Origin of the sequence: Actinoplanes sp. NPDC051851 (assembly GCF_040681165.1) — a bacterium.
Lineage (GTDB): Bacteria > Actinomycetota > Actinomycetes > Mycobacteriales > Micromonosporaceae > Actinoplanes.
Genome location: NZ_JBFAYF010000034.1, coordinates 57,672 through 110,594, shown reverse-complemented (window position 1 = coordinate 110,594; position 52,923 = coordinate 57,672). Strand labels below are relative to the sequence as shown.

General features: G+C 71.9%; 43 protein-coding genes and 1 pseudogene (1 of these 44 cut by a window edge). 21 read left to right on the top strand and 23 right to left on the bottom strand.

Features of this window, described 5'->3' with window-relative positions; all coding sequences use genetic code 11:
• Positions 1–476: 476 nt before the first annotated feature.
• Positions 477–1,163, bottom strand: coding sequence for a nitroreductase family protein (locus tag AB0M08_RS28855; RefSeq protein WP_364499684.1), 687 nt, complete (start codon positions 1,161–1,163; stop codon positions 477–479).
• Positions 1,164–1,172: 9 nt separating this feature from the next.
• The gene (locus AB0M08_RS28850) at positions 1,173–2,360 is read right to left on the bottom strand and encodes a citrate synthase (RefSeq protein ID WP_364499681.1); all 1,188 of its coding nucleotides are present in this window, start codon (positions 2,358–2,360) and stop codon (positions 1,173–1,175) included.
• 68 nt (positions 2,361–2,428) lie between these two features.
• Here AB0M08_RS28850 and AB0M08_RS28845 point away from each other — a divergent pair, with 68 nt between their 5' ends.
• Positions 2,429–3,523: a citrate synthase 2 gene (locus AB0M08_RS28845; protein WP_364499678.1), complete on the top strand. Its 1,095-nt coding sequence runs from the start codon at positions 2,429–2,431 to the stop codon at positions 3,521–3,523.
• 85 nt (positions 3,524–3,608) lie between these two features.
• Here AB0M08_RS28845 and AB0M08_RS28840 read toward each other — a convergent pair whose 3' ends face one another.
• Entirely contained in the window at positions 3,609–5,363 is a 1,755-nt protein-coding gene (locus tag AB0M08_RS28840; protein ID WP_364499675.1) for an ABC transporter ATP-binding protein, read from the bottom strand.
• 196 nt (positions 5,364–5,559) lie between these two features.
• Here AB0M08_RS28840 and AB0M08_RS28835 point away from each other — a divergent pair, with 196 nt between their 5' ends.
• Complete coding sequence (locus AB0M08_RS28835; protein WP_364499701.1) at positions 5,560–5,973, top strand: MarR family transcriptional regulator; 414 nt, start codon at positions 5,560–5,562, stop codon at positions 5,971–5,973.
• A gap of 270 nt (positions 5,974–6,243) precedes the next feature.
• Here AB0M08_RS28835 and AB0M08_RS28830 read toward each other — a convergent pair whose 3' ends face one another.
• Complete coding sequence (locus AB0M08_RS28830; RefSeq protein WP_364499672.1) at positions 6,244–7,092, bottom strand: tetratricopeptide repeat protein; 849 nt, start codon at positions 7,090–7,092, stop codon at positions 6,244–6,246.
• Between the two features lie 89 nt (positions 7,093–7,181).
• Complete coding sequence (locus AB0M08_RS28825) at positions 7,182–7,667, bottom strand: MarR family transcriptional regulator (protein WP_364499670.1); 486 nt, start codon at positions 7,665–7,667, stop codon at positions 7,182–7,184.
• A gap of 75 nt (positions 7,668–7,742) precedes the next feature.
• Here AB0M08_RS28825 and AB0M08_RS28820 point away from each other — a divergent pair, with 75 nt between their 5' ends.
• From AB0M08_RS28820 to AB0M08_RS28805, 4 genes are all read left to right on the top strand, one after another.
• Positions 7,743–9,782: an MMPL family transporter gene (locus tag AB0M08_RS28820; protein ID WP_364499667.1), complete on the top strand. Its 2,040-nt coding sequence runs from the start codon at positions 7,743–7,745 to the stop codon at positions 9,780–9,782.
• A gap of 161 nt (positions 9,783–9,943) precedes the next feature.
• Entirely contained in the window at positions 9,944–10,255 is a 312-nt protein-coding gene (locus AB0M08_RS28815) for a hypothetical protein (RefSeq protein WP_364499665.1), read from the top strand.
• A complete protein-coding gene (locus AB0M08_RS28810) occupies positions 10,252–11,397 on the top strand; it encodes a caspase family protein (RefSeq protein ID WP_364499662.1) in 1,146 nt (381 codons plus the stop codon). The genes AB0M08_RS28815 and AB0M08_RS28810 overlap by 4 nt, the downstream gene beginning before the upstream one ends.
• A 53-nt stretch (positions 11,398–11,450) precedes the next feature.
• On the top strand, positions 11,451–12,671 hold the full coding sequence (locus AB0M08_RS28805) for a sulfite oxidase (protein ID WP_364499659.1): 1,221 nt from the start codon (positions 11,451–11,453) through the stop codon (positions 12,669–12,671).
• A 103-nt stretch (positions 12,672–12,774) separates the two neighbouring features.
• On the opposite strand, the gene AB0M08_RS28800 is transcribed toward AB0M08_RS28805, so the two are convergent.
• Positions 12,775–12,948, bottom strand: a complete 174-nt coding sequence (locus AB0M08_RS28800; protein WP_364499656.1) for a CsbD family protein — start codon at positions 12,946–12,948, stop codon at positions 12,775–12,777.
• 376 nt (positions 12,949–13,324) lie between these two features.
• Between AB0M08_RS28800 and AB0M08_RS28795 the strand changes: the two genes are divergently transcribed.
• The 3 genes from AB0M08_RS28795 (at position 13,325) to AB0M08_RS28785 (ending at position 18,666) form a co-directional block, all read left to right on the top strand.
• Positions 13,325–14,434, top strand: coding sequence for a LacI family DNA-binding transcriptional regulator (locus AB0M08_RS28795; protein ID WP_364499698.1), 1,110 nt, complete (start codon positions 13,325–13,327; stop codon positions 14,432–14,434).
• Between the two features lie 238 nt (positions 14,435–14,672).
• Positions 14,673–16,346 carry a glycoside hydrolase family 13 protein gene (locus AB0M08_RS28790; RefSeq protein ID WP_364499653.1) on the top strand — a complete coding sequence of 558 codons (1,674 nt, stop codon included), beginning with the start codon at positions 14,673–14,675 and terminating at the stop codon, positions 16,344–16,346.
• 88 nt (positions 16,347–16,434) lie between these two features.
• Complete coding sequence (locus AB0M08_RS28785) at positions 16,435–18,666, top strand: EAL domain-containing protein (protein WP_364499650.1); 2,232 nt, start codon at positions 16,435–16,437, stop codon at positions 18,664–18,666.
• Here the strand turns inward: AB0M08_RS28785 and AB0M08_RS28780 are convergent.
• The 5 genes and pseudogenes from AB0M08_RS28780 to AB0M08_RS28760 form a co-directional block, all read right to left on the bottom strand.
• Positions 18,641–19,771, bottom strand: a pseudogene (locus tag AB0M08_RS28780) (M14 family metallopeptidase); the annotation flags it as partial. The gene AB0M08_RS28785 and the pseudogene AB0M08_RS28780 sit on opposite strands and share 26 nt — an antisense overlap.
• 222 nt (positions 19,772–19,993) lie before the next feature.
• The gene (locus AB0M08_RS28775; RefSeq protein WP_364499647.1) at positions 19,994–22,627 is read right to left on the bottom strand and encodes an IPT/TIG domain-containing protein; all 2,634 of its coding nucleotides are present in this window, start codon (positions 22,625–22,627) and stop codon (positions 19,994–19,996) included.
• Between the two features lie 84 nt (positions 22,628–22,711).
• Positions 22,712–23,512: an ABC transporter ATP-binding protein gene (locus tag AB0M08_RS28770; RefSeq protein ID WP_364499645.1), complete on the bottom strand. Its 801-nt coding sequence runs from the start codon at positions 23,510–23,512 to the stop codon at positions 22,712–22,714.
• Complete coding sequence (locus AB0M08_RS28765) at positions 23,499–24,530, bottom strand: ABC transporter substrate-binding protein (RefSeq protein ID WP_364499642.1); 1,032 nt, start codon at positions 24,528–24,530, stop codon at positions 23,499–23,501. The genes AB0M08_RS28770 and AB0M08_RS28765 overlap by 14 nt, the downstream gene beginning before the upstream one ends.
• A 14-nt stretch (positions 24,531–24,544) precedes the next feature.
• Positions 24,545–25,399: an ABC transporter permease gene (locus AB0M08_RS28760; RefSeq protein ID WP_364499640.1), complete on the bottom strand. Its 855-nt coding sequence runs from the start codon at positions 25,397–25,399 to the stop codon at positions 24,545–24,547.
• A gap of 151 nt (positions 25,400–25,550) precedes the next feature.
• Between AB0M08_RS28760 and AB0M08_RS28755 the strand changes: the two genes are divergently transcribed.
• The 4 genes from AB0M08_RS28755 to AB0M08_RS28740 are packed head-to-tail and all read left to right on the top strand — an operon-like array spanning position 25,551 to position 28,904.
• Positions 25,551–26,465: an amino acid ABC transporter permease gene (locus AB0M08_RS28755; protein WP_364499637.1), complete on the top strand. Its 915-nt coding sequence runs from the start codon at positions 25,551–25,553 to the stop codon at positions 26,463–26,465.
• Positions 26,462–27,235 carry an amino acid ABC transporter ATP-binding protein gene (locus AB0M08_RS28750; RefSeq protein ID WP_364499635.1) on the top strand — a complete coding sequence of 258 codons (774 nt, stop codon included), beginning with the start codon at positions 26,462–26,464 and terminating at the stop codon, positions 27,233–27,235. Before AB0M08_RS28755 ends, AB0M08_RS28750 begins: the two co-directional genes overlap by 4 nt.
• 17 nt (positions 27,236–27,252) lie before the next feature.
• Positions 27,253–28,236 (top strand): ABC transporter substrate-binding protein, encoded by a 984-nt coding sequence (locus AB0M08_RS28745; RefSeq protein WP_364499632.1) that lies wholly within the window; start codon positions 27,253–27,255, stop codon positions 28,234–28,236.
• The gene (locus tag AB0M08_RS28740; protein ID WP_364499629.1) at positions 28,233–28,904 is read left to right on the top strand and encodes a GNAT family N-acetyltransferase; all 672 of its coding nucleotides are present in this window, start codon (positions 28,233–28,235) and stop codon (positions 28,902–28,904) included. The genes AB0M08_RS28745 and AB0M08_RS28740 overlap by 4 nt, the downstream gene beginning before the upstream one ends.
• On the opposite strand, the gene AB0M08_RS28735 is transcribed toward AB0M08_RS28740, so the two are convergent.
• The gene (locus tag AB0M08_RS28735; protein ID WP_364499628.1) at positions 28,882–29,808 is read right to left on the bottom strand and encodes a LysR family transcriptional regulator; all 927 of its coding nucleotides are present in this window, start codon (positions 29,806–29,808) and stop codon (positions 28,882–28,884) included. The genes AB0M08_RS28740 and AB0M08_RS28735 overlap by 23 nt on opposite strands.
• A gap of 48 nt (positions 29,809–29,856) precedes the next feature.
• Between AB0M08_RS28735 and AB0M08_RS28730 the strand changes: the two genes are divergently transcribed.
• The 3 genes from AB0M08_RS28730 to AB0M08_RS28720 all read left to right on the top strand — a co-directional run bounded on the left by AB0M08_RS28730 (position 29,857) and on the right by AB0M08_RS28720 (position 32,876).
• Positions 29,857–31,317, top strand: a complete 1,461-nt coding sequence (locus AB0M08_RS28730) for a family 43 glycosylhydrolase (protein WP_364499626.1) — start codon at positions 29,857–29,859, stop codon at positions 31,315–31,317.
• Positions 31,318–31,903: 586 nt separating this feature from the next.
• Positions 31,904–32,227 (top strand): alpha/beta fold hydrolase, encoded by a 324-nt coding sequence (locus tag AB0M08_RS28725; protein WP_364499695.1) that lies wholly within the window; start codon positions 31,904–31,906, stop codon positions 32,225–32,227.
• A gap of 49 nt (positions 32,228–32,276) precedes the next feature.
• Positions 32,277–32,876: a hypothetical protein gene (locus AB0M08_RS28720; RefSeq protein WP_364499624.1), complete on the top strand. Its 600-nt coding sequence runs from the start codon at positions 32,277–32,279 to the stop codon at positions 32,874–32,876.
• 40 nt (positions 32,877–32,916) lie between these two features.
• On the opposite strand, the gene AB0M08_RS28715 is transcribed toward AB0M08_RS28720, so the two are convergent.
• From AB0M08_RS28715 to AB0M08_RS28675, 9 genes are all read right to left on the bottom strand, one after another.
• On the bottom strand, positions 32,917–34,035 hold the full coding sequence (locus AB0M08_RS28715) for an LLM class flavin-dependent oxidoreductase (RefSeq protein WP_364499621.1): 1,119 nt from the start codon (positions 34,033–34,035) through the stop codon (positions 32,917–32,919).
• A gap of 4 nt (positions 34,036–34,039) precedes the next feature.
• The gene (locus tag AB0M08_RS28710) at positions 34,040–35,050 is read right to left on the bottom strand and encodes an LLM class flavin-dependent oxidoreductase (protein ID WP_364499618.1); all 1,011 of its coding nucleotides are present in this window, start codon (positions 35,048–35,050) and stop codon (positions 34,040–34,042) included.
• Positions 35,047–36,330: an LLM class flavin-dependent oxidoreductase gene (locus AB0M08_RS28705; RefSeq protein ID WP_364499616.1), complete on the bottom strand. Its 1,284-nt coding sequence runs from the start codon at positions 36,328–36,330 to the stop codon at positions 35,047–35,049. The genes AB0M08_RS28710 and AB0M08_RS28705 overlap by 4 nt, the downstream gene beginning before the upstream one ends.
• A complete protein-coding gene (locus AB0M08_RS28700) occupies positions 36,323–37,285 on the bottom strand; it encodes an LLM class flavin-dependent oxidoreductase (protein WP_364499613.1) in 963 nt (320 codons plus the stop codon). Before AB0M08_RS28700 ends, AB0M08_RS28705 begins: the two co-directional genes overlap by 8 nt.
• Positions 37,282–38,907, bottom strand: a complete 1,626-nt coding sequence (locus AB0M08_RS28695; protein ID WP_364499611.1) for an ABC transporter ATP-binding protein — start codon at positions 38,905–38,907, stop codon at positions 37,282–37,284. The genes AB0M08_RS28700 and AB0M08_RS28695 overlap by 4 nt, the downstream gene beginning before the upstream one ends.
• Positions 38,904–39,746 carry an ABC transporter permease gene (locus AB0M08_RS28690; protein WP_364499692.1) on the bottom strand — a complete coding sequence of 281 codons (843 nt, stop codon included), beginning with the start codon at positions 39,744–39,746 and terminating at the stop codon, positions 38,904–38,906. Before AB0M08_RS28690 ends, AB0M08_RS28695 begins: the two co-directional genes overlap by 4 nt.
• Positions 39,747–39,758: 12 nt before the next feature.
• The gene (locus tag AB0M08_RS28685) at positions 39,759–40,673 is read right to left on the bottom strand and encodes an ABC transporter permease (RefSeq protein ID WP_364499609.1); all 915 of its coding nucleotides are present in this window, start codon (positions 40,671–40,673) and stop codon (positions 39,759–39,761) included.
• A complete protein-coding gene (locus AB0M08_RS28680) occupies positions 40,670–42,307 on the bottom strand; it encodes an ABC transporter substrate-binding protein (RefSeq protein ID WP_364499607.1) in 1,638 nt (545 codons plus the stop codon). Before AB0M08_RS28680 ends, AB0M08_RS28685 begins: the two co-directional genes overlap by 4 nt.
• A gap of 94 nt (positions 42,308–42,401) precedes the next feature.
• Complete coding sequence (locus AB0M08_RS28675) at positions 42,402–43,118, bottom strand: hypothetical protein (RefSeq protein WP_364499604.1); 717 nt, start codon at positions 43,116–43,118, stop codon at positions 42,402–42,404.
• A 121-nt stretch (positions 43,119–43,239) separates the two neighbouring features.
• Between AB0M08_RS28675 and AB0M08_RS28670 the strand changes: the two genes are divergently transcribed.
• Entirely contained in the window at positions 43,240–45,240 is a 2,001-nt protein-coding gene (locus tag AB0M08_RS28670; RefSeq protein WP_364499601.1) for a sulfatase-like hydrolase/transferase, read from the top strand.
• A 6-nt stretch (positions 45,241–45,246) separates the two neighbouring features.
• Here the strand turns inward: AB0M08_RS28670 and AB0M08_RS28665 are convergent, their stop codons facing one another.
• Positions 45,247–45,867, bottom strand: a complete 621-nt coding sequence (locus tag AB0M08_RS28665; RefSeq protein ID WP_364499598.1) for a TetR/AcrR family transcriptional regulator — start codon at positions 45,865–45,867, stop codon at positions 45,247–45,249.
• 140 nt (positions 45,868–46,007) lie between these two features.
• Here AB0M08_RS28665 and AB0M08_RS28660 point away from each other — a divergent pair, with 140 nt between their 5' ends.
• The 4 genes from AB0M08_RS28660 to AB0M08_RS28645 are packed head-to-tail and all read left to right on the top strand — an operon-like array spanning position 46,008 to position 51,508.
• Positions 46,008–47,186, top strand: coding sequence for an acyl-CoA dehydrogenase family protein (locus tag AB0M08_RS28660; RefSeq protein WP_364499595.1), 1,179 nt, complete (start codon positions 46,008–46,010; stop codon positions 47,184–47,186).
• Positions 47,176–48,402 (top strand): acetyl-CoA C-acetyltransferase, encoded by a 1,227-nt coding sequence (locus AB0M08_RS28655; protein ID WP_364499592.1) that lies wholly within the window; start codon positions 47,176–47,178, stop codon positions 48,400–48,402. The genes AB0M08_RS28660 and AB0M08_RS28655 overlap by 11 nt, the downstream gene beginning before the upstream one ends.
• Positions 48,399–50,429: a 3-hydroxyacyl-CoA dehydrogenase NAD-binding domain-containing protein gene (locus AB0M08_RS28650; protein WP_364499590.1), complete on the top strand. Its 2,031-nt coding sequence runs from the start codon at positions 48,399–48,401 to the stop codon at positions 50,427–50,429. The genes AB0M08_RS28655 and AB0M08_RS28650 overlap by 4 nt, the downstream gene beginning before the upstream one ends.
• Positions 50,426–51,508, top strand: coding sequence for a CaiB/BaiF CoA-transferase family protein (locus AB0M08_RS28645; protein ID WP_364499587.1), 1,083 nt, complete (start codon positions 50,426–50,428; stop codon positions 51,506–51,508). The genes AB0M08_RS28650 and AB0M08_RS28645 overlap by 4 nt, the downstream gene beginning before the upstream one ends.
• A gap of 347 nt (positions 51,509–51,855) precedes the next feature.
• Here AB0M08_RS28645 and AB0M08_RS28640 read toward each other — a convergent pair whose 3' ends face one another.
• Positions 51,856–52,923, bottom strand: the 3' portion of a protein-coding gene (locus tag AB0M08_RS28640) for a methyl-accepting chemotaxis protein (protein ID WP_364499585.1). 492 nt of this gene lie beyond the right edge of the window; the window shows 1,068 of its 1,560 coding nt (coding positions 493–1,560); its start codon lies beyond the right edge, outside the window; it ends in the stop codon at positions 51,856–51,858.

The following is a 52,923-nucleotide window of genomic DNA, read 5'->3' as shown; positions in this document are numbered from 1 at the left end:
GCACACGATCCATGATCGTGTGCACCCGCAGCCGCCCGAGGGGCGCCGCAAGGACACAGGCGGCCACCGTGGATCCCCGCCACGCACGGCAGAGCATGATCGTGAACCCGGACCGCCCCCGACCCGCACGCACGTCACATCGTCGGCTCCGCCGTCCGGAGTTCGATCATGGACCGGCCGGGCGGTACCCCGTGGGTGGCGGACTGGCGCTCCGGGGTGTCTCGGGCCGGTTGGCTGGCGCTCCGGGGTGTCTCGGGCGCGCCGAGAGACCCGTGAACGCCAGCCGCACCGGGAAAGCTGGCGCTCACGGGTCACTCCAGCCCGCCGAGACACCCCCGACTGCCAGCCGCGAAGATCAAGTCCGGGTTGATCATGAAATGTCGATCAAGCCCGGCCAGCCAGGGCCCACCCCGCATCCCCGCCGGCGACGATCCCGGCGGAATCGACCAGCGGGATCACCCCTGAACACCAGCCGGTCAGGACGTGTAGCGGTCCCAGAAGACGACCTCGTCGAGCGGGCGGCGCTTGGGCTGGGACCAGCGGCCCTGGCTCGGGTAGCCGATCGGGATGATCGCCATGGTCAGCGCGTCGCCGGGGAGACCCAGTGCCTCCCGGACGTCCGCCTCGTGGCCGATGTGCAGGGTGGTCAGCGTGGAGCCGAGGCCGTATGCGCGAGCCGCCAGCATCAACTGCTGCACCGCGCCGTAGACGGAGGAGCCCAGGCGCGGGTTGGCGGACTTCGCGGCGCCGAGCAGGACCGGGACGATCCAGACCGGGGCCTCCTCGATGTGCGCGGCCAGGTGGTCGGCGGCGAGGAAGCTGCGCTTGCTCATCGGCACCTGATCGGGAACGGACTCGGCGGCCTGGAGGATCTCCTCGCGGCGGGAGCCGTAGTGGCGGTTCCAGCCCTCGCGGTACCAGTCGGCGATCCGCTTCTTCGTCTCCGGGTCGCGGACCACGATCCAGGCCCAGGACTGGGCGTTGCCACCGGACGGCCCGCGGATCGCGGCGTCCAGGATGGCCCGGACGATCTCGTCGGGCACCGGCTCGGTGGAGAGGTAGCGCCGCGCGGGCGTGGAGTGCAACGCCTCCAGCAGGGACAGATCTTCAGGAGCGGGCGAGGGGGCGGGCGACGGGGCGGGCGACGGGGCGGGAGAGGTCATTAACGGAGCCTAAGGCTGGCGGCCCGCATAGTGACCCGTGGGGCGGAAACGGCTCGGCCGGTCGGTGTACTCCTCCAGCGCGTGCGCCAGCCAGCCGACGGTACGGGCCACCGCGAAGATCGCCTCCCCCGCACCGGCGGGCATGCCGTACCGCAGGGCCAGCGCGGCCAGAGCCAGGTCGATGGTGGGCAGCGCCCCCGACCGGGAGGCGACCGCGGCGGCGAGCGCGGACGCCGCGTCCACCGCGGGGCCGTCCAGGAGAGCCAGCAGGGCCGTCCCCCGTGGATCGCCGTCGGGGTAGAGGTCGTGACCGAAACCGGGCACCGGGAATCCCGGCGTCACCGTCCCGGCGCGCAGCCGCTCCGAGATCACCACGAGCGGGTCCGCCCCGGACATCACCTCGGCGAGCAGCGGGTACGCCTGCTCGCTCGCCGCCCCGTGCAGCGGGCCGTCCAGCGCCGCCAGTCCGGCGCTGACCACGGCGTAGGGGTGTGCCCGGGTCGACGCCGCCACCCGGGCCGCCAGCGTCGACGCCGCGAGGTCGTGGTCCGCGAGCAGGATCAGCGCGGCCTCCAGCGCCCGCACCCCCGCCGCACCGCCCGGTTCCGGCGCCAGCGCCGGCCAGAGCGACCGGGCCACCGAGACGCCCGGCCCGGCACCGGCACCGGCACCGGAACCGGAACCGGAACCGGAACCGGCCATGATGGCGATCAGGGTGCGGCCGGTGGCCTGCACCGCCGCCGGGGACGTGTCGAAGCGCAGCGGATCGGCCGCCGCCACCGCCGCGACGACGACCCTGAGCCGGTCGACCAGCCGGGTGCCCGGTGGCAGCACCGCGACCACCCGGTCGGCCGTCGCCCGCAGCACCGGGTTCGTCTCGAACGGCTGATGCCGCAGCTCACCGGTCCAGAGCAGGGTCGCGACCGCCTCGAACGTGGCGGTGGCGGCCAGCCCCGACACGTCGTGACCGCGGTAGAAGAGCGCGCCGTCCCGGATCAGCGTGAGCCCGGTACGGATCGCCGGTGTGGTCCGCTTCCGGCTCGCGATCAGTTCGTCGACGTCCTGTTTCGCGAAGAGGCTGCCCTTCCCGTCGGCGTTGCGGCGGCTGGCCAGCAGGCCCCGGCTCACGTAGGCGTACACGGTCGCGGGCTTCACCCCGAGCCGTGCGGCGACCTCGGCGGTGGTCAGGAGCGTCATGTGCGGATGCTCTCATATTGATCCGGTCAATGTTGACGGTACGACCGTCGAGTCCACATCGTGAAGGCATGGTGAACGTCAACCCAGGTCTTGCCGGTGTCGTCGCGTTCGACACCGAGATCGCCGAACCCGACCGCGACGGCGGCGCGCTCCGCTACCGCGGTGTCGACATCCGCTCGCTCGCCGGGCGGGTCTCCTTCTCCGACGTCTGGGCGCTGCTCGTCGACGGCGACCTGCGCCGCCCGCTGCCGGCCGCCGAACCGTCCGTGCTCCCGGTCCGCGGCGGGGACGCCCGGATCGACGTCCAGGCCGCCCTGGCACTGCTCGGCGGGTCGGCCGGCCAGCTGATCGACATCCCCGACGACCGGGCCCGCGAGGACCTGGCCCGGGCGTCGGCGCTGGCCCTGTCGTACGCCGCCCAGTCCGCCCGCGGCGACCGGACCCCGGTGCCCCGCGCCCGGATCGACGAGGGGCGCACCGCCACCGAACGGTTCATGATCGAGTGGCAGGGCGACCCGGACCCGCGCCACGTCTCCGCGATCGACCGGTACTGGATCTGCGCCGCCGAGCACGGCATGAACGCCTCCACGTTCACCGCCCGGGTGGTCGCCAGCACCGGGGCGGACGCGCCGGCCTGTCTCTCCGCGGCGCTCGGCGCGCTCTCCGGCCCGCTGCACGGCGGCGCGCCGGCCCGGGTGCTCGGGATGATCACGGCGGTGGAGAAGCACGGCGACGCCCGGGCGTACGTCAGGGAGCTCCTGGACAGCGGGCGGCGGCTGATGGGTTTCGGTCACGCGGTCTACCGGGCCGAGGACCCGCGCGCCCGGATCCTGCGCGACGCGGCCCGCGAGCTGGACGCGCCGCGGTTCGCGGTGGCGCTCGCCCTGGAGGACGCGGCCCTGGCCGAGCTGCGCGAACGCAAGCCGGACCGGGTACTGGAGACGAACGTCGAGTTCTGGGCGGCGGTCGTGCTGGACTTCGCGGGCGTGCCGGCCGAGCTGTTCACCGCGTTCTTCGGGTGTGCGCGGACGGCCGGCTGGAGCGCGCACATCCTGGAGCAGAAGCGCCTCGGGAAGATCATCCGCCCGTCCGCGGACTACGTCGGCCCGCCCTCCCGCGACCCGGCCGGCCTCCCCGGCTGGGAGAGGACGGCCCGCGGCTGAGCGACGCGGCGGCGGGCCCGGGGAACAGGACGAGCAGGACGAGCAGGACGAGCAGGACGAGCGGGACGGGCAGGACGGGCGGGGGTCACGCGACGAGGGCGGAGAGGGTCGCGTACCGGCCGCCCTCGTCGAGCAGCGATTCGTGCGTGCCCGACTCCAGGATCCGGCCGTGGTCGATCACCACGATCTGGTCGGCGTCGCGCACGGTGGAGAGCCGGTGCGCGATGGTCACCGTGGTACGCCCCTGCGACAGCTCCTCGAACGCCCGCTGCACCGCCCGCTCGGTCTCGTTGTCGAGCGCGCTGGTCGCCTCGTCGAGCACCAGGATCCGCGGGTCGCGCAGTAGCGTCCGGGCGATCGCGATCCGCTGCTTCTCGCCGCCGGAGAACCGGTGCCCGCGCGAGCCGACCATGGTGTCGTAGCCGTCCGGCAGGCTCTCGATCAGCGGGTGGATCCTGGCCGCCCGGGCGGCGGCGACGATCTCCTCGTCGGTGGCGTCCGGCTTGGCGTACCGCAGGTTCTCCCGCACGGTCGTGTGCAGCAGGTACGTCTCCTGGCTGACCACGCCGACGATCTCCGCCAGATCCGCCAGCGCCAGCGAGCGCACGTCCACCCCGTCGATCGTCACGCGGCCCGAGGTCGGGTCGTAGAGGCGCGCGATCAGGGCCGCGATCGTGCTCTTGCCCGACCCCGTCTCCCCCACCAGGGCCAGCGAGCTTCCGGCAGGCACGTCGATGTCCACCTCTTTCAATGCCGGGCTGCCGTCACGGTCGTACGTGAAGGAGACCGACTCGAAGCGCAGGTGGCCGCGGGGAGAGGGCAGGCGCACGGGCGTCGCCGGCTCCTGGATCTCGACCGGAAGGTCGAGGTATTCGAAGATGCGCGCGAAGAGGGCGAGGGACGCGGTGAGGGTGACGCTCACGTCGAGCAGGCTCATCAGCGGCCGGAAGAGGTTGCCCTGCAGCGCGGTGAACGCGACCAGCGTGCCGATGCTCATCCCCGCCGCGGCGAAGGGCAGGCCCGCCGCCAGGTAGATGGTGGCCGGGATGATCGCGAAGATGATGCTCATGGCGGCCATCCGCCAGCGCCCGGCCAGCTCCGACCGCAGCTCCAGGTCGATCAGCCGGCGGGACGAGTCGGTGAAGCGGGTGACCTGCGCGGCGCCGGCACCCATCGTCTTGCTCAGCTGGATGCCGCTGATCGACAGCCCCTCCTCGATGATCACGTTCAGCTCGGCGAGCTCGCGCTGCCGCTGCGTGGTGATCGCGCGCCGCATCCGGGCGACGCGCCGGGTCAGGTAGATCGCCGGCGGCAGCACCGCGAACGAGATCAGCGTGAGCTGCCAGGAGAGCGCGGTCATCGCGACGGTGGTGGCGACGACGGTGGTCAGGTTCGACGCGATGCTGGTGGCGGTGGAGGTGACCACGCTCTCCATGCCGCCGATGTCGTTGGTGATCCGGGACTGCACCTCGCCGGTCCGGGTCCGGGTGAAGAACCCGACCGACTGTTTCTGCAGATGCGTGAAGACGTCGGTGCGGAGCCGGTGCATCACCCGCTGCCCCACCCCGGTCGAGATCCACGTCTGCACCACGCCGAGCGCCGCCGTGATCGCCGCGACCACGACCATGCCCCCGACCAGCCAGATCAGCAGCCGGAGATCACCCTGCGGCAGCGCGACGTCGATCACCTCCCGCAGGAGGAACGGCGACGCCATACCGGTCACCGACGCCACCACGATGATCGCCACCACGAGCGCGAGCCGCCCGCGATGACCGATGAAGAGCGCACCTATCCGGCGCAGCGAGACGGATCGGGCCTGCGCCTTCTCCGCGGGGGTCACGGTCCGTGCCGGACCCCTCCCTGGGCGTTCCGCCAAGAGCAAGACCTTCCTCACGTACGGGTCCTCGCGCACCGCCTCGCTCAAAAGGCGACCGGCACGGAGGCTGCGATTAACGCTGAGGGTACCTCAACATGAGGGTGCAACGGTAATCGCTGTTAGGTTGTTCCCGTCGCCGGATCCTTGTCTGCCGAAGGGGCTGATCGTGACGGAGGAGTCACTGCACGAGGCGTTCTGGGCGGTCACCCGCCGCCTGCGCGAGCAGACCAAGCGCGCCCTGGAACCCTGGGGCGTCTCCCCGTCCCAGTTCCGCGCCCTGAACGTCCTGCTGACCCACGGCGAGGCCCGCCTGAGCACGATCGCCGCACACCTGCGAATCGCCCCGCGCTCCGCCACCGAGGTCATCGACGGCCTCCAGGACCGCGGCCTGGTCGCCCGCCACCCCGACCCGGCCGACCGCCGCGCGACCCTGGTGACACTGACGGACGAGGGCCGCACCACCAGCGAGGCCATCCACGCCGCCCGCGCCACCGAGGGCGAACGCCTCTTCTCGGTCCTGAACCCCACCGACCGCGCCGACCTGACCCGCATCCTCAACCGGCTCCGCGCCTGACCGCCCGCGACGCCCGATGCCTCATCTGAACTCGCCCGACGTCACTGCGTGCGCACACTCTCCACTCGCGCCCGGAACGGTGTACGCCATGCCGTCAGAGGCGTTGCACCGCGTCGAGGCATCGCCGGGCCTCACGGCCACGGTCTTTCCGGAGACCGGCATCGACCGAGAACACTCCGCGGTGTACCTGGACGGCGGGCAGTCTCCGGAGACGTACCACGTGGACCAGGGAACGCCTCACCCGGCTTCGTGACCACCTGTGACCGACGGCTACGTCAGCGGGGCCGGGCGGGTCAGCGCCGCACCACACCCCGCGGCCGCGCCGGCACAGATCAGGGCCAGGTAGAGGCCGACCGGGACGGCGACGATGCCGAGGGCGCTGATCACGCCCAGCGCGCAGAGGGCGATCATGCACCACGCCAGCGTCACCCGGGCCGCGTGGCCGAGGGCGTCGCGGCTCACCTCGTCGGGCTGCCGGACGCGGCCGCCCGGGCGGATCCGCAGGGATTCGGCGAACGTGTCGGAGGCGCGGGCCAGCGACGGTGCGTCGATCACGGGGCGCATGGCCAGCTCGAAGCGGGCCATCGTGTGGCGGGCGCCCTGGTGGGCCGGGTCGATGGTGAGCGCCCGGAGCAGGATCTCGCGGGCGCTCAGCGGGCGGCCGGCGGCGAAGAGCGCGACGCCGTACGCCACCCACAGGTCGGCGTCGTAGCCGGCCAGCTCGACCGCGATCCGCAGGCCGTCCTCCGCCTCGGCGACCAGGCCCGCGGCGAGCTGGGCCTCGGCGAGGCGCAGGTGCAGCCGGGGGTTGCCCGGGTCCTGGCGGCACGCGTTCGCGGCGGCGTCGATCGCCTCGGGGTGCCGGGCCAGTTCGGTGCAGGCCCGGCTGACCCAGTAGAGCGACTCCGCACCGTACGGGTCGAGCTGCCACGCGGCGCGGGCGGCCCGCAGGCCGGCCTCCGCGTCGCCGAGCTCCAGGTGGGCGCGGGCCATCCGGTGCCACGCCTCGGTGTTCTCCGGCTGGCGCCCGACGACCGGCGCGAGCAGGTGTGCCGCGTTGCGGGCACGGCCCCGCGCGAGCATGTCGTCGGCCTGGACGAGGGTGTCAGTCGTGTTCACGCCGTCAGAATCGGCCGCGACCCCGGTGGTTCAGGAAGCAGCCGCGGTGCCCCTGGGTTGCATCAGCGACCGCGGCCGCCCGAAGACCGTCACTTGGCCCGGAGCTCGTCCCGGTAGCCGATCAGCGACGCCACCATCCCGGCGAGGAAGCGCTCCACCACCTGGAGCTCGGCCACGCCGAAGTCCTCCATCACCGCGTCGGTCCGCGGCGCCAGCGGGGTGAAGAACGCCTGGGCCAGCGCCATCCCGGCCTCGCCGTACCGCAGGTGCACCACCCGGCGGTCCGCGCTCTCCCGGGTACGCCGCAGGTGCCCGCCCTTCTCCAGCCGGTCGATCAGCGCCGTGGTCGCGCCGGACGACAGACCGATCGCCTCACCCAGCCGGCCCGGTGTCAGCGGGGCGCCCTGCCGCTCCGCGTGCATGATCGCGAGCAGCGCGTGCATGTCGGTGGCGTGCAGATGGTGACGCCCGGCGAACGCGTGCCCGATGTGCTGCGCCTCGCTACTGTACGTGTTCAAAAGATCTACCAGCCGCGACCGCAGGCGCTGCCGTTCGAGGGCATCCGGTTCCTCCACGGGGGTAAGTGTTGCAGACGCGTACCCATCTGTGGAGAATCTCGATTGTCGAGATTCTTTATCTTGGAGGCTTTCATGAGACGGGCATGGGCAACACTGCTCCTCGCCCTCGTGCTCGGCGGTCTGGTGATCGGCCTCTCCGGGGCGACGAGCACCACGAACGACCCGAACGCGTCCCTGCCGTCGTCCGCCGAGTCCACCCGGGTGGCCCAGCTGCAGAAGCAGCTGCCCTCCGGCCGGACCAGCGCCGCCCTGGTGGTCCTCGCCAAGGGCGGCGACGCACTGACCGACGCCGACCTCGCCACCGTGCGTGATCTGGGCACCCCGATCCTCAGCGAGGACCGGAGAGCCGCGATCATCTCGGTGGCCATGCCGGCCGGAGCGCCTTCCGACGAGATCATCAAGGCCGTCTCCGACCTGCGTACGCAGGTGCGGAGCGGTCTCCCGGCCGGCGTGACCGCGCAGGTGACCGGAGGGGCCGGGTTCACCGCCGACCTCGCCGACAGCTTCACCGGCGCGAACACCCGGCTGCTGCTGGTCACCGTGGTCGTGGTGGCGGTGCTGCTGCTGATCACCTACCGGAGCCCGATGCTCTGGCTGGTACCGCTCACCGTGGTGGGCCTCGCCGACCGGGTCACCACCGGCATCGTGGCGATCATCTCGCGCCACACCGACCTGCCGGTCTCCGGTTCGACCACCGGCATCGTGACGGTGCTGGTCTTCGGCGCGGGCACCGACTACGCGCTGCTGCTCATCTCCCGATACCGGGAGGAACTGCACCACCACGAGGATCGCTTCACCGCGATGCGGGTCGCGCTGCGCGGGGCCGGACCGGCGATCGCGGCCAGCGCCGGTACGGTCATCCTCAGCCTGCTCACCCTGCTGCTGGCGAGCCTTTCGAGCAACGTGTCGCTGGGCGTCACGGCCGCCGCGGGCATCGCCGTCGCCGCGGTCTTCGCCCTGGTGGTGCTCCCCGCCGCGCTGGTGGTCTGCGGTCGCGGGCTGTTCTGGCCGTTCGTGCCGAAGACGGGCCGGGCCGGGCTGGAGGACGCGACGGGCGTGTGGGCGCGGGTCGGCCGGTTCGTGGCACGCAAGCCGGTCGCCGTCACCGTCGTCTCGGTGATCGTGCTGGGCGTGCTCTCCGCGGGCGGCCTCGGCACCCGGCTCGGCCTGTCGCAGACCGAGCAGTTCCGGGTCGAGTCCGAGTCGGTCGCCGGCCTGGAGACGCTCTCGAAGTACTTCCCAGCCGGTACGGCCAGCCCGACGACGGTGCTGACCACGCCCGCCGAGGCGCAGTCCGTGCTGGCCGCAGTGACCGCGACGCCCGGCGTGGCCCAGGCCCGGATCGCCGAGCAGACCACCACGCTCGCCTCGATCACCGTGGTGCTGAACGCGGCGCCGGACACGAGCGAGTCGTACGACGTGATCCGCGCGCTCCGCGACCGCCTCGACGGCGGCACCCTCGTCGGCGGCAGCGTGGCCACCGCGCTGGACACCCGGGACGCCACCCGGCACGACCTCGTGGTGATCGTCCCGGTGATCCTGCTGGTGGTGCTGCTGGTGCTGATCGTGCTGCTCCGCGCCCTGGTCGCGCCGCTGCTGCTGATCGTCACGGTGATCGCCAGCTTCGGCGCGGCGCTCGGGGCCGGCTCGTGGCTCTTCGACCACGCGCTGGACAACCAGGTCCCGCTCTTCTCCTTCCTGTTCCTGGTCGCGCTCGGGGTGGACTACAACATCTTCCTGGTCACCCGGGCCCGCGAGGAGGCCGGGAAGCGGGGTACGCGGGACGGCATGGTGCACGCCCTCGCCGTCACCGGCGCCGTGATCACCAGCGCGGGCATCCTGCTGGCGGCGGTCTTCGCGGTGCTCGGCGTGCTGCCGATCATCACGCTCACCCAGATCGGCGTGATCGTCGGCATCGGCGTGCTGCTGGACACCCTTCTGGTCCGTACCGTCCTGGTCCCGGCCCTGGCGACACTGACCGGCGACCGCTTCTGGTGGCCCGGCCGGCTCCCGGCCACCGCGGCCGTCTCCGGGGACGCCGCGGTGCAGCGCAGAGAGGACTGGGACGAGGTGGACCGCACCAGGACGACCACACCGACCGGCTCCTCCTGACCGCGTTCTCCGAGAGGGGTGCCGTCGAGCGCCCCTCTCGGAGAACGCGAGACCCGCACAGGTGATGCCGGATACCGATCTTGCGGGAGCCGCTGTTAGCGTCGCTCAGCGCCTTCTCCCCGCACAACGGCAGGGCAATCACCGTGCAGACTCGTGTCTCCTTGCACCGTTCCGACGTCGACGAATGGCATTCCCTGTGGAGATGGCTCGGTGACGAGCCGCCGGTCCGCCGCTTCGGGGATCCCCGGTGGTGTGTCTCCCCGGACGCCCGCGAGATGGGCGGCACCATCGAGGCGATCTCGCTGACGGTCGGGGCGGGGCTCTCGGTGGCCCAGCTGGTCGTCGCACTGCTGGCCTGGCGCGACTCCCGGCAGCCGCGGCAGGTCACCGTCGTCATCACCCACGGCGACGCCCGAGCCGTCCTCGGAGCGTCCGACCCGGACCGCACGGTCGAGATCCTGACGCAGCGATGACCGCGACGCCGCCCGCCGCGCGGTCGCGGGCCGTCCTCGTCGGCTGCGGCACCTACCGTCACCTGACCGACCTGCCCGGTGTGGCGAACAACCTGACCGACCTGGCCGCGGCGCTCACCGACCCCGGTCTGTGGGGTCTGCCGCCGGGCAACTGCGCGGTGGTCACCGGCGACACCTCCGTCGGCGGTGTGATCGGCGCGGTCCGTACCGCGGCCCGGGACGTGGGCCCGGACGGTCTCCTGCTGATCTACTACGCCGGGCACGGGCTCGTCGACAGCACCGACGGGCGGCTGCACCTCGCGGTCACCGAGAGCGAGCTCGGCGAGGAGGACGCCACCGCCGTCGCGTACGAGTCGATCCGCCGCCGGGTCTGGCAGAGCAGGGCGGCCCACAAACTGGTGATCCTCGACTGCTGCTACGCCGCACGCGCCCTGGTCGGCGAGATGTCCGCCGCCGACCTCGCCGAGGACGTCGAGATCGACCAGTCGGTCATCATCGCGGCCACCAGCCGCAACCTGGTCGCGCTGGCACCACCGGGTGAGCGGAACACCGCCTTCAGCGGCGCTCTGCTCACCGTGCTCCGGGACGGCGTCGCCGGCGGGGCACCGGTCCTGGACGCGCGCACGATCTACCGCGAGATCCTCCGGAACCAGGCGGCGAAGGGCCTCCCGCGCCCCGAGTTCCGCTCCCGCAACGCGGCCGAGGACCTCCCGCTGGTCCGCAACGCCTGGCAGCCCCCGCCCGCGCCGCCGACGCGGCGCACACCGCCCGCACCTCCCACCCCGCCCGTGCGGTCCACACCGCCCGCGCCGCCGCCGGGTGGCCGGCGGGTCTCGCGGCTCCGGCTCGTCCTGGCGGCGCTCTGCGTCACCCTGCTGATGGCCGGCGCCGGAACCGCCGGTGCCGTCTTCGCCGCCGACGCGTGGGACCGGCGGGCGCCGAGCACCCCCACGGAGACCAGCCCGGCGCCCGCGCCCACCACGACCAGCCCCTCGCCGTCGCCCTCGCCGCCGCCCTCGGTGACGCCCTCGGTGACGACCACCTCGCCGCGGGTCATGTACCGGAACTGCCTGGGCGGGGTGATGGTGCAGGCCCTGGCCGGACTCTGCATCGTCAATGACCCGTGCTGCCCACCGGACTGAGCCGAGCGACGGAAGCTACCCACAAATCCTATCGTCTAGATAGGATGATACGCATGAATGCCGAGAGCGCCTACGACGAGCGCCGGCTCCAGGATTGGATCGCCGGGCGCGCACGCGGCTTCTCCCGCCGCGACCTGCTCAAACTCTCCGCGCTCGCCAGCGTCGGCACCCTGCTCGAGGCGAGCCCCGCGAGCGCGGCGCCCACCATCGTCAAACCCCTCCCCGACGACCTCTTCACCATCCTCGGCACCAACGCCGAGACGAAGTGGGCGGCGCTCCGGGGCCAGGGCTACCACGTCCCCATCGACCGGTTCTTCGTCCGCAACCACACCAGCACGCCGATCATCGACGCGGACTCCTGGTCCCTGGAGATCTCCGGCGACGGCCTGTGCGGCGATCCGGCCCACTTCACCCTCGCCGACCTGCGCAGGCTCCCCGCCGAGACCCACACGGTCACCGTCGAGTGCGCCGGTAACGGTCGCAGCTACTTCGGCTCCCAGCAGGGCCAGAGCGTTTCGGGTACGGCATGGGGCCTGGGCGCCGTCGGCGTCGCTCGCTGGCGCGGGGTCCGGCTCTCCACCGTCCTGCGCAGGGCCGGGCTCCGCCGTGACGCGGTGGACGTCCAGCCCAGCGGTCTCGACCCGAACTACGTGACCGGGGGCGTCGACCTCGGCCCGGTCCGGCGCCCGCTCCCGGTCGGCAAGGCCCTCGACGACGTGCTGCTGGCGTACGAGATGAACGGCGAGCCCCTCCCCGCCGACCACGGCCACCCGGTCCGGGTGATCGTCCCGCACTGGATCGGCATCGCCTCGATCAAGTGGGTGGGCGGCATCGAGGTCTCCACCGAGCCGCTCTTCTCCCCGTGGAACACGACCTTCTACCGCCTGTTCGGCCCGGACTTCCCCACCGAGGGCCGGCCCTTCGACGAACAGATGATCAAGAGCGCCTTCGAGCTCGCTCCCGGTACGGTCTTCGCGGCCGGCGCGCCCACCCGCCTGACCGGCCGCTCCTGGTCCGCGAACGGCCCCATCCAGCACGTCGACGTCAGCACCGACGGCGGGACGACGTGGCGCCGCGCGCGCAGGTCCGCCCCGTCCCCCGAGGCGGCGTGGCAGCAGTGGGAGCTCGACTGGGAGCCCGCCTCCGGTGCGCACGAACTACTGGCCCGCGCCACCGACGTACACGGCAACACCCAGCCCGACGTCGCGCGGTACAACACCTTGGGCTATCTCTTCGACGCGGTGGTCCGGGTGCCGGTGACCGCCGCTCCCTGAACCCCGGACACGAAGGACCCCGGCACGAAGAACCCGGACACGAAGAACCCGGACAAGAACCGGGCCGGGGCTCGCGCCCCGGCCCGGTTCACCCACACCCCGATCAGGAACGGAAGACGTCCTTGATCTTCTCGCCGGCCTGCTTGAGGTTGGCGCTGGTCTGGTCCGCCTTCCCCTCGGCCTCCAGGCGCTCGTCATCGGTGGCGCGGCCCACGCCCTCCTTGACCTTGCCGCCCACTTCCTCGGCCTTGTTGTCGACCTTGTCGTCGAACGACATCACACACCTCCGGGGAGATCTCAGGTCCGTCTGACCATGGAGATACCCGGCCGTGAGCGCTTCATGCACCACTGCGGGCGCAGAGCTCACCGGAGCCTCAACCGTCCTCACGCTTGCGCGGCGGCGGGCGCGGAGTGGGCTAGGGTGAGCCCGACCCGAGGGAGCGTGGATGCCACCGAGGAAGGCCGGGAACGCGCCGGAAACCGGGCCGCGCACCGAGAACGCACCGACAGCCGGGCCACGGGCCGGGAACGCGCCGGAGGACGGGTCACGGGCCGGCAACGCGCCGGAGGACGGGTCACGGGCCGGCAACGGGTCGAGAGCGGGGAGGAAGAGCGCGGCGGGCCGGGGCGGGGCGCGGGCCACCTCGCACGATGTGGCGGCCGCGGCGGGGGTCTCGCGGTCGGCGGTGTCGTTTGCTTTCAATAATCCGCAAAGAATTTCAGCGAAGACCCGGCAACGGATCCTCGCCGTTGCGGAGGAAATCGGATATACGCCGCATACCATCGGGCGGATGCTGCAGGCCGGGACCACGAACTCGATCGGGGTGCTGCTGCCGCAGCGGCTGGCGCGGATCCTCGACAATCCGTACTACGCGCGGTTCCTGATGGGGGCGGGGCAGGTCTGCGACCGGGAGGGGTACACGCTCCTGCTGACGCCGCCGCTGCAGGACTCGGTGCGCAAGGCGATCCCGTACGCGGCGGTGGACGGGTTCATCGTCTGCGGGCTGGAGGTGGACCGCGGCGAGGTGGCCGAATTGGATCGGCGCGGGATCCCGTTCGTGCTGATCGACTCGGACCGGCACGAAGGGGCGCCGAGCGTCGAGGTGGACGACCGGGGCGGGGCGCGGGAGGTGGCCCGGTACCTGCTGGAGCTGGGGCACCGGGAGTTGGCCGTGCTCTCCATGGATCCGGGCGACCGGGTCGCCGAGCGCGGCTACCGAGGGCCGCTGGCCCGGCGACTCGCCGGGATCGCGGACGCGCTCAAGGACGCCGGGCTGGGCCTGGACGACGTACGGCTGGCCGAGGTCCCGGTGACTCGCCTAGATGGATATAACGCCATGAAATCCATCATGACGGAAAAAATAGAAGAAACGGAAATACCGGGAACGGGAAAGGGAGAGGGCGAAGGGAAGGGCGAAGGAGAGGGCGAAGGGAAGAGCGAGGGGAAGGGGACGAGGAGAGGGCGGCCGACTGCCGTGCTCGCGCTCTCGGACGTCCTGGCCCACGGCGCGGTGGACGCCCTTCAGGAGCTCGGCCTCGACGTCCCCGGCGATGTGTCCGTGACCGGTTTTGATGACCTGCCGGAGTCCGCCTGGTTCCGGCCTCGGCTGACCACCGTGCACCAGCCGATCGTCGACAAGGGACGGATGGCCGCCGACTTCCTGATCTCCGCGATCCGCGGCGAGGACCGGCACCCGCACCAGACCCTCGGCACCTCCCTGATCGTCCGCGAGTCCGCCGCGAAGGCCCCGGCCGGCAGCTGACGCGGGCGCACCGGCACGGCGGGCAGGCGCCAGGCGGGCAGGCGCCAGGCGGGCAGGCGCCAGGCGGGGCGCGGGCAGGCGGGCAGGCGGGCAGGCGGGCAGGCGGGCAGGCGGGCAGGCGGGCAGGCGTCAATAAACACGACGAAACGCGCATAACGGCGCACTGAAAGAACTTGCTGAAAGAAAGCAACCGTCGGGGGATGTAACACGTGTTAGTTCGCTGCTACCGTCGCTGCTCATGACTGATCAACTGGTCGCACCGCCCACCATCGAGGCGTCACCGGCCTCCTGGTGGCGCAACGCGGTCATCTACCAGATCTACCCGCGCAGCTTCGCCGACGCGAACGGTGACGGCATCGGCGACCTGCCGGGCATCAGCAACCGTCTGCCGTACCTGCGGGACCTGGGTGTCGACGCGGTCTGGCTCTCCCCGTTCTACGCCTCCCCGCAGGCCGACGCGGGGTACGACGTCGCCGACTACCGCACCGTCGACCCGATCTTCGGCACCGTGGCGGACGCCTCCGCGATGATCACCGGAGCGCACGCGCTGGGGCTGCGCGTGATCGTCGACCTGGTGCCTAACCACTCTTCCGACCAGCATGAATGGTTCGTCAAGGCGCTCGCCGAGGGGCCCGGCTCGACGTTCCGCGAGCGGTACCACTTCCGGCCCGGCAAGGGCGAGAACGGCGAGCTGCCCCCGAACGACTGGCCGTCCATCTTCGGCGGGCCGGCCTGGACCCGGGTCCCGGACGGCGAGTGGTACCTGCACCTGTTCGCCGCCGAGCAGCCCGACTTCAACTGGGAGCACCCGGCGGTCCGGGACGAGTTCAAGACCATCCTGCGGTTCTGGCTGGACCTGGGCGTGGACGGCTTCCGGATCGACGTGGCGCACGGGCTGGTCAAGGAGGAGGGGCTGCCGGACGTCGGCGACGGTGCCGAGTGGCACCTGCTCGGCGTCGGCGAGAGCCCGTGCTTCGACCGGGACGGCGTGCACGAGATCTACCGCAGCTGGCGCCGGATCCTGGACGAGTACCCGGGCGAGCGGATCGCGGTCGCCGAGGCGTGGGCGCCGAACCTGTCCCGGGTGTCGCACTACGTCCGCGGCGACGAGCTGCACCAGGCGTTCAACTTCAGCTACCTGGGCACCGCGTGGAACGTCCACGAGCAGCGCCAGATGATCACCGACTCGCTGGACGCGATGCGCGCGGTGGGCGCCCCGACCACCTGGACGCTCTCCAACCACGACGTGGTCCGGCACACCACCCGGCTGCTGCAGGCGGGCGAGGGCGAGGTCGCCGGTCGCAAGCCGGTCGCGGTCGACCCGGTCGCCGGGCTGCGGCGGGCCCGCGCGGCGAGCGTGCTGATGCTGGCGCTGCCCGGTTCGGCCTACCTCTACCAGGGTGAGGAGCTCGGCCTGCCCGAGGTCGTCGACCTGCCGCCGGAGGTACGCCAGGACCCGGCCTTCCACCGGGCGACCGGCCAGGACGGGTACCGCGACGGCTGCCGGGTGCCGATCCCGTGGAGCGGCGACACGGCACCGTACGGCTTCGGTCCGGAGGGCGGCGGCAGCTGGCTCCCGCAGCCGGAGTCGTGGGCGGAGCTCAGCGTCGCGGCCCAGGCCGGCGTCCCGGACTCGACGCTGGAGGTCTACCGGTCCGCGCTGCGGATCCGCCGGTCGCACCCGGCGCTCGCCCCGACCGACAACCTGACGTGGGTGTCCGCCCCCGCCGGGGTGCTGGCGTTCGAGCGGACGGCTGCGGACGCGCCGGTCTTCCGCTGCACGGTCAACATGGGTGACCAGCCGGTGACGGTCGACCGTACCGGAGAGATCCTGCTGGCCAGCGGCCCGGTGGAGATCGGCCCGGACGGGGTGGTGCTCCCGCCGGACACCACCGTGTGGTGGTCGGCGTAACCGAGGAACGGCCCGGCCACCCCAGGACGGTTGGGGTGGCCGGGGCTCTTTGGTTCATGTCGAGCGGAACCCCGCCGATGAACGGGACATGCCACACGTGACGCGAGCGGGCCGGGCGGCGGCCGGAGCCGTGGTGCTCCTCGCCCTCGGCTGGGTCGTGCTGAGCGCGGTCCTCGTCGTCACCGGCATGTCCCGGCCGGAGCCGGGCTGGTCGCTCTGGCCCGCCGCGATCGGCGCGACCGCCACGGCGGTGCTCTCCTGTCTGCTCACCGCGGTGTACGGCACCGGCCCGGCCCGGACGTTCTGGCTCCGGCTCGCGGCGGGCGCGGGCGCCCTGACCGTGGGTGCGATCTGTCACGCCGCCCGGACGTACGCCGTCGGGCACGTCGCCCCGATGGACGCGCCGACCGCCGGGTTCTACATCGCCGCGGTCGCCGGCGCCATCGTCTCGCTGCTCCTGCTGCCCGGCCAGCCGCGCGGCTGGCGGGCCCTCGTCGCCATGTACCTGGACGTCGCGATCGTCGGGGTGGCCGCGGCCATCGTCGTCTCGCACATCCTCTGGATCACGCCGCTCCCGGCGAACAGCCGAAACCTCGCCGCCGGCCTGCTCGGCATCGCGGTGACCTGCGCGTGCACCGGTATCCTCGCGGTGATCAAGGTCGGTATCACCGGCGCCGGGCCGGTGCACGGGCCCTCGCTCTGGTACCTCACACCGATCGGCGTCTTCGCGCCGCTCACCTGGGTGATCTACCCGCACGTCCAGCGGTGGCCGCACATCAGCGTGACCGCCCTGGTGCTCCCCTGGCTCGGACTGCTCTTCGCGCTCGCCGCCCGCTCCCAGATCCTCGCCCGCCCGGTGCGGGCCCGCCGGACGCGGATGCGCGGCATCAGCGGGGTGCCGTACGCGGCCGTCGCGATCACCGGCGCCATGCTGCTCACGGTCACCCTGCGGACCGGTTTCCTCTCCCCCGGCCTGGCCGGCGGTGCCGTGGTGCTGATGGTGCTGGTGATGGTCCGCCAGCTGGCCGCGCTCACCGACAACGCGGTGCTGCTGGACCGCCTCGACGAGCACGCGCACCGGGACGACCTGACCGGCCTGCCGAACCGGCGGCTCTTCGGGACGACGCTGCAGCGCTCCACCGCCCCGTCCGTGGTGGCGGTCTGCGACCTGGACGGCTTCAGCACGCTCAACGACCGGCTCGGTGACGAGAAGGGCGACGCCCTGCTGCGCGCCGCCGCCGATCGCCTGCGGGAGGCCGCCGGGGACGGCGCGGTGGTGGCCCGCCTGCTCGGCGACGAGTTCGGGATCATGGTGCCCGGCGAGCGGGCCGGGCTCGCCGCCGATCTCGTCCAGGCGTTCCGTACGCCGCTGCGGGTGGAGGGCCACGACCTGCTGGTCACGGTCACCGCCGGGGTGGCCGGCGGCGTCGGCGGCGACCTGCTGCGCCGGGCCGAGCTGGCGCTCAAGACCGCCCAGCGGGCCGGCCGGAACCGCTGGCAGGAGCACACCCCGGAGATGGACCACACCGCGCGGCACGACGCCGACATGGCGGCCGCGCTGCGGCGGGGCCTGGAGCGCGGCGAGTTCCGGCTCTTCTACCAGCCGATAGTGGAGCTGCCCGGCGGCCGGATCACCGGGGTGGAGGCGCTGGTCCGCTGGCTGCCGGCGGACGGCCCGATGGTGTCGCCGGCCGCGTTCATCCCGGTCGCCGAGCACACCGGGCTGATCCTCGACCTGGGGCTCTGGATCATCGAGACCGCCTGCGCGGACGCGGCGGCCTGGCAGCGCCGGCACGGCGACGACGCGCCCCGGGTCAACATCAACGTCTCGGCCCGCCAGCTGCTCGACCCGGAGCTGCCCGGTCACCTCGCGGCGGCGATGGCGCGGCACGGGGTGAACCCGGCCGGCATCACGTGCGAGATCACCGAGACCGCGGTCTTCGACGGGGGTGCGGCGCTCGCCACCGTACGGGAGCTCCGGGATCTCGGTGTCGGGGTGGCCCTCGACGACTTCGGCACCGGCCAGTCCTCGCTGACCCTGCTGCGCACCTGCCCGGTGACCACGCTGAAGGTGGACAAGTCGTTCATCGACGAGCTGAACGGCACCGCCGAGCAGGAGGCGATCGCGTCGTCGCTGAGCACCATCGCCCGCACCATGGGACTGCGCGCGGTCGCCGAGGGCGTCGAGACCCGGGAACAGGCCGATCGTCTGGAGGCCCTCGGCTACCGCTACGCGCAGGGCTTCTACTTCTTCAAGCCGGCGCCGGCGACGGAGATCGACGACAAGATCATCAGCAGTACGTACTCTCCTTCCCGATGACCTTGTACGGGCAGTCCGCCACCTCGGCGATCTGCAGGACGGCCTCCCGGTTCCGGGCGGTCTGCGCGGTGATCACGCTGCCCGGCGGGTAGAAGCCGCCGCCGGCCGAGGAGGTCGGGTACATCTCGAAGGTGTACGCGAAGATCTTGTACGTCCCCCAGAGCCAGTCGAGCGAGTCGCCGTCGGTGATGTACAGATCGCTGGACTGCTCGGGCGTGTACCCGTTGGTGTCGGCCATCTGCTCACCCAGCGTGGAGAGCGCGCTGTAGTCGTCGGCGGTCATCCCGGTCGCGGTGCTCGAGGTGGTGTAGCCGTACGGCCAGAGCACCAGCTCGGAGTAGGAGTGGAAGTCGATGGCCGCGGTGATCTGCTGCTCGCCGCCGACCACCCGGCTGTTCACGAAGTCCCGGACCACCTGGGTCTCCGGCGCGGAGAACGCCGACGGGCCGCGGTAGGTCTCCGAGGCCGGGAGCCGGGACGAGCCGCCGCAGCAGCCCCAGTTGTAGGAGTAGTTCCGGTTCAGGTCGGTGCCGACCGCGCTGGAGCCGCTGTTCGGCTGCCGGTTCTTGCGCCACGAGCGGTAGCTGCCGGTGGCGATGTCGTACTCGGAGCCGTCCGGGTTGACGTTCGGGATGATCCAGATCTCCCGGCTGTCGACGATCGCCTTGACCCGGCTGTCGGTCGCGTAGTCCTCGGTGTACTCGTGCATGATGTAGAGCGCCTGCTCCACGGTGATGTGCTCGCGGGCGTGGTGGCTGGCGTCGTAGAGGACCTCGGGCTCGGCCTCGTCGGTACCGACGTTGTCGGAGATCTTGACGGCCACGATGTTCCGGCCCTCGTACGACTGCCCGATCACCCGGGTGCTCGCGATGGCCGGGTACTTCGCGACGATCGCGTTGATGTCCGCGATCATCTCCGCGTAGTTGTGGTACGCCGCGTCGGCGGACGGGAAGTCCAGGATCCCGGTGAGCGCCTCGACGGTGAAGCCCAGCTTCTTCAGCAGCCGCACCTCGAGCGGTGTCGCGGTGATCTCGGCGACCGAGTGCTCGATGCCGTCGATCGACGCGCCGGTCCGGGCGATGGCGTTGCGCTGGGCGAGCGTGCGGACGTCGTACACCTCGTAGGAGGCGGACTCGGTAGAGGCCGCCGGCTCGGCACCCGCGGGTACCGAGCCGGAGAAGGCCGCGGTCAGGCTGAGAGTGGCGACGGCGATGGCCGCCAGGGAGCGTCGTCTCATGCCCGACAGCCCACCACTAGACGTTGATGCTTATCAATATGTCAAACGACCCCTGGGCCGGACGTGATGACCCTTATCGGACATCCGGCATCAGACGTTGGCGGCGAAGACCATCGTGCCGGTCCGGCTGCCGAGCGGATCGATGTAGACCGTGTACGTCCCGGTCGTGCTGAGCACCAGCTTGAGCTTGTCGACGCCCTTCTTGCTGCCCAGCGAGCCGCCGTCCGGGCCCTTCACGGTCCAGGTGGTGTAACAGCAGCCCATCGTGGTGGACGGGCTCTTCGCCGTGACCACCACGGTCTGTCCGGCCGTACCGGAGAAGGTGAAGTAGCCGTTCTGGCCCGGGTTGGTGATCGAGGCGGTGGTCGGCGTGCCGGTGGTCGGCAGCGTGCCGAGGTTGGCGTCGGCCGGCACGGTCCACGCGGTCACCGTGATCGACCCGACCCGGCTCCCGCCCGGATTCACGATCACCTTGTACGTCCCCGTCGTGCTCAGCGTGACCGTGTCGATGAACCCGTTGGCGAGCACGTTGGAGCCGGCCAGGCTGCCGGACGGGTCGTAGATGCCGGTCGTCACGTACGACGTGCCGAACGAGGACGACGCGGCCGTGGTCTGCACGGCGACGCGCTGGTTCGCCGTACCGGGGAAGGTGAAGTAGTTGTTCTGACCGGGATTGCTGATCGTGGCGACCGTGGCGGTGCCGGTCAGGGCGAGCGTGCCGAGGCTGGCGTCCGCCGGAACCGTGTACGCGGTGACCGAGATCGACCCGGTCCGGGTACCCAGCGGATCGATGTACACCTTGTACGTGCCCGCCGCGCCCAGCGTCACCACGTCGAGGAAGTCGTTGCCGGTCTTGGTGGCGCCGTACTGGGTGCCCGCCGCGTCGTAGACCCCCCACGACACGTAGTTGGGCAGGAAGTTGGACCCGGCGTTCGCGGTCTGCACGGCCAGCCGCTGGCTCGCGGTGCCGGTGAAGGTCAGGTACCCGTTCTGCCCCGGGTTGCTCAGCGAGACGGTGACCGAGGTGCCGTTGGTCGAGAGCACGCCGAGGTTCGCGTCGGTGGTGGTGTCCCAGGCCGCCACGGTGAGCGAGCCGACGTTGGCACCGGCCGGGTCGACCCTCAGCGTGTACGTGCCGGCCGTGGGCAGGGTGACCGCGTCGAGCGAGTCGTTGCCCCGCTTGGTGGCGCCCACCTGGCTGCCGTTCGGGTCGTAGAGCGCCCAGCTCACGTTCGACGGCAGCAGGGCCGCCGAGGCGCCGGTGGTCTTGAACGCCACCTTCTGGTTCGCCGTGCCGGTGAAGGTCACGTACCCCTTCTGGCCGGGGTTGCTGACGGTCACCGTCTTGGTGGTGCCGTCCAGCGCCAGGACGCCAGCGTTCACGTCGGTCGACGCGTCCCAGGCCTTCACGGTGATCGAACCGACCCGCGAGGCCGCCGGGTCGATCCGCAGCTGGTACGTGGCGGCCGACGGCAGGGTGACCGGCTCCATGAAGTCCAGCCCGCTCTTCGAGGACCCGACCTGGGTGCCGGTCGCGTCGTAGATCCCCCACTTCACGTAGCAACAGAGCAGCGAGGAGGAGGCGCTGGTGGTCTGTACCGCGATCCGCTGGTTCGCGGCGCCGGAGAAGGTGAAGTACCCGTTCTGCCCGGCCGCGCTGATCGACCCGGTGGTGGCCGCGCCGGTCAGCGGCAGCGTGCCGAGGTTCGCGTCGGTGGAGACGCTCGCCGCGGCCAGGGTGACCGTGCCGGTCCGGTTGTACGCCGGGTCGAAGATGATCTGATAGGTGCCGGTCGACGGCAGGGTGACCGGGTCGAGGAAGTCCACACCGTTCTTGGTGGTGCCGACCAGCGCGCCGGTCGGGTCGTAGATCCCCCACTTCAGGTAGCAGCAGAGGAAGGCCGACGCGGCGGAGGTCACCTGCAGCGAGATGCGCTGCGCCGCGGTGCCGCTGAAGGTGAGGTAGCCGTTCTGGCCCGCGGTGCCGAGCGTGATGGTCTTCGACGAGCCGTCCAGCAGCGCGGTGCCCAGGCTGGGGTCGGCGGCTATGTTCAGCACGGTCACGTCGACCGTGCCGGCCGTGGTCGAGGTGTTCTTGACGGTCAGCGTCCTGGTGCCGGCCACCCCGGTCGCGGCCATCGTGTCGATCCAGCCGCTGCCGGTCAGGCACGCGGAGGCGCCGCTCTGCACCATCGACGTGGTGTACGCCCGCAGGTCGAAGTTGCAGACGCTGGGCGAGCCGTTCCCGGTCAGCACCGCGAACCGGTCCGTGGTGGCGCCGTCGAAGAGCCGGATCGCGGTCTTGCCGGCCGGGACGCTCAGCGTGGTCTTGGTGCCGACCGTGATCCGCCCGGTGCTGGAGACGTCGGCGGTGGTCAGGTAGTACGGCAGCACGGTCAGGTCGGCGGTGCTGGTCGCGGTGCCGCCGGGGGTGGTCACGGTGACCAGACCGCCGGCGTTGCCGTAGTTCACCGTGAAGGTCAGTGTGGTCGAGGTCCGCGCGGTCACCGTCGCGGCCGACCCGTTGATCAGGACGGTGTTGTTCGCCGGGTCGGGGTCGGTGTTGCTCACCGTGATGGTCACCGAGTCGCCGATCGCCGCGGTGGTCGGCGTGAACGTGGTGATCACCGGGACCGCCGCCATCACCGGCATCGGCGACATCCCGAGGACCACGAGCACGACCGCCGCCACCACACCGAGGCGGCCCTTCCAGGCACCGGACATCACGACCCGCTCCCCGCAGAGACAAATCACTGGAATTCAGGGCCATACGACCCTAACCAGAGAATGCCCTGACAAATCGGGGATTCACCGAAGCGGCGCGACGGGCGTCTCCCGGATCGCGTGGCCGACCTGCGCGCGCAACGCGGCGAACTCCGGCGAGCCGCGCAGCTCCTCGGCACCGGCCCCGGTCCGGGGCAGCCCGATCGCCAGGTCCAGCGCGATCCGGCCCGGCCGCGGCGTCAGCACCACCACCCGGCTGCCCAGGAAGACCGCCTCGTCGACACTGTGCGTGACGAAGATCGAGGTACGGCCGGTGTCCGCGCCGACCTGCCGCAGATCCTCCTGAAGACGCTCGCGGGTGAGCGCGTCCAGGGCCGCGAACGGCTCGTCGAGCAGCAGCAGCGGGTTCTCCACCGCGAGCGCGCGGGCGATCGCCACCCGCTGCTGCTGGCCGCCGGAGATCTGCCAGATGCGGCGCTTCGCCACGTCGTGCAGGCCGACCCGGGCGAGCAGTCCGTCCACCCGCTCCGGGGTGGCCGGCAGGCCGGCGTACTTCAGCGCGAGCGCGACGTTGCCGCCGACGGTCTTCCACGGGAAGAGCCGGGGCTGCTGGAAGACCAGCCCCGCGCCGCGTCCCGGCACCGGCGGCTCCCCCGCCGTCCGGACGGTGCCCTCGGTGGGCTGCTCGAACCCGGCGATCAGCCGCAGCAGGGTGCTCTTGCCGCACCCGGACGCCCCGACCAGCACCAGGAACTCCCCGGCCGGCACGGTCAGGTCGACCGGGCCGACCGCGGTGACCTCGCCGTACGCGTGCCGGACGCCCTCGATCGCGACCGCCCCGTCAGCCGAGACCGTGTCATCCGAGACCGGGTCAGCCGAGGACACCGGGGAGTCCCTTCACGTAGATGGCCTTCTTCACGTCCTCGGCCGACGGGACCGCGTCGATCTTCTGCTGCGCCTTGAGGAAGGTGGCCGCGTCGACCAGGTTGTCGGCGAGCTTGCCGACGTTGCCCTCGGTGCCCAGCCACTCGGCCGACGAGATGTCCGCCGGCTTCAGGAAGACACCCTGCTCGAGCTGGTTCGCCGCGTCATCGGCGCTGAGGTTGAGTTCGGCGCCGACCGCCTTCGCCGCGGCCGCCGGGTCGTCCGCGATGGTCTGCAGCGCGGCCGCCTCGGCCTTGCGCCACGCGTCGACCGCCTCCGGGTGTGCCTGCGCGAACGCGGTGGAGACCACGCCCAGGTCCAGCGTCGGCTTGCCGCCGGCGGCCAGCTCCCGGCTGGTGATCAGCACCGTGCCGGTCTTCTTGATCTCGTCCAGGACCGGCAGCCAGGTGTACGCCGCGTCCAGGTCGCCCCGGGTCCACGCCGCCTGGATGTCCTGCGGCTCCAGATCCACGATGGTCAGCTCGGACTCCTCGACGCCGGCCCGGTCCAGCGCGGCGAGCAGGCTGTAGTGCGAGGTGGAGGCGAACGAGGTGGCCACCTTCCTGCCGCGCAGCGAGGCGACGTCGGTGACCCCGGAGCCGTTCCGGGCGACCAGGGCCTCGTTGTCGCCCGCCACGTCCAGTACGAACGCCACCTGGTAGTCGATGTTGAGCGGCGCCGAGAGCCCGCGGGCCACCGGGCTGGAGCCGATCGCCGCGATGTCCACGCTCTTCGCCACGAACGCGGTGTTGATGCTGGCACCGGAGTCGAACTTGGTCCAGGTGATCTCGTAGCCGGGCAGCGCCTTCTCCAGCAGCCCCTGGTTCTTGACGATCAGGTCGCCGCTGGGGAACGCCTGGTACGCGATCCGGATGGTCTTGGCGCCGGCGTCCCCACCACCGCTGGCGGCGCCGTTGCCGCAGGCGGTGAGGCTTCCCGCGAGCAGCAGGGCGGAGACGGCCGTAATGATCTTCTTCAAGGCGGAACCCTTATCTATCCGCGGCCGCGCCACGGGATCAGCCGGTTCTCGGCGGTCCGCAGCAGGGCGTCGATGAGCAGGCCGGAGAGGCCGATGGCGAAGAGGCCGAGGACGACCACGTCGGTCTGGGAGTAGCGCTGCGCGTCGCGGACCATGCCGCCGATGCCGGGTACGCCGTTGATCGTCTCGGCGGCCACCACCGACGAGTACGCGACGCCGACCGCGAGCCGGATACCGGTGAAGATCTCCGGCAGCGCGCTGGGCAGCACCACGTCGCGGACCGCCTGCCGGCGCCCGGCACCCAGCGCGCGGGCCGCCTCGACGAGCCCGGCCGGCGCGCCCTGCACGGCGGTGGCGGTGGCGACCGCGACCGGCGGCAGCGCCGCGATGGAGAGCAGCCAGAGCTTGGGCGTCTCGTCGATGCCGAACCAGATGATGAAGAGGCTGAAGTACGCCAGCGGCGGCAGCGCCCGGACGAACGTGACCACCGGCTCGGCGACCACCCGCAGCCAGGAGACGGTGCCCATCAGCACGCCGAGCAGCAGGCCGCCGGCCACGCCGATCACCGAACCGATCAGGATCCGCCGCAGGCTGACCCCCAGGTGCTCGATCAGCAGGTGGCCGCTGTAGCCGCGGACGCCGTCGTGCACCGACGAGGTGACCAGCAGCTGGTGCCAGACCGCGCCGGGCGACGGGATGAAGGCCGGGTTGGCGAGCGCCCGCGCCGAGACGTCCCAGAGCAGGTAGAGCACGGCGAGCGCGAGCACCCGCAGCGCGATGCGGCGGCGCAGGCCCCCGGAGGGCGCGAGCGCCGGGACCGGCTTCGCGCTCTTCTCGGGCGCGGGCGCCGGGGCGAGCAGAGTCGACACGGGAAGCTCCTGGCAGAAGGGTCCGTCAATGCCCGCTATTCCTATCGCACCCATGGGGTTATGGGCAATACGGAGCCCGCAACAGGTCGGTAAAACATATATAGCCGATAGGACTTGAAGACTACGGGAGGGACTGCCTAGCGTCAGCGGCGTGAGCGTCCTCTCCCCCTCCCGTACCACCGGCGCACCGGCCGGCGACGACCTCGTGGTGGTGCCCGCCCGGCACCCCTGGCGCTGGATCGGCACCGCGCTGGTGCTGGTCGTGCTCGCCCAGTTCGCCCACGGCCTGGCCACCAACCCGGGCTGGGACTGGGCCACCTTCACCGGCTACTTCCTGGAGAAGTCGGTCGTCCAGGCACTGCTGGTGACGCTGGAACTGACCGCGGGCGCGGCCGTCCTGGGCTTCCTCGGCGGGATCCCGCTCGCCGCGATGCGCCTCTCCCGCAGCCCGGTGCTCACCACCGTCGGCTGGGCGTACACCTGGATCTTCCGCTCGGTGCCGCTGCTGGTGCAGCTGCTCTTCTGGGCCAACCTCGGCTACCTCTACGACCGGCTGCAGATCGGCATCCCGTTCGGGCCCGGCTGGTCGTTCGCGACGAACGACCTGATCGGCTCGTTCGGCGCGGCGCTGCTCGGCCTGACCCTGCACGAGGCGGCGTTCGCCGGGGAGATCATCCGGGCCGGGCTGCTCTCGGTCGACCAGGGACAGCACGAGGCGGCGGCCGCGCTCGGCCTGCCCCGGCACCGGCAGTTCCTGCGGATCGTGCTGCCGCAGGCCATGCGGGCGATCCTGCCGAACGCCGCGAACCTGCTGGTCAACCTGCTGAAAAGTACCTCCATCGTGTACGTGCTGGCGATCGGCGAACTCTTCTACCAGGTCCAGGTGGTCTACGGGCGCAACGGCCGGGTCGTCCCGCTGCTGATGGTCGCCACCGTCTGGTACGTGATCCTCACCGCGCTGCTCTCGATCCTGCAGTACTACGTGGAGCGCCACTTCGCCCGCGGCGCGGTCCGCACCCTGCCGCCCACCCCGTTCCAGCGTCTGAAGGCGGCGATCCGCAGGTGAGCACCCCCGTACCCGTTCTCGAGATCTCCGGCGTCCACAAGTCCTACGGTTCCCTCGAGGTGCTGCGCGACGTGAGCCTCACCGCGCGGGCCGGCACGGTGACCGTGATCCTCGGGCCCTCCGGCTCCGGCAAGTCCACGCTGCTGCGCAGCATCAACCACCTGGAGAAGGTGGACCGCGGCCGGGTCCGGGTCGACGGCGAGCTGATCGGATACCGCCGGCACGGCAACCGGCTGCACGAGCTGAGCGAGCGCCAGATCCTCAAGCAGCGCGCCGGCATCGGCTTCGTGTTCCAGAACTTCAACCTGTTCCCGCACCTCACCGCGCTGGAGAACATCGCCGAGGCACCGATCGCCGCCCTCGGGAAGAGCAGGTCCCTCGCGTACGAGCGGGGCCGGGAACTGCTCCGGCGGGTGGGGTTGGCGGAGAAGGCGGACGCCTACCCCCGGCAGCTCTCCGGTGGTCAGCAGCAGCGGGTGGCGATCGCCCGCGCGCTGGCCCTGGAACCGAAGCTGATCCTCTTCGACGAGCCGACCAGCGCGCTCGACCCGGAGCTGGTCGGCGAGGTGCTCGACGTCCTCCGTGACCTGGCCGCGGCCGGCACCACGATGGTCGTCGTCACCCACGAGATCGGCTTCGCCCGGGAGGCGGCCGACACGGTGATCTTCATGGACGAGGGCCGGATCGTCGAGCAGGGCCCGCCCGCTCAGGTCCTCGACGACCCACGGCACGACCGGACCCGGGCGTTCCTGTCCGCGGTCCTCGCTTAAAAAAAAAGGGGCACTCCGTGCGTACCAGAATTGCAGTGATCCTCGCGGCCGTGGCGGCAGTGAGCCTGACCGGCGCCTGCGCCGCGCCCGAGGAGAAGGCCGCCGCGGCGGCGGCCGCCGACCCGTCGGCGTCGGCGGTCTCCGGCATCAACACCGGCCCCGAGCAGAACCGGATCGTCCCGGCGAAGGACGAGACGATCGCGGCCCGGGTCCCGGCGGGCATCCGCGCCACCGGCAAGCTGACCATCGGACTCGGCCTGGCCGGCTCCGGCTCCCCGCCGCTGGGCTTCACCGCCACCGACAACAAGACCCTGATCGGCAGCGAGGTGGACATCGCGTACGCGGTCGCCGGGGTGCTCGGCCTAGAGCCGGTCCCGGAGAACACCTCGTGGGAGAACCTCTTCATCGGCCTGGACAGCAGCAAGTACAACGTCGGCGTCTCCAACATCACCGTCACCGAGGAGCGCAAGCAGAAGTACGACTTCGCCACCTACCGCCTGGACAACCTGGCCTTCGCCGCCAAGAAGGGCGCGGGCCTGAAGGTCACCGGCCCGGCGGACGTGGCCGGCAGGACGGTGGCGGTCGCCTCCGGGACCAACCAGGAGAAGATCCTGGTCGAGTGGAGCAAGGAGGCCGAGAAGCAGGGCCTCAAGCCGGTGACCATCAAGTACTACCAGACCAACCAGGCCGTCTACCTGGCGCTGAACTCCGGCCAGATCGAGCTCTACCTCGGCCCGAGCCCGAGCGTCGCCTACCAGGTCGCGGTCGACGGGGGTCTGGAGGTCGTCGGCACCTACTCGGGCGCCGGCGCGACCCTCCAGGGCAAGATCGCGCTCACCACGCAGAAGGGCGACGGCCTGGTCGACCCGCTCGCCGCGGCGGTCGACAAGCTGATCGAGACCGGCGACTACGCGAAGATCCTGGCGCGCTGGAACCTGGCGAACGAGGCGGTGGCGAAGTCCGAGGTGAACCCCGAGGGCCTGCCGATCGAGGGCAAGTGAGCGTCCTCGACAATCCGGCGTGGGAGTCGCTCCAGGGCTCCCACGCCCGCTTCGCCGAGGTGCACGGGCAGGCGGCGCGGTACCGGAGCGACGTGGCGCCGTTCCACGCGCTCGCCGACCCGCGCGACCCGCAGGCCTGGTCCGACCTGGCGGAACTCATCGCCCCCGCCACGACCGTCTTCCTCTCGCACGCCGGGGCGGTCCCCTCACCCGGGTGGGAGGTCGAACGCAGCATCGCCGGGGTGCAGCTGGTCGACGTCCGTCTGGAGTCCGCTCCGGACCCCACCCTGATCCGGCTCGGCGAATCGGATGTTCCCGATGTTCTTGATCTGATACGCCGGACCGCACCGGGCCCGTACCTCCAGCGGACCATCGAGCTCGGCACCTACCTGGGCCGACGTGCCGACGGGAAGCTGGTCGCGATGGCCGGGGAACGGCTGCGCCCGGACGGCTGGACCGAGATCAGCGCGGTCTGCACCGCTCCCGAGTTTCGCGGGCAGGGGCTGGCCAGCCGGCTGGTCAAGGCGGTCGCGGCCGGCATCCGGGCGCGGGGCGAGACGCCGTTCCTGCACACCGGGGCGGCGAACACCACGGCGATCCGGCTCTACGAGCACCTCGGCTTCACGCTGCGCCGCGAGGTGGACTTCACGGCGTACCGGCGGGTGTGAGGGCCTCCGGATCCTGCTCCCGGCCCGCCATCTCCACCAGGTGATGGCGGGCCGCCTGCGCCGCGGTGCTCAACGGCCGGTCCCGGTGGTGGATGACCCCGATCGGCGGGTGCACCGGCGGCGGGTGCAGGCGGCGGACCACGATCGCCGGGCCGTACATCCCCTCCGCCACCGACCGGGCCAGCAGCGCCACGCCCAGGCCCGCGCCGACCAGCTCGCGGATGCCCGGCGGGCTGTGCGTCTCGAACAGCACCCGCGCCGCGAACCCCGCCGTCCGCGCCGCGTCGTCCAGGATCCAGCGCAGGCCGCTCCCCTGCGGCAGGCAGACGAACGTCTCGTCCCGCGCGTCGGCCAGCGTCAACCGGCCCGGCCGGGCCAGCGGATGCCCGACCGGCAGCGCCAGGACCAGCTGCTCCTCGACGAGCGGCAGCGCCTCGAACCGGGCCGGCAGATCCCGGTGCACCGGCCCGACGACCAGGTCCAGCTCGCCCTCGTCCAGCGCGCCGAGCAGCCCGGTCACCAGCCCGGACCGCAGCCGCAGCGCGATCCCCGGGAACCGGTCGCGGAAACGGGCGAGGGTCTGCGCCAGGTCGTACGGCCCGAGCACCGCGGTCGCGCCGAGCGCCACCCGCCCGTTCACCACCTGGGTGATGTCGCCGACCTCGGCCCGCGCGCCGTCCAGCTCGGCCAGGATCCGGCGGGCCCGGGCCACGAACAGCTCCCCCGCCGGGGTGAGCGCCACCCGCCGGGTGGTCCGGGCGAAGAGCGGCACCCCGAGCTCCGCCTCCAGGGAACGGATCTGCGCGGAGACCGCCGACTGCGCGACGTGCAGGCGCTCGGCGGCCCGGGTGAACCCGCCGTACCGGGCCACCGCTTCCACGTAGACGAGCTGCCGTAACTCCACGGATCAATCGTGCGGCACGATACGCCGCCGTTGATCCACAATCAGGTTATGCCGAACTCCAGCGCCCCCGTGCTCGCCGGTTTCCACCCCGATCCCACCATCTGCCGGGTGGGCGCGGACTACTACCTGGCGACGTCGTCGTTCGAGTTCTTCCCCGGCGTGCCGCTGTTCCACAGCCGGGACCTGGCCCACTGGACGCCGATCGGCCACGCGCTCTCCCGCCCGTCCCAGCTGGAACCCGGCGAGTTGCTCCCGTCCAAGGGCGTCTTCGCACCCACGCTGCGCCACCACGGCGGCCGGTTCTGGATGGTCACCACGAACATGAGCCGGATGATGGACGGCCAGCTCATCGTGCACGCCACCGACCCGGCCGGCCCGTGGAGCGACCCGGTGCACGTGCCCGGCGCCATCGGCATCGACCCGGACCTGGCCTGGGACGACGCCGGCAACTGCTACCTGACCTACTGCAGCTTCGGCGTACGGGGCCCGGCCGGCATCGTCCAGGTCCCGGTCGACCCGGCCACCGGGGCCCAGCTCGGCGACCCGTACCGCCTCTGGCAGGGCACCGGCCTGGCCAACCCGGAGGGCCCGCACCTCTACCGGATCGACGGCACGTGGTACCTGATGCTCGCCGAGGGCGGCACCGAGCGCGGCCACGCCGTCACCATCGCCCGCGGCCCGGCGCCGCAGGGCCCGTTCACCCCGTGCCCGCAGAACCCGATCCTCAGCCACCGCAGCACCACCCACCCGGTCCAGAACACCGGCCACGCCGACCTGGTCCGCGCCGCCGACGGCGCCTGGTGGGCGGTCCACCTGGGCGTACGCCCGCACGGCGTGACACCGCACTTCCACGTGCTGGGCCGCGAGACGTTCCTGGCCCGGGTCGAATGGCAGGACGGCTGGCCCCGGCTCACCACCATCTCCCGCCCCGGCGCCCTGGAGGACCACTCGTTCACCGACGACTTCGGCGGCGCGACCCTCCACTCCCGCTGGGTGTCCCCGGGCGGCGACCCGGCCGCGATCGCCACGCCCCACCCCTCCGGCGGCGCGACCCTGGCTCCCGCGGGTCTGCTGGCTTTCCGGGTACGTGATCACGCCTGGACCGCCACGGCCGAGGTGGAGGGTGATACGCGGTTCGTGCTCCGCCTCGACGACCGCCACTGGTACGGCCTCGCCGTCTCCGTCTCCGTGTCCGGGACGACGGTCCGCGCGATCGCCCGGATCGGTGATCTGGAACAGACAGTGGGCTCGGCGGAGGTGGCGAGTGGACCGGTGACGCTGCGCATCGCGGCGGCCGTACCCGAGGGCTCCGGGGAGCCGGGCGACATGTCCGGACCGGACGAGATCGTGCTGTCGGTGGGGGATGCCGAGCTGGGCCGGCTGGACGGCCGCTACCTGTCGACCGAGGTCGCCGGCGGATTCACGGGCCGGGTGCTGGGGGCCGGTGCGCTGGGGGACGGCGCGTCACGGTTGCTCTCGGTCTCCTATTCACCGGCCGTGAACTCATGACGGCGACGCCCTGACTCTCCACACACCGACGTCTCCCCCGTGGGGGTGGGCCCCCGCGGCGGAGACGAATCTTGAACGGCGGAATGATCGTCGCGGCTGGCGACCAAGGGTGTCTCGCGGACCTTGAGAGACCCGTGATTCTGCTGGCCGCCGGGCCCCGCTCCAGGCGCCCGGCGCCGCCATCCGCCTCGGCCCAGCCACCCCGAAGCCCGCCGGCTATGAGCGCCCGCTCGCCCCGAAGCCCGGCGACCACGACGGACGCCAGTTCACCCCGAAGCCCGGCGACTACTACGAACGCCAGTTCACCCCGAAGCCCGGCGACTACTACGAACGCCGCTTCGCCGCCGGCCTCGACACGATCATTATCGGCCTGAGGGCGTACACGGCATGACGGACACCAGGACCTTCACCGCACCGGACGGCCGCACGATCGCCTTCTGCGAATACGGCGACCCCGCCGGCGCGCCGGTCGTCATCGCGCACGGCTCTCCCGGCAGCCGCTACCAGGCGGCGCCCGTCGACGCCGCCTTCCGCGCCGCGGGCCTGCGCGCCATCGCCCCCGACCGGCCCGGACGCGGCCGCACCGATCCCGCCCGGACGGACAAGGCCCGCACCGTCAAGGCCCGAACCGACAAGGCCCGCACCGGCCCCGACCGTCAAGGCCCGAACCGACAAGGCCCGCACCGGCCCCGCCCGAACCGGCGCCGGCTTCCACGAGTGGGACGCCGACGTGATCGTGCTCCTCGACCACCTCGGCCTGGACCGCACCGCCCTGGCCGGCATCTCCGGCGGCGGTGGGTACGCTCTCGCCGCCGCCCAGCGCCACCCGGACCGGATCGACCGGCTCGTCCTCGCCTGCGCGATGGTCCCCGGCGCTCCACGGTCCACCCTGCGACGGCGCAAATGGTGACAGCCCTGACGGACCCCACCGGACGGCCCCGGCCTGAGATCATCGATGGGTGATCCTGCGCGCGGCCCTCGCCGTCCTCACCGCCGGCTTGACCGCCGGCCTGACCGCCGCCTGCGCCACGCCCGGCACCCGCCCGGCCACCCCGGCCAGCGTCCCACCCGGCTGCGAGCTCCCCGGCGCACACATCAGCTGGGCAGAATCGGTCAGGGACCAGCGCCTGTACCGGGTGACCCGCTACACCGGTGACGAGGACCTCGAGGGCACCGTGGTCATGGATCAGCCCTTCACCACGTCCGTCTCCCGGATCGCCGCGCCGGACGGCTGGATCGACGAGCTCGTCGCCTCGCTCGCCGGTACCTCCGGTATCCCCGTCAGATCCGGCACGGCCGCGATGGCCCCGGGCGACTACTCCTCCGGCAGCGAGGTCTCCGGCGATCCCACCGGCACGGACTGGCTCCTGTACGAGAGCGCCGCCATCGTCTCGGCCCCGTTCACGGTCGACTGCACCACCCCGGTCAACGGCACCCTCACGGCATGGACCATCGCCTCCCTGGGCAGTGTCCACTGCGGCGCCACCGACGAGCCCGGCACCATGGCCCACCGCGCCCGCTCCTACTGCCCCCGCACCCCGTCGGCGCACCCGTCTTGACCGGCGCACCCGTCTTGACCGGCGCACCCGTCCTGACCGGTCACGAGCTCCACTCCTTGGCCAGCAGTTCGAAGGAGCGCACCCGGTCGGCGTGGTCGTACGTGATCGTGGTGATCAGCAGTTCGTCGGCGCCGGTCACCCGCTGCAGGGTGCGCAGCCCCTCGGCCACCGTCTGCGGCGAGCCCACGAACTGCGTCGACACCCGGTCGGCCACCAGCTCACGGTCGGCCTCCGTCCAGGTGGCGGCGGCCGCCTCCGCCTCGCTCGGGAACGGCACCGCGCCCAGCCCGGTCCGGATGCTGCGTACCCAGTGGGCGTAGGGCGCGGCCAGCCGCCGGGCGGTCGCGTCGTCCTCGGCGACCACCACGTCGGCCGAGACCATCAGGTGCGGTTCCGGCCGGGCCGCGGACGCGACGAACGACTCCCGATAGGCCTCGGCCGCCTCCAGGACCTTGGCCGGCGCCACGTGATAGTTGGCCGCGAACGGCAGGCTCCGGGCGCCGGCGGTCCGCGCGCTCTCCCCACCGCTGGATCCGAGGAGCCACAGTTCGAGATCAGACCCGGCTCCGGGTACGGCGGTGACCGCGTTGCCCTTCCCGTCGGCGTACGGCCCCGCGAGCAGCGCCTCGATCTGGTCGAGGATCTCGCCGAGCGCCAGGGGTTCCGCGCCGGGCTGGGAGAGCAGGCTCGCCGCGAGCGCGGTGCGGTCCGAGGCGAAGATCGGCGCCCAGGAGAACGGCTTGGGGATCAGCAGGCCGTCGACGACCCGCTCCTGCTGGGGTTCCCGGTGCACCCGTTCCTGCCGGAGCGCCTCCTTCTTCGCCTGGCCGGAGCGGCCGATCCCGAGGTCGAAGCGCCCCGGGTGGAGCGCGTCCAGCAGCCCGAACTGCTCCACGATGGAGAGCGCCGTCTGGTGTCCGGTCTGTACCGCGCCGGAGCCGAGCCGGATGTGGTCGGTGACCGCCGCGATCTGGCCGAGCAGCAGGGCCGGCTGGGCGCTGGCCACCCCGGGCGTGAAGTGGTGCTCGGCGACCCAGTACCGGTGGTAGCCGAAGTGTTCGGCGCTGCGGGCCAGGTCGAGCGTGCGCCGCAGCGCGTCGCCGACGGTCCCGCCGGAGACCAGCGGGGCGAGGTCGAGGATGGAGAGGGGTACGGGCATGGTCCTACCGCCCTTTCAGCCGGCGTAACACGGGTGCGACATCACTGGCGAAGAGCTCCAGGCTGGCGCGCTGCTGCTTCTCGGTGAGGCCCTCGGTCTCGGCGGCCAGGTGGGTGACCTCGTGACCGAACCGCTCGTGGTAGCGGTGGACCTTGTCGATGATCTGCTGTGGACTGCCGATCAGTGCGGAGCTGCGCTCGACGGCGTCCTCGACGGTGGGGAAGACCGGCTCGACGCCGACCCTGCGGAACTGGTCGATCCGGGCCTGCCAGATCGGCCGGTACGTGTCGATCGCCTCCTGCGAGGTCCGCGCGACGTGGAACCCCGCGCTCCCGGCCCCCACACGAGGCTTAGTGGAATGTCCGTAATGAGACCATCTTTCCCGATAGTAATCCACCAGCTCGGCGTACGGTTCGATCGGATTGGTGACGTTCGCCGAGAAGAGCGGATCGCCGTACCGGGCGGCCAGGTCGACCGACTCCCGGCTGGTGGCGCTGCCGTGCCAGACGGTGATCGGCTGCTGGAGCGGGCGCGGCCAGGTCTCCGCCCCGGTCAGCGACGGCCGGTACCTCCCGGACCAGGTCACCCGCGGTTCGCGCCAGAGCCGGCGGAACAGGTCGTAGCTCTCCCGCAGCCGCTCCCACTGGTCCTCGGTGGTCACGTGGAAGAGCTCGGCCTGCGCCGCCCCGTTGCCCTTTCCGATGATCAGTTGCAGTCGCCCGCCGGAGAGGTTGTCCAGGGTGCTGTAGTCCTCGAAGGCGCGGACCGGGTCGAGCAGGCTGAGCGTGGTGACCCCGGTCCAGAGCTCGATCCGGGAGGTCTTCGCGGCGATGTGGCTGAGGATCACCGGCGGCGACGAGGAGAGGAACGGCCGCTCGTGCCGCTCCCCCACCGCGAACGCGTCGAACCCGAGCTCCTCGCCGAGCACCGCGCTCTCCACGACCTCGCGGAGCCGGGTGGCCGGGCTCTTGGCGTGATCGAAGTGGGTGATCAGCGTGAGAAGGAGGAACCTCATGCGAGCCCCAGGTTTCCGCGCAGGGTCGAGGATCCGTATTCGGTACGGAACACGCCCCGCTCCTGCAGAAGGGGCACGACCCGGTCCACGAAGTCGTCCAGCCCGCTCGGCGTCAGGTGGGAGACGAGGATGAACCCGTCGCACGCGTCGGTCTGGACGTACTCGTTCAGCTGCGCGGCGACCCGGTCCGGCGTACCGATGAAGTTCTGCCTGCCGGTGACCTCGATGATCAGGTCGCGGATGGACAGACCCTTCTGTTCGGCGCGGGCACGCCACTCGGCGGCGGTCTTGCGCCGGTCCGGGTACATGCCGGCCCGGCCCTTGATGATGGTGTCGTCCTCGTCGAGCAGCGGGTCGATCGCCGGCAGCGGCCCCTCCGGGTCGTACTCGGAGAGGTCCCGGTTCCAGAGCTGTTCCAGCAGCAGGATCGCGGTCTGCGGGCTGACCTGCTGGCGCCGGATGTGGTGCGCCTTCTCCTGCGCGTCGGCGTCCGAGTCGCCGAGCACGTAGGAGACGCCCGGGATGATCTTCAGCGAGTCCGGCGTACGGCCGTACCTCGCCAGGCGGCCCTTGACGTCGCGGTAGAAGTCCTGGGCGTCGGCGAGCTGGTGGTGCCGGGAGAAGATCGCGTCGGAGTGCTTCGCGGCCAGCTCCCGGCCGCCGTCCGAGTCGCCGGCCTGCAGGATCACCGGGTGCCCCTGCGGGCTGCGCGGCACCCCGAAGCGCCCGGCGATGCCGAACTGTGCGGACCGGATCGCGAAGTCCCCGCCGTCCGAGTCCCAGAGCGTCCGGGCGGCCTCGATGAACTCCCCGGCCCGGACGTACCGGTCGGCGTGGTCGAGGAACCCGCCGCGGCGGAAGTTCTCGCCGAAGAACGCCCCCGGCGAGGTGACCACGTTCCACGCCGCGCGCCCGCCGGAGAGGTGGTCGAGGGTGGCCAGCTGACGGGCCAGCTCGTACGGCTCGTGGTAGGTCGCGTTCAGCGTGCCGGCCAGCCCGAGGTGCGTGGTCACGGCGGCCAGCGCGGTGAGGACGGTGAGCGTGTCCGGGCGCCCGACCACGTCCAGGTCGTGGATCAGCCCGCGCTGTTCCCGCAGGCGGAGCCCCTCGGCGAGGAAGAAGAAGTCGAACCTCCCGCGCTCGGCGGTCCGGGCCAGATGCTCGAACGACGCGAAGTCGATCTGGCTGCCGGACCGCGGGTCGCTCCAGACGGTCGTGTTGTTCACGCCGGGGAAGTGCGCCGCGAGGATGATCTGCTTGGGCTGGGTCTTCTCAGGCATGGACGGCCCCTTCGTAACGGTTGACGGCGACCGGCAGGCCCAGGCGTTCCCGGAGCGTGCCGCCGGGCGAGGGCCGGAACAGGCCACGTTCCCGGAGCACGGGCACCAGGTCCCGGGTGATGGACGTCAGGTCGTCCGGGGTACCGGGCCGCAGGCGGAAACCGCTGATCCCGGAGGGCTCCCATCCGGCGATCAGGTCCGCGAGCTGCTCGGTGTCGCCGGTGAAGACGGCGGCATCGGACGGGACCGGGTTCGCCGCGACGACCAGGTCGGCGAAGACCTTCCGCCCGGCCGGGATCCGCCGGACGATCCGCGCGGCACCGTCCACGTCGGAGGGCGTCACGAAGAAGAGGTCGGCGTCGAGCGCGTCCCACACCGCCGCCGAGTGGGCGAGAGCGGTCACCACCGGCTGCCCCTGCGGCGACCGGGGCACGATCGACGGCCCCTTCACGCTGAAGAAGCGGCCGGCGAAGTCGATGTAGTGCAGCCGCTCCCGGTCGATGAACCGGCCGGTGGCGACGTCCTTGACGATCGCGTCGTCCTGCCAGCTGTCCCAGAGCCGCCGGACCACCTCGACCGCGTCACCCGCCTCGGCGAGCAGGTCCTCGACCCCGAGCGGCTCGCGGATCCCGACCAGCGCGAACTCGGCCGGGTCGGGCGAGACGCGCACCTGCCAGCCGGCCCGCCCCCGGCTGACCCAGTCGAGCGTGGCGAGCGCGGTGGAGAGGTGGAACGGCTCGGTGTGGGTGGTGGTGGCCACCGGAACGAGCCCGATGTCGCGGGTCAGCGGGGCGACGCGCGACGCCACCAGGACCGCGTCCGGGCCGTGCCGCCCGAAGCCGTCCTCGATGGTCACGAAGTCGAGTCCGGCCTCGTCGGCCCCCCGGACACGGGAGATCCACTCCGGGGCGTCGAAGGATGACGAGTCGAGCGCCACCGCGAGTCTCAGGGTCATGCGAAAACCTCCAGCTTGGGTACGGCAGCGAGCAGCCTGCGCGTGTACGGATGACCGGCGTGGTCGAAGACGGACCGCACCGGCCCCTGCTCGACGACCCGGCCGTCGTGCATGACCAGGACCCGGTCGGCCAGATCACGGATCACGCCGAGGTCGTGCGAGATGAAGAGCAGCGCGGTGCCGTCCTTCTCCCGGATGTCGACGAGCAGGTCGAGCACCTGGGCCGCAACGGACACGTCCAGCGCCGAGACCGGTTCGTCGCAGATGATCAGACTCGGCCGGGGCGCGATGGCACGGGCGATGGCGACCCGCTGCCGCTGCCCGCCGGAGAGCTGCCTCGGGTAGCGGTCGAGCAGCTCCTCGCCGAGACCGACCCGTTCCAGGATCGGCGCGACGGCGGCGCCGCGGGGCAGCGCCTCGGCCACGATCCGGCGTACCGTCCAGCGCGGGTCGAACGCGGAGAGCGGGTCCTGGGCGATCAGCTGGAGCCGGCGGCGCACCGGACGGCGGGCGCGCTCCGGGATGCCGCTGAACCGCTGCCCCTCGAAGTCCACGCTCCCCGACGTCGGCTCCACCAGCCCGAAGAGCAGCTGAGCCACGGTGGTCTTGCCCGAACCGGACTCGCCGACCAGCCCGACGATCTCACCGCGGCGGATGCTCAGGTCGACGTCGCGCACCACGGTCCGGTCCGCGTAGACCTTGCGCAGCGCGGTCGCCTCGGCGACCACCTGGCCGGGCTCCACGGTGGTCACCCTCCGCCGCCCGCTCGCCGCCGCGATCAGCGTCGTGGTGTACGGGTGCTCCGCGGCGCCGAGCAGCACCGGCGTGGCACCCGCCTCGACCACGCGGCCGTCCTTCATCACCAGCACACGATCGGCCAGCCGGGAGACGACGGCGAGGTCGTGGCTGATCAGGAGCAGCGTCTCGCCCGCCTCCCGGCGCTCGGCGAGCAGCGTGAGGATCTGGGCCTGAACGGTCGCGTCCAGTGCCGTGGTGGGCTCGTCGGCGATCAGCAGCCGGGGACCGCCGGCCAGCGCCGAGGCGATCAGCGACCGCTGCCGGAGTCCTCCGGAGAGCTGGTGCGGATACTGCCTGGCCCGCCGGTCCGGCTCGGGGACGTGCACCTCCTCCAGCAGGCGGCGCACCTGCGCCGTACGGGAGAGACCGGAGGGACCATGCACCCGCAGGACCTCGCCGATCTCCGCGCCCACCGTGCGCAGGGGGTCGAGGGAGACGAGCGCGTCCTGCAGGACGAGTCCGGCGAAGCCACCACGCAGGCGGCGCCAGTCGCGGGGCGCGAAACGGCGGACGTCCCGGCCGGCCACCTCGAAACGGGCGGCCTCCACCCGCGCACCCGGACCGGCCAGTCCGACCAGGCTGCGCGCGGTGACGCTCTTGCCGGACCCGGACTCACCGACGATCGCCACGCACTCCCCGGGCTCGATGGTGAGATCGATCCCGCGGACCGCTGCGACGGTGCGCCGCGGCAGGTGGAAGGTGACCCGCAGATCCTCGACCCGGACCAGCGCGGGCCCGGCCGGTGCGGACTCCCCGGTCCCCGACGGCGCGGCCTCGTCGTCACGGCCGGGCCCGGATGCGGCGGCCTGGGCTGTTTCGGTCATACGGTCTCACGTCCCTCGAAGCGGCGTTGCAGGAAGCGGCCGGTGACGGTGAGGGAGATGATCGTGGCGGTGACCACCGCACCCGGCAGGATCGACGCCCACCAGGCGATGTGCAGGTAGCCACGGCTCTCGGAGATCATCGCGCCCCACTCCGGCGACGGTGGCTGCGGTCCCATGCCGAGGAAGCTGAGTCCCGCGGCGAGCAGGATCGCCTCGCCCAGCCCGATCACGGCGAGCACCGGGACCGGGCCGAGCACGTTGGGCAGTACATGGCGTACCACCAGGCGGGTCTTCGACGTGCCGAACGAGACCGCGTGCGTGACGTAGGCGGCGCGCCGCACCACGAACGTCTGGGCGCGCACCACCCGGGCGAAGTGCGGCACCAGCGCCACCCCGATCGCGACGATCAGGCTGGTGGTGCCGATCCCGGCGATCGCGATGAACAGCAGCGCGAGCAGGATCAGCGGGAACGCGGAGAGCGCGTCGACCGACCGGCTCAGCGCCTCGTCCGCGACCCGGTGGCCGAGCCCGGCGGTCAGCCCGATCAGGATGCCCACGCCGACCGAGATGCCGATCGCGGCGACGCTGATCACCAGCGAGTGCCGGGCACCGTGCACCACCCGGAAGAAGACGTCCCGGCCGAGCTGGTCGGTGCCGAACCAGTGCAGCGCGGACGGCGCCTCGAGGACGTGCAGCGGATCGGCGGCGAGCGGGTCGCCGGCGAGCAGTGACGGCCGGAGCGCCGCGGTCAGCGCCAGGGCCAGGAAGATCACCGCGAGGCCGACGCCGATCCGGGGCCGCCGCAGCGTGCGGATCGCGGCCCGCGGCCGGGTGAGCATGATGGACACCGCTCAGCTCCTTCGCAACCGGGGATCGATGATCAGGTACGCGAGATCGGCGCACGTGTTGATCAGCACGAACGCGGCGGCGGAGAGCACCACCACGGCGAGCACCACCGGCATGTCGCCGCCGCTGACCGCCTGCAGGGTGACCTGGCCGAGCCCGGGCCGGCCGTAGACGTTCTCGATGATCACGGTGCCGGCCACCAGCACCCCGAACGACCAGCCGAGCATGGTCACCGCCGGGAGCAGGGCGTGCCGCAGCGCGTGCCGGACCAGCACCGCGCTCTCCCGCAGCCCCCGGGCCCGGGCGGTGACCGCGAACGGCTCGTCGAGCGCCCGGTCCAGCCCGTCGCGGAGCACCTGGGCGAGCGTCCCGGCGATCGGCAGCCCCATGGTGATCGCCGGCAGGACCAGCGCCGCCACGGTCCGGTCACCCGAGACCGGGAACCAGCCGAGCCGGAACGAGAAGAGGCTGAGCAGCACGATCCCGATCAGGAACGGTGGGGTGGAGACCACCACGAGCTCGGCGGTGGAGCTGAGGCGGCGTACCCAGGGACGCCGGGCCGCGACCGCCAGCACCAGCGCGAGCAGCAGGCCGAACACCGCCGCGGCCGCCGCCAGCCGCAGCGTCGGCGCGAGCTGACCGCCGATCACCTCGGCGACCGGCCGCTGCAGGAGGTACGACCGCCCGAGGTCCCCGGTCACCGCGCGCGCCAGGTAGCCGAGGTACTGCACCACCGGCGGGCTGTCCAGGTGCCACTCCCGGATGATCTGCGCCCGGATCACCGGGGTGTCCGCACCGTCCCCGATGATGGTGTCGACGATGTCCCCGGGCGCGGCGAGCAGCGCCAGGTAGGCGGCGGTGGCCGCGGCCCAGAGGACCAGCGCCCCCGCACCCACCCGGCGCAGGATCGCCCTGGTCACTTGCCGGCCCAGAGGTCGTACGCGCTGCCCGGCACCCCGGCGGTCGGCTCGAAGTGCACCCCGCCGACGGCGTTGCTGAAGGCCACCTGGTCCTGCGGCGCATAGAGCGGCAGCACCAGGGCCTGGTCGGTCACCACCAGCTTCTGCAGTTCCCGGTACGCCTCGGTCCGCTCGGCCGCGTCGGTGGTGGAGACCCCGGCGTCGAGCAGCCCGTCGAGCCCGGCGTCCTTGAAGCCGGTCCGGTTGATCGCCCCGGTCGAAGCGAGCAGCAGGTTCAGCGCCGCCCCGGCGTCGGTGTCCGCCCGCGAGTTGTCGAAGACCTCGTAGGCCCCGTCGGTCAGCGCCGTGGTGGCGGTGCCCTGGTCGACCAGTTGCACCTGGAGGTCGATCCCGGCACTCTGCTTGACGGCCGCCTGCACCGCCTGGGCGAGCACGTCCCGCCGGTCCCGGACGTAAGGGGCGGGCTGCACGAGACGCACGGTCAGCCGCTCACCGCCCTTGGTCCGGTACCCCTCGGCGTCCTTGGTCGCCCACCCCGCCGCGTCGAGCAGCCGGTTCGCCTCGGCCGTGTCCCCGCCGTACGTCTTCGCCAGGCTCGCGTCGTAGAAGGGACTGGTCGGTCCGATCACGCTCCAGGCCCGCTGGGCCGTCCCCCGGTAGACGCCGGTCAGCACCGCGTCCACGTCGAGCGCCTCGCGGAACGCCTGCCGGACCCTCAGGTCGTCGAAGGGCGCGTGCGCGGTGTTGAAGTAGTACGAGTACGCCGACCCGGAGTTGAGCCCGCGCTCCAGGGTCAGGCTCTCGTCGGCGGTGATCAGCGCCTCGTCGGTGGCGGGCACGCCCTCGATCACCTGGACCTGGCCGGAGGTGAGCGCGCCGACCCGTACCGAGGACTCCTTCAGGAAGCGGTAGGTGATCTCGTCGAGGTAGGCGGGCCCGGTGTGCCCGGCGTTCGCCGGGGCCCAGTCGTAGTCGGGGTTCCTCGTGAAGTGCACCTCCTGGCCCGGGGTGTAGCGGTCCAGGATGAAGGGCCCGGTGCCGGCGAGCTCGGGGCCGCCGGCCTTGAGGTCCCTCGCCTCCTTCAGCGACGTCGGGGAGATCTGCGCGCCCTGCGGTGAGGAGAGGAAGTCGAGGATCAGGACGTCGGCCTTCCTCAGGTGGAGGACGACGGTGCTCGCGTCCTCCACCTCGACCGTGTCCAGGTTCTTGAGCTGCACCGCGGCGACGGTCGGCGCGTAGCCCGGCGTCCGCAGCTGATCGATGTTCGCCTTCACCGCGTTCGCGTCGAACACGGTCCCGTCGCTGAACGTCACATCCGTCCGGAGCGTGAGGGTGTACGTCCTCCCGTCCGCCGAGACGTCGTAGCCGGTGGCCAGCCAGGGCTCGTACCCGCCCTCGTCGTCGTGGGTGAGCAGCGCCTCGAACGTGTTCCAGACCAGCAGCCTCGCCTTGGCCTGAGAATATTGATGCGGATTGAAGGTGATCGGCTCCGTCTCCACGGCCCAGGTGACGGACCCCCCGGAGACGGGTTGCCCGGCGGCCACGCCCCCGGACGAGCCGTCGTCACCGGACGAGCAGGCGGCGAGAAGTAGCAGGGTAACGGTGACAGCGGCAGCGAGCCGGATGCGTCGCATGAACGACCTCCTCCCCTCATTTCCTATAGCTTATATAGGAAATTGGCAAGAGAGGTATGACGTCGATGACACTCCTTACACCGCGGGCCCCGGATCAGGGTGCCGGGGAGTCCTCCGTGGAGGGTGGGGATTCGAGCTCGGCGGCGAGGTAGGTCGAGCCGGCGCCCTGCAGGAGGAAGGCGAGGGCGGTGAGGCCCGCCACCGGGATGGCGAAGAACGCGTGGGCCGCCATGTCCGAGTCCACGAAGAGGAGCACCGCGATCAGAGCCGCCGTGAGCGCCAGGAAGGCCACGCCGAGCAGGCGGTAGACCATCGGCTTGTAGCGGCGGATCGGGATGCCCTCGTAGAGGATCCGGACCACGCCCGGGTTCAGCGCCATCCAGTGCTGCGCGACGACCGCGTCCACGTGGCTGATCCGCACGAACCCGCCCGGCACCGGGGTCGGCTTCTGCTTCGGCCGCAGGCCGGACACGAGGGAGCCCAGGATCGTCGGGAAGAGGACCAACGGAAGGTACGGCCCGTCCCCGGGACCCACCTTGCCGAGGGCGACGAGGACACCGGCCAGGCTCAGCACGAGCAGCACGCCCAGGAGCGGGCCGAGCCGGTTGAAGCGTCGGGCCCGGGCGGCGGCCTCCGGGTCGAGGGGGATGCGCAGCGCGGGCCTGGGCACCGGCGTGATCACGTGGTAGGAGAGCTCCACCCACTCCGGGTCCGCTCGCCCGTCGGTCAGGGCCAGCGGTGGTATCCGCAGATCTCCCGCCCGCGCTTTCGGGAAGACGACATCGGTACGGCGTAGCACCGGCATGGTCACGGCGACTCACCTCGCTCCCGCGCCCGCCGCCCCCGTGGACGGACCGGTGATCACCGTAGGGCACTGTCGCTACTTCGTCACGCTGGTGAACCATCCCGGGCAGGGATGCGTTCCCCATTTCGTGCAGCAGAGTGACCTCGCCGGCCCGCAGGAGCCGGCCGAGCAGAAGCCGGCCGAGCCGGACGAGCAGGACCCGGCCGGCCAGAACGACGAGCCCACGGCCGGTACGAGCGGTGCGGGACGGCAGGACGCGACACCGACCACGCAGACCCTGGAGATCCAGGAGGGCGCCGAGCCCGCGGCCGGGGAACCGGTGACCGATACAGCGGCCGGGAAGGCAGCCGCCGGGGAGCCGGCGACCGCAGAGGCCGCGCCAGAGCCGGTGCTCGTGATGGCCGCGACGGAGAAGGCACCGGCGGAGAAGGCACCGGCGGAGAAGGCACCGGCGGAGAAGGCGCCGGCGGAGCAGGCCGAGCCGGGGCGCGTACGCCGGACGCTCCGGAAGGTGACGCTGAGCCGGATCCTGACGCTGCTGGCGATCGGGATCGTCGTCGGCGCGCTGCTCTGGCCGAACATCCTGAGCCGGCTCGGCGCGGGCAGCTTCGTGCGGATCCCGATCGAGGCGGCGGTGCTGCTCGGCGTGGCGATCGCGCTGCCGCGCCGCCCCCGGCGGATCACGGCCGTCGTGCTCGGCCTGCTGCTGGGCTGGCTGGTCGTGGAGAAGTGCCTGGACATGGGCTTCTTCCAGTTCCTGGCCCGGCCGTTCGACCCGGTGCTGGACTGGGTGCTCTTCGACGACGCGTACGACTACGTGCACGAGTCGTACGGGGTGACCGGCGTGGTCGGTGCGCTCACCGGGATCGTGCTGATCCTGCTGATCGCTTTCGGCCTGATCACCTGGGCGATGCTGCGGGTGGCCGAGGTGGCGAGCCGGCACCGGCGCGGCTCGGCCTTCACGGCGGGTGGCGTGGCGATCGCCTGGGCGATGGCGCTGGTCTTCGGCGTCCAGCTGGCCGGCACCCTGCCGCTCGCCGCCCGCACCACCTACACGTACGCGGTGGACCGGGCCTGGCAGGCGAAGGCCGGCCTGGCCAACGAGAAGGCCTTCGCGCAGGAGGTCAAGCAGGACGCGTTCCAGAACGTGCCGTCGGACCAGCTGCTCACCGGGCTCAAGGGCAAGGACGTGATGCTCACCTTCGTGGAGAGCTACGGCCGCAGCGCCCTCGAACTGCCCACCCTGGAGCAGGGCATCGGCGCGGTGCTCAAGGACGGCGACAGCAAGCTGACCCAGGCCGGTTTCGGCGTGCGCAGCGGCTGGCTCACCTCCCCGACGTACGGCGGCGGCAGCTGGCTGGCCCACTCGACCACGATGTCCGGGCTCTGGATCAACAACCAGAGCCGGTACCGGAACCTGACCGCGAGCACCCGGCTGACTTTGCCGTACCTGTTCCGGGAGGCCGGCTGGGACACGGTGAGCGTGATGCCGGGCGCGACCCGGGCCTGGCCGGAGGGGAACTTCTACGGCTTCAACCGGATCTGGGACTCACGGAACCTCGGCTACACCGGCCCGAAGTTCAGCTGGGCGCCGATGCCGGACCAGTACACGCTGAAGGCGTTCACCGAGAACGAGTATCAGAAGACCGGCCGCGGCAACCTGTTCGTGGAGATGCCGCTGGTCTCCAGCCACACCCCGTGGGCGCCGATCCCGGAGTTCATGGACTGGGACCAGGTCGGCGACGGCAGCGTGTACAACAAGATCGTGGCGGACCAGCCGACCAAGGCGGAGATCTGGACCAACGGCTCGCAGGTCCGCCGGGAGTACGGCAAGTCCATTCAGTACACGCTGACCACGCTGATCGACTGGATCACGACGTACGGCGACGACAACCTGGTGATGGTCTTCCTCGGTGACCACCAGGCGTCCCCGGTCGTCTCCGGCGAGGGCGCCAGCCACGACGTGCCGATCACCATCGTCGCGAAGGACCCCAAGGTCCTGGAGCGGATCGACAGCTGGGGCTGGACCGAGTCCACCCGCCCGTCGGCGACCGCGCCGGAGTGGCCGATGAACGCCTTCCGCGACAAGTTCCTGACCGCTTTCGGACCGGGCGGTACCGACCACTGACCGCTGCTAGCTGAGGGGACCGCCCGGTCCGGACCGGGCGGTCTCCACCAGCGTCAGCAGCGTCGCGGCGAGCAGCGCCCGCACCTGCTCCCGGCTGAGCGAGTCCCGCTGCAGCCACTCCCGGGCCATCGAGGTGCACATCCCCACGTAGGCCCGGGCCATCGCGCGCAGCGCCTCGCCGGGATCCTCCCCGAATCCCATCGCACGCAGCACCGCCGCCGCAGCCACATCGACGGCTTCCTCGATGACCTGGTCGACGTCCGGGTCGCCGGCCATCCCGCCGGCGGTGATCGCCGCGAGCCAGCTGGTGCTGTGCCTGCTCACCACGTCGAGGAACCAGCCGACGATCGCGTCGGCCCGTTCGGGCGGTGTGTCCCCCGGAATGCCCGCGACGGCCATCGGCGGCACGGTCAGCATCACCCGGACGACCTCGAGGTATAAGTCCTTCTTCGTCCCGAAATAGTGGTTGACCAGCCCACGGGCCACACCCGCCGCACGCGCCACGTCCGTGGTGGAGACCTCGGCGTACGGTTTCTCCCCGAAATGCCGGATCGCGACCGCCAGGATCTGTTCGCGCCGGGCGTCCGGTTCCAGCCGGCGCCGGATCGGCGCGCTTCTCAACGACACGAGCGGAACCCTACGGCACGTCGATCGATCGGGGACCGAGATGTACGTTTCGTCAATGTTTCCAGCGCGCGGAGAGATGGATGGGAGCAATTCATCGCGAGCTTATTGACACATCGCCAACAAAGATCGAGGGTGGGTCGATGAATCAGTCCACGCCCGGCCTGTCGGGCTACTCGGAGCCGTGGCGGCGGCCGGAACACGACGACCTGGCGGACCTGGCCCGCACCTTCTTCGCCAAGGAGGTGGTGCCGCACACCGAGCGCCTGGAGGCCCAGGGCCACCCGGACCGGGAGCACTACCGGCGGGCCGGCGAGCTGGGCCTGCTCGGCCTCTCGATCCCGGAGGAGTACGGCGGCGGGGGCGGCGACTTCACCCATGAGGCGGTGCTCCTGCACGAGCAGCAGCTGGCCGGCGAGGGCAGCCTCGGCATCGCCGTGCACAGCGGCATCGTCACCGGCTACATCGCGGCGTACGGCACCGAGGAGCAGAAGCGGAAATGGCTCCCGAAGCTGGTCAGCGGTGAGATGATCGGCGCGATCGGGATGACCGAGCCCGACGGCGGCTCGGACGTCCAGGCGATCCGGACCCGGGCGGTCCGGACCGATCGGTCCTTCCTGGTGAGCGGGTCGAAGACCTTCATCACCAACGGGTATTTGGCGGACTTATTGGTCCTGGCCGTGAAGACCGATCAGTCCGCAAAGGCCCACGGCATCTCCCTGCTCGTGTGCGAGCTTTCGGACGACGCCCCGGGATTCCGGCGCGGGCGCATGATCGAGAAAATCGGGCTGCACGCCAACGACACCGCGGAGCTCTTCTTCGACGAGTTCCGGGTACCGGCCGGCAACATCCTCGGCGGCGAGGAAGCCGAGAACACCGGGTTCTTCCAGCTCATGCAGCAACTTCCCCAGGAGCGGCTGGTCATCGGGGTGGGCGCCGTCGCGGCGATGCAGCGCGCGGTCGAGCTCGCCACGGCGTACGCGAAAGAACGCCTTGCCTTTGGAAAACCGCTGATCGGGCACCAGAACACCCGCATGGTGCTGGCCGACTGCGCGACGCGGACCCGGGCCGCCCGGATCTTCCTGGACGACTGCATCGCCCGGCACGTCCGCGGTGAACTGGATGTCGCGACCGCCGCGATGGCCAAGCTGTACCTGACTGAGGGACAGTGCGAGGTGGTGGACCGCTGCCTGCAGATCTTCGGCGGGTACGGCTACACCACCGAGTACCCGATCGCCCGGATGTACGCGGACGCCCGGGTGCAGAAGATCTACGGCGGCACCAACGAGATCATGAAGGAGCTGATCGCCCGTGCCCTCTGAGGCCTACATCTACGACGCGGTCCGAACACCCCGCGGACGCGGCAAGGAGAACGGCGCGCTCCACGGGACGAAGCCGATCTCCCTGGTCACCGGGCTGATCGACGCGCTTCGGCAACGAGCGCCCGAACTCGACCCGCAGCGGATCGACGACCTGGTCCTCGGCATCGTCACGCCGGTCGGCGAGCAGGGCGGCGACCTGGCCCGCGCGGCCGGGCTGCTCGCCGGGCTGCCGGACACCACCGGCGGCGTGCAGCTCAACCGCTTCTGCGCCTCCGGCCTGGAGGCGGTCAACCAGGCCGCGTCCCGGATCCGCTCCGGCTGGGAGCACCTGATCCTGGCCGGCGGCGTCGAGTCGATGTCCCGCAACCCGATGGGCTCGGACGGCGGCGCCTGGTTCCTCGACCCGGAGACCGCACTCGCCACCGACTTCGTCCCGCAGGGGATCAGCGCCGACCTGATCGCCACCCTCGAAGGCTTCGGCCGCGACGACGTGGACGGCTGGGCCCTGATCTCCCAGGAGCGGGCGGCCAAGGCGCGGGCCGGCGGCGCGTTCGCCCGCTCGGTGGTCCCGGTCCGGGACGCGAACGGTCTGGACGTGCTCACCACCGACGAGCACCCGCGCCCGGAGACCACCCGCGCCGGGCTCGCGAAGCTCAGGCCCTCCTTCGCCGGGATCGGCGAGCAGGCCGGTTTCGACGCGGTGGCGCTGCAGAAATACCACTGGCTGGAGGCGATCGAGCACGTCCACCACGCGGGCAACTCGTCCGGGATCGTGGACGGCGCGGCCCTGGTCGCGATCGGCTCCGCGTCCGTCGGCCGGGATCTGGGCCTGACCCCGCGCGGCCGGATCGTGGGCGCGGCGGTGAGCGGCGCCGATCCGACCCTGATGCTGACCGGTCCGACCCCGGCGACGCTGAAGGCGCTGGACGCGGCGGGCCTGCGGAAGAGCGACATCGACCTCTGGGAGATCAACGAGGCGTTCGCGGCGGTCGTCCTCAAGTACATCCGCGACCTGGACCTCGACCCGGAGACGGTGAACGTCAACGGCGGGGCGATCGCGCTCGGCCACCCGCTCGGCGCGACCGGCGCGATGCTCGTCGGCACCGTGCTGGACGAGCTGGAACGCCGCGACCTGCACCGGGCCGTGGTCACCCTCTGCATCGGCGGCGGCATGGGCGTCGCCACGGTCATCGAGCGCGTTCAGGAGTTCCAGTGATCACTTACGACCGGGGAGCCGACGGCATCGTCGTCCTGACGATGGATGACCCCGACCAATCGGCGAACACGATGAATCAGCGCTACGTCGACGCGATGAGCGCGACCCTGGACCGCCTCGAAGCGGAGCGGGACGACGTCGCCGGGGTGATCGTGGCGAGCGCCAAGAGCACCTTCTTCGCCGGCGGCGACCTGCCGACCATGAGCCGGGCCACCCCGGAGGACGCCGCCGCGCTCTTCGGCCTGCTCGGCACGATCAAGCGGGACCTGCGGCGCCTCGAGACGTACGGCCGCCCGGTGGTCGCCGCGATCAACGGCGCCGCGCTCGGCGGCGGCCTGGAGATCGCGCTCGCCTGCCACCACCGGATCGCCCTCGACGCCCCCGGCACCCGGCTCGGCTTCCCCGAGGTCACCCTCGGCCTGCTGCCCGGCGCCGGCGGCGTCACCCGGACCGTCCGGATGCTCGGCCTGGCCCCGGCCCTGACGACCTGGCTGCTCACCGGGAAGCGCCTCAAGCCGCAGGCCGCGAAGGACGCCGGGCTGGTCGACCAGGTCGTGGCCACCCCGGACGAGCTGATCACCCGGGCCCGGCAGTGGATCGCGGAGAACCACGACGCGGCCCAGCCCTGGGACCGGCCCGGCTACCGGATGCCCGGCGGCACCCCGGCCACCCCGAAGCTCGCCGTGCAACTGCCCGCCTTCCCGGCCACCCTGCGCAAGCAGCTCAAGGGGAACCGGATGCCGGCGCCCGAGGCGATCCTGGCCACCGCGGTCGAGGGCGCCCAGGTCGACCTGGAGACCGCGTTCACCATCGAGACCCGGCGGCTGATCACGCTGCTCACCGGGCGGATCGCGAAGAACATGATCGGCGCGTTCTTCTTCGACATGCGCGCGGTCAACGGCGGCGCGGCCCGGCCCGGCGTGGAGGTCCCCGCCGCCACCAAGGTCGCGGTGCTCGGCGCCGGGATGATGGGCGCCGGGATCGCGTACGCCTGCGCCCGCGCGGGCCTCGAGGTCGTGGTCAAGGACGTCTCCCCCGAGGCCGCGGCGCGGGCGGTGGCCGAGGGCGACCCGGCCGTGCTGGCCCGGATCACCACCACCGCCGACGTCGAGGACCTGCGCGGCGCCGACGTGGTCATCGAGGCGGTCTTCGAGGACCCGGCGCTCAAGGCGAAGGTCTTCGCCGAGGTGGCCCCGGTGCTCGCGCCCGGCGCGCTGCTCGCCTCGAACACCTCGACGCTGCCGATCACCGGGCTCGCCGAGGGCGTGGACCGGCCCGCCGACTTCATCGGCATGCACTTCTTCTCGCCGGTCGGGAAGATGCCGCTGCTGGAGATCGTGGTCGGGCGGCAGACCTCGGACGCGGCGATCGCCCGCGCGTTCGACCTGGGCCGGCGGATCGCCAAGACGCCGATCGTGGTCAACGACGGGCGGGGCTTCTTCACCAGCCGGGTGATCGGGCAGTTCATCAACGAGGCGATCGGGATGGTCGCCGAGGGCGTGCCGGCCGCGTCGGTGGAGCAGGCGGCGCTGCAGGCCGGCTACCCGACCGGGCCGCTCGCCCTCGCCGACGAGGTCACCCTGACGCTGATGCGCAAGATCGGTCTCGCGTACGCGTCGGCGGGCGTGGCGGTCGGGCACGAGAAGGCGCACGCGCTGGTCGAGGAGATGCTGGATCGGCACGAGCGGGCCGGGCGCTCCTCCGGGAAGGGCTTCTACACGTACGAGAACGGACGGCGGGGACGGCTCTGGGAGGGGCTCGCCGCGCTCGCCACCGACGAGGGCCGCGCGGTTCCCTTCGAGGACCTGCAGGAACGCCTACTCTTCAGCGAGGCCCTGGACGCGCTGCGCTGCCGCTCCGAGGGCGTGCTGCGCACCGACGCGGACGGCAACATCGGCTCGATCCTCGGCATCGGCTTCCCGGCCTGGACCGGCGGCGTCCTGCGCTACGTCGACCAGCACCCGGACTTCAAGGGCCGCGCCGCCGAGCTCGCCGCCCGCTACGGCGACCGGTTCCACCTCGCATGACCGGCCCGCTCACCGGGGTCCGGGTGGTCGAGCTGGCCGGGTTGGCGCCCGGCCCGTTCGGCTGCATGGTCCTCGCCGACCTCGGCGCCGACGTGGTCCTCGTCGAGCGTCCCGGCGGCTCGGGCCCGCTCGTGCCGCCGAACGGTCCCCTCCAGCGCGGGCGGCGGATCATCACGCTCGACCTCAAGTCCGAGGCGGGCATCGCCGATCTGTTGCGGCTGATCGAGCGGGCGGACGTGCTCGTCGAGGGCTTCCGCCCCGGCGTCGCCGAGCGTCTCGGCTTCGGCCCGGCCGTCACTTCCACGATCAACAGCCGTCTGGTGTACGCCCGGATGACCGGATGGGGACAGGACGGCCCGCTGGCCCCGGCGGCCGGGCACGACATCGACTACCTGGCGGTCGCCGGGGCCCTGGAGCCGCTGGGCCGGGCCGGGGAGCGCCCGCACGCCCCGGTCAACCTGCTCGCCGACTTCGCCGGTGGCGGCATGCTGCTCGCCGTCGGGGTGCTCGGCGCCCTGCTGGAACGGGAACGCTCCGGGCTCGGGCAGGTCGTCGACGCGGCGATGGTGGACGGGTCGGCGCTGCTCACCACGTTCCTGCACGGGATGATCGGGGCCGGCGCGTGGCGGGGCGGGCGGGGCGAGAACCTGCTCGACGGCGGGGCGCCGTTCTACGACACGTACGCGACCTCGGACGGCGGGTTCATGGCGGTCGGCGCGCTGGAACCGCAGTTCTACGCGGCGCTGGTCAAGGGGCTCGAACTGGACGGCGACGACCTGCCGGGACAGTTCGAGCGGAAGCGCTGGCCGGAGCTGCGGGCGGCGTTCACCGCCCGGTTCGCGAGCCGGACCCGGGACGCGTGGACCGCGGTCTTCGACGGGCTGGACGCCTGCGTGAGCCCGGTGCTCTCCCCCACGGAGGCACCCGGGCACCCGCACAACCGGGAGCGCGGGGCGTTCGTCGAGGTGGACGGGGTGGTGCAGCCCGCACCGGCGCCGCGCTTCTCGCGTACCCCCGCCAGCACACCCACCGCGAGCGCCCCGGTGACGGTGACCGGCGTCCTGGCGGGCTGGGTCTGAGAGAACGGGGCCGCCCCAGCCGACCGGTTGCCGGACCGGACGGCTGGGGCGGCTGCTCAGGCGGCGCCGGCCGGCTCCGGCTCTCGCTCCGGGACGGTAGGCTCAGCGCGGCACGGATCCGGTCCGCGATCACCTCGGCACCCGGCTCGTCGCACTCCGGCAGCAGCACCAGGAACTCGTCGCCGCCGACCATCGCGACGAGCCCATATCGTCTCCCATCGGCAGCGACGGGCGTTTCCTTCGGCCCGCGGGCCTCCAGGCCCTCCGCAATGCCCGGGAACTCCGGCAAAGACTGCGGGCCGGCCACCTCTTGAGTGGCCGGCCCGGCTTTCGCCGTACGGAAGCGGTCAGAATTTGAAGTTGCTCACCAGGACCCGGAGCTCCTCGGCGGTGCGGGAGACCTCCTCGCTCGCCTCGCGGGTCTGGGTGACGCCGCCGACCGTGGCCGCGCTGGCGTTCGAGACGTCGCTGATGTTCGCGGCGATCCGGCTGGAACCGGCGGCCACCTCGGCGATGCTCCGGCTCATCTCGCCGGTGGTCGCGGTCTGCTCCTCGACGGCCGACGCGATCGTGGTCTGGAAGTCGTTGATCTGCGCGATGACCTCGGAGATCCGGTTGATCACCTCGACCGCGCCACCGGTGTCGTTCTGGATCGCGTTGACCCGGGTGCCGATGTCCTCGGTCGCCTTCGCGGTCTCCTGGGCGAGGTCCTTGACCTCGGAGGCGACCACCGCGAAGCCCTTGCCCGCCTCGCCGGCGCGCGCGGCCTCGATGGTGGCGTTCAGCGCCAGCAGGTTGGTCTGCTCGGCGATGCTGGTGATCAGTTTGATCACGTTGCCGATCTCGGCCGAGGACTCGCCGAGCTGACGGATCGTCTCGGTGGCCCGGGCCGCCTCGGAGACCGCGATCGAGGCCACCTGGGCGGCGTCGGCGGCGTTGCGGGAGATCTCCCGGATCGAGAGGCCCATCTCCTCGGAGCCGGCCGCGACGCTCTGCACGTTGCGCGAGATCTCGTCCGCCTCGGTCGACGCCGAGCTGCTCTGCCGGTCCGTGTTGTCGACCGCGTTGGCGATCTCGCCGGAGACCGCGGCCAACTCGGTCGCCGCGGCGGCCAGCTTGTCGGAGTCCTTGGCGATGGTGTTCATCGAGTCGCGCATCTTGTCCAGCGACCGGTCCAGGCCGGCGGCCATCAGGCCCAGCTCGTCGCGGGAGGTGATGCCGCTGCGCTCGGTGAGGTCGCCGCGGGCCAGCGCGTCGACGACGGTGCCGAGCTTCTTGATCGGCCCGAGGATCGAGCGGACCAGCGGGATCGCCATGCCGATCAGCAGGACGAGGCCGGCCACCGCGACGCCGATGGCGAGCCACCGGGTCGAGGTGACCGTGCTGGCCATGTCGGCCTTCTGCGCGGTGATCAG

What these genes read in the sequence shown, in the direction of transcription:
- AB0M08_RS28855 (WP_364499684.1), bottom strand. Translation starts at nt 1,163, where the DNA reads ATGACCTCTCCCGCCCCGTCGCCCGCCCCGTCGCCCGCCCCCTCGCCC.
- AB0M08_RS28850 (WP_364499681.1), bottom strand. Translation starts at nt 2,360, where the DNA reads ATGACGCTCCTGACCACCGCCGAGGTCGCCGCACGGCTCGGGGTGAAG.
- AB0M08_RS28845 (WP_364499678.1), top strand. Translation starts at nt 2,429, where the DNA reads ATGGTGAACGTCAACCCAGGTCTTGCCGGTGTCGTCGCGTTCGACACC.
- AB0M08_RS28820 (WP_364499667.1), top strand. Translation starts at nt 7,743, where the DNA reads ATGAGACGGGCATGGGCAACACTGCTCCTCGCCCTCGTGCTCGGCGGT.
- AB0M08_RS28810 (WP_364499662.1), top strand. Translation starts at nt 10,252, where the DNA reads ATGACCGCGACGCCGCCCGCCGCGCGGTCGCGGGCCGTCCTCGTCGGC.
- AB0M08_RS28805 (WP_364499659.1), top strand. Translation starts at nt 11,451, where the DNA reads ATGAATGCCGAGAGCGCCTACGACGAGCGCCGGCTCCAGGATTGGATC.
- AB0M08_RS28800 (WP_364499656.1), bottom strand. Translation starts at nt 12,948, where the DNA reads ATGTCGTTCGACGACAAGGTCGACAACAAGGCCGAGGAAGTGGGCGGC.
- AB0M08_RS28790 (WP_364499653.1), top strand. Translation starts at nt 14,673, where the DNA reads ATGACTGATCAACTGGTCGCACCGCCCACCATCGAGGCGTCACCGGCC.
- AB0M08_RS28785 (WP_364499650.1), top strand. Translation starts at nt 16,435, where the DNA reads ATGCCACACGTGACGCGAGCGGGCCGGGCGGCGGCCGGAGCCGTGGTG.
- AB0M08_RS28775 (WP_364499647.1), bottom strand. Translation starts at nt 22,627, where the DNA reads ATGTCCGGTGCCTGGAAGGGCCGCCTCGGTGTGGTGGCGGCGGTCGTG.
- AB0M08_RS28730 (WP_364499626.1), top strand. Translation starts at nt 29,857, where the DNA reads ATGCCGAACTCCAGCGCCCCCGTGCTCGCCGGTTTCCACCCCGATCCC.
- AB0M08_RS28715 (WP_364499621.1), bottom strand. Translation starts at nt 34,035, where the DNA reads ATGCCCGTACCCCTCTCCATCCTCGACCTCGCCCCGCTGGTCTCCGGC.
- AB0M08_RS28710 (WP_364499618.1), bottom strand. Translation starts at nt 35,050, where the DNA reads ATGAGGTTCCTCCTTCTCACGCTGATCACCCACTTCGATCACGCCAAG.
- AB0M08_RS28705 (WP_364499616.1), bottom strand. Translation starts at nt 36,330, where the DNA reads ATGCCTGAGAAGACCCAGCCCAAGCAGATCATCCTCGCGGCGCACTTC.
- AB0M08_RS28700 (WP_364499613.1), bottom strand. Translation starts at nt 37,285, where the DNA reads ATGACCCTGAGACTCGCGGTGGCGCTCGACTCGTCATCCTTCGACGCC.
- AB0M08_RS28695 (WP_364499611.1), bottom strand. Translation starts at nt 38,907, where the DNA reads ATGACCGAAACAGCCCAGGCCGCCGCATCCGGGCCCGGCCGTGACGAC.
- AB0M08_RS28690 (WP_364499692.1), bottom strand. Translation starts at nt 39,746, where the DNA reads ATGCTCACCCGGCCGCGGGCCGCGATCCGCACGCTGCGGCGGCCCCGG.
- AB0M08_RS28680 (WP_364499607.1), bottom strand. Translation starts at nt 42,307, where the DNA reads ATGCGACGCATCCGGCTCGCTGCCGCTGTCACCGTTACCCTGCTACTT.
- AB0M08_RS28660 (WP_364499595.1), top strand. Translation starts at nt 46,008, where the DNA reads ATGAATCAGTCCACGCCCGGCCTGTCGGGCTACTCGGAGCCGTGGCGG.
- AB0M08_RS28645 (WP_364499587.1), top strand. Translation starts at nt 50,426, where the DNA reads ATGACCGGCCCGCTCACCGGGGTCCGGGTGGTCGAGCTGGCCGGGTTG.